This is a genomic window from Halococcus sediminicola (assembly GCF_000755245.1).
Classification (GTDB): Archaea; Halobacteriota; Halobacteria; order Halobacteriales; family Halococcaceae; genus Halococcus; species Halococcus sediminicola.
Window position 1 is genome coordinate 55724 of record NZ_BBMP01000006.1, and the last position, 57444, is coordinate 113167.

Consider the following 57444-nt stretch of genomic DNA (forward strand, 5'->3'; position numbering starts at 1 on the left):
TGACGTGACGTCCTGTGAGGTGGCGAAGTCTCACACGCTCCTTCGCCATTTCTGACGGTTGTTCGACGGTTAGCCTCGGCTCAGTATGTTCGTGCTATTGCATTCTGGGCATTGAGTCATTGTGCCGAGTGGTGGTGCGTCGACCTTGTTCCATTCGTCGCTACCGGCGGGTGCTTCGAATCCGCATTTCAGGCAGCGTGATGGCAGCTCTGTGGAGCTAGTTCGGGACACAGCGATTCCCTGGTTTCGGGAGATCTCCCAGTGCTTCGGTTTCGGACTCTGGATCGTCGTCAATCAGGAGAGTTCCTTGCGCCATAGTAGCACACAACATTCGGTGGTGATGTAAAGATTTCTCCTGTTTCAGGTCCAGGAGATGGAGAGGAACACAACCTGTTTTATAAGCGTTGTTCTGGATGAGTTATAAAAAAGTTGTTGTATCTGTCTATACATGGCGTCTCCCACAGACAGCCCTGACTACGACCTCGAACACCTCAAAGAGCAGGGACTGGCCCAGAAAGTCAAGAACGTCGACACCGGCGAACAATACTACCGGCTGCGCCCAGACGCCATCCAGAAACACAAGCACCTGATCCAGCACGACGACCAGGTAGCGATGGCAATCTTCGGCCTCTACCTCAACACCGCTAAACAGGAAACAGAGAAGGAGATTCCGGAGATACTGCACGAGGCCGGATTGATCTACCGGGATACCTGTAGCCGGAACCTGTTCCGACTGATCGATGACTCGGAGATCAACCAAAGCTGGGATAAGATTGTTGACCAGCTTAGCGAAGAATACATCGCCCAGTACGACCCCTGATGTAGCTCAATCTATCAGACCTCGTTGAAACAAACCCATCGCTTATACGCTAATATCTTGACTCATAACTATGGCACGGAAACGTCATTGGACGAACCGCACTGAGTCAGACCATCTTGCTGACTTCGCTAATCTCTGGCTTGAGATCTATGATGAGAATGAGCTCTACAACAATGAACGCCTTCAGATGTTGTCCCTTCTTTCGAAGCTGCAGTACCAGATAGGAGAGGATGATCTTGAGGGGATTTCATCGGCATTCACCACACTCAATTCATCTGTTTCCGATATTGAGTCCAGTGTTTTAGAAGATGTACTGGAACCAGTTAAAGAACTCAATATCAACTCTGATGAATTCGATTCACAAAGAGATGAGACTATAGATAAGCTGAAGGAGTTTACAGAGGATCGTTCAACGATAGAAAAAGTATTTGAAGAAAAGGATATCGACGCGAATCCGCACTCATTTAGTCAACGGCTTGAATCTGCTGTCAAACGCACAGCACTAGAAGATGCGGAATCGAAATTGGATATAGATGGTGTTGAGACGCTGATTAACGACTTGCAGAGACAATTGACCTCTACTTCGGTCAAGACAGAGTACCGTAATGAACTCATAGATAATTTAGAAAAACATCTTCTTGAGGAAGATATACTGTCCCAGAATAGTCTGAGAACCAATATTCAGTTTCTATTCACAGAACTTGGGGAGAGGGGATGGCCGAGAGACTGTATAGAAATGGTGATAAAGGCATTTTGGATTGGAGAATATGATTCTGCAGAAGATCGCATCGCTGTTTATACTAATAGAGTTCGGGATATCGATACAGAAACGACAGTTTATATCCCATTACTAGACTTTCCGAGCGAGTTGTCAGGGATTAGTTTTGCTGATGTATTAATAGAGGAACGAAATGCTGACCCGATCAAGTTTGACGAGCGGTTTAATCCAGACTTTGAGAGACTTGAGGAAGATATTAAAGATGTAGACATGTTCGCAAAAACGACGGTGACAGGGGACCTCAATCAATTAGCTCGTTTACGAGCAACTGAAAATCTTGAGAATGTGTTTGATGCATTAAACTTTGGCGAGAAGTATCCTCTTCAAACACCAGTCAAAAACGAGATAATGCGGTTCTACGCCGAAGATGACGACACTACTATTCACTTACTACATGGAAAGGCAGACCTTGGCTTCCTCGATATAGCGTCGCCCGAACAAGCTTTCGAGAAACTTGACCGTTTTGAAGACTTATTCGACCGAAATAGAGATTCGGAGTTGGAGAGAGCGATAAAAAATGCTATGCGTTGGCACAGATATGCAATTGAAAGCAACTACCCCTCAGACAAGTTTCTAAAGTTTGTAGTGGCGCTAGAATCAGTTTTGGTACCGGAAGAAGGACCAGGTAAAACGCCGAGCATAAAGGAAAGGGGTGTAAAATTGCTGGGAGTTCTAGGACCGTACCAAGACGAATACAGACAATTTTTTGATGAGATGTATTCAGTACGAAGTGAAATAGCTCATAGTGCAGAGTACCGGTTATCGAAAGTTGATTTAGATTTAGAAAAGATAAGGAATTACAGTGCCCGTATCCTCGGTGCAGTTAGCGAGTATATTGACTCCTGTGACAATATTGAGGAAGTACTTGGTGAGTTGGAGTTAGATAATCAAGAACTTCGGGATGAACGCATCTCGGATGCTCCTGTTGATCTTGGTGAGTCATTCACTGTAGATGCAGATCTCAGACAGTATGATCCAGACAAAGATAAGACAGTGTCAGTTGGAGAGGTACAGCTGCAGGGTATTTTCAAGGACGATGGCTATTTCGTTTACTACAACGCCGATGCTCTGGATTTCGAGAGGGAAACTGAGGACGATATCATCATGAATACGGTACATGATTTAGTATTTGAATACGACGGTGAGATATTTGAGGCGAAGGATATCTCGTTTGTCGATGGTTTTGTCAGTGATTTGGATTGGGCGACTGAGGAGAGTCCTGTTAGCATTCGGTTTTATGATTTGGATGTGATTTCAGGAGGTGAGTAGTGAGCATGTAGACAGGATGGATGTGGAATCCTGTTAGTTCCACTGGAAGCGGAGGGGTTGCCGTGAAAATCGCTGTACAGCTTTGGACTTCAGGTTTTAGCCGAAATAATCTGTTTTTCCTCCTTGTTTTAAATGTGCTCTAGCACAAGTATTCCTCAACCAATGACATCAATACGACAAAAGATGTCCAAGCGGTTGGATGGCGCAGGAATGCCGTCGACAAACTATCTGATTACGTCGATTGCAGGGTTTTTCTTCCTTGCGTCCACTCTCAGCATGCTTGGACAGGCAAATCTAAGCGCATTAGGCGTATCTTTATCTGAATTTTTAGGTTCAACCTGGTTTTCGTTGGGACCGCTCCCGATCATGTGGGGATCAGCTGTTTCGATCTTTGCACTGGCGGCGGTCTACATCGGCAGTGACCAGGACTTCAAGGATTACACCAGTCACCAGAGCGTGGCCGGTATCGGCACGTTGCTGATTGTACTTGCACTGACGATCAGCCCTGATCTGGTTACTTACCTTGGTAACAGTGCAGCACGTTCAGGGCTTGTTGTGCTCCTCCTCGCTGTAGGATGGGCTTCAGCGGTCCAGTACGGAGGTGGCAATCAGTGAGAGCGACAAAGGCTCTCACCGCCTCTTTTCTTTTAGCAGCTTTGCTGGTGGCAGCGACAGGAACAGCAGCCGCCGCGGAGACACAGCAAGTTGAGGACTTCGAAGATGGAGCAGGCATATTCTCAGGGATAGGAGCAGACACCACCTCGAACTACAGCTATGCAGGGACGTACTCCTACTACCTCGGGAACAACAATGTTTCCAACGTCTATGGGAACCACTACTACAGTGACACGCTCAATCTAGAGAGCGGGCAGATGGTTTCTGGCTGGTTCAAGCCGTCGAACATCGGTGCAACACTTGAATACGGTCTTCATCTTAGAAATAGCTCTTACAGCAGCCAGCTCTATGCGGAGATCGCCTCAGATAACGGCAATCTCACGTTCAACGTAGAAACACCGCAGACAGGATCGGAGCAGTACGTCTGTGATCTGGCGGATAACTCAAACTGGCGTAAGATCGAGCTCAGGAAACAGAACTCTACACACTATGAAACACGGGTAACGGATAGCTCTGGAAGCATCCAGTGTCACCCGAGTTTCAACGTAGAGGAGACGTTTGACGAACTGAGAGTCAGCGCCAGTAACGCTGAATCATACACTGCTTACATCGACAACGTAGCTTACAATTACGAGAGTACGACCAGCGACAACACAACCAGTGACAACAGCACGGACAACACTACGGACGACACGACTGAGTACAATATCACCAAGCTTCGTGACGTCCCCGGTGAGCAGAGCTTCACATACCTGAACAGCGGTGACTCAGCGAATATCAGTATCGAGAACGACACAGTAACCGCAGACAGTGACAACGCCGCATTTCTGACACGGCAGATTCGAGCGGACAAGTACGACCGGATCGAACTCGACACATCCGGCTCGGTCACAGTCGAAGTGCTTGACGCCCAGAACGACTCTGAGAATGAGTCCGTGTTGAAGACTGAGACGGTCTCCGGAATGGCCACAGTCAACATTTCAGATGTGAACACGACCGGTATCCAGGTCCGGATGACACTGGATAACGGCACCGAGATCACTGATTTCAAGCTGTACGGCGACACATTCAGCGGTGGCTTGTTCGGCGGAGGGAACCTGATCACAGGCAACTTCTTCGGCAACATCCCGGTTGTCGGCAACTTCCTGTCCGGACTGACAGCAGGTGTCAACAACGTCATCTCCGGCATCCTCAACATCCCTATGCAGATGTTTGAGGGGATCATGGAGGTGATACCGTCTCTATGAGAAGTAGAGGGGCGAAAGCCCTCTCAGTCCTTCTTATTCTTGGTTTGACGATGGGATTCGCTGGTTCTGCCGCAGCGTTCAGCTGGGAGAGTTTTGGAGACGAACTCTGTAAATACCAGTTTACTATAGCACTTGCACCCTACTGTGCTCAGGAACTTGAATCAGAGATAAGCAGCACGCAGCCCAACGAGGTCCAGTTCGACATTTACACGAACTGGGTGGTGAACCACGACCTCCGAGAACAGGACGTGAAAGAGCAGAGAAGCTACCTGAATCAGAGCCTGCCAATGGCGATGGCCAAAGCTAAATTGACGATAATTGAGGCCCGGAACAACGGTACTATACAGGGAGACGCGCAGAAAATGGCTTTAGACGAGATTGACCAGTTCTACACTGCACAGCAGATTTCCACGCTTGCACCACAGCAACGAGAAGTAGTAGCTATCAATAAGACGCTTAATACGATCAATACGACGGATGGGCTATCTACAGCTGACGTATTCCAGAACTATAATTCAGGCTCGTGTAGCGGTATCGGTCTGGAAGGCGGTGCAACCTTTGAGAAAGTGAATTACACGCTCTACAACGGCACCACCCGGCAATACACAGAGATGAGAGCCAACGATTATGGCTGTGGTTCAGGCAATCCTGTGGTTGCTAGTCCGTACACAGACAGACAACCGGTTTATATCGACCGTGTGAAGATTGTAAGCGGGTCAGGCGACAGTGTGAAGGCTATGAATCCGTCTGACTATAGAGATACGCTTAAGAAAATCGATAGCAGCCGTACAATCGCCCGGAACAACGTCATCAACATCACCGACCACTACTACAACAACTACCAAGAAGGCGAGATCAACGTCCCTGATGAGCTTGGGCCGTTGGAGACAGCGATTGCAGCTTCCACGAACTACGAGACGACCGGAGCCTATCAGTACTTGGCATTGACCAAGGTCCAATCTGGGTACGCACACAACTCCTCGTATGCGTTCCAGGTCCAGTGGAACAATCAGACGGCTTGGGGGCAGCTGTTTGTTACCAGAGGAACCTTCAACAACACTCTGGAGGTCAACAAGACCTACAACGCATCTGGTGAAACGGTGATCTTCGTTCACAACATGGAGAACGGGAAAGCTGAGGAAACCCAGTTAGAAGGCGAGTTCACGATCCTGAATATGCGGAACACGCAGACAGGTGACTCGATCAACTCGACCAGTTTGCAGGTCACTGAGTTCTACACGGACGGTGTGCAGGACATGCTGAAGCAGATAGAGAATGCACGGAATGTGCATCAGAAGGCCACCGAGTGTTCAAGCTGTGGCGGTATCGTCGGGCCGACCGGCAGCTGGCTCGCCGACTTCTTCAACAGCATATTCCCAGACTTACCAGAGATCTCCGGGAAGGTAGCAGGGACAATCGGTGTAGTCGGAGCATTGCTGCTGATCGTTATGGGAGCGGTGATCTTCGGATGAAGGTGATGCAGAAGTGAGGGTGAAGAGGCCGACATTCCTCTTCCTCTACTTCATCCCACTCATCTCCGCCGGGTGAAACACCCAACTTTTCTTTTTCTATTTCCAAAGATTTCTTTGTCCGCAGAACGTAGCTCTGACACAATGAGAAAAGATGAATCCCTCCAGATTCACGCATTGCTCCGTGCCCTGAAACAGCACGTAGAGCACGAGCACGGGATCAGTGAGGAAGCATTCGACGAGTACGAAGAACTGGATGTGAAGCCGGAGCACGTCTACAAGAACAAAGGCAAGCACCAGGAGGCAGTTATGCTGCTATCCAAGAAGATCGCTGACGAGCTCGCCAAGGAAGGCAGCTACAGCCCAGACGAAGAAGAGGAACGGGAACCAATTCCAGCGTAGTGATCAGGGATTACTATCTTCGTCAAACGCATCCGGTAGAACGTAGTCGTTAAAGATCGTGTAGAGTTCCAGTAACGAACTTCTGAGGATATGGATGTCTTGGTCCAGTGATTTTCCGCGATGAGCTATGTTATTGCGGACCTGGTAGTAATAGTGAATTGCCTGCTCTGGGTCGATAGTCGACAGTTCTTTGGTTTCTTCGGGTTTGTGTGTTTTCCGGATGATAGCACCGTCTCGATGTTCTAAGACGTCTTCAAGTCCTTCTCTGAAACCATCTTCCTCTATAGCCATCCTTTTTCGTTCATGATAGCTATTGGCTCCAAACCCGTACCTAAGTGTCACATACCGTTCTATTACAGTCCAAAGAAGAAGGTACGCCATCTGTAACTCGAAATATGAGCTGAAGTCGTTGTCTTCAGCCCGTGTGTGCTGCTTTATTTTCTCCTCGACCACATCGAGTGCTTCGTTGAAGAATGGGTCGTTCTTTTCGCCATCCCAGTCTTGTATGGGACTTCCGGAGTGGTCTTCCAGTTTGTGGCCGCCGTTCTTAGGGTTGATACCGACTAAGATGTTCGCGTTGTACTCAGTGTCATCTGCCGTAGCAGTGGTTTGCGTACATCTGTACTGGTTGCCTGGTTCTATCTGCGTGATTTTCATGTACGCTCTTTCGGCGTCCTCTGGGTTGAACCAGAGTAATACTCCGTTGGTTCGTCCGTCTTTCTCTGTGTTCAGTAGAGGTATGCCATCTCTTTCGTAGAGTGGGTGGTCTACGCTGGCTGTTTTGGTGTCGTCAATGAAGTCCTCTAGTCTGAAATGGGCGATCTGGCCGGGTTTGAAGATGCCGTAGGTGAAGAAGGGGCGTTGGAGATTAGAGGGTCGATCCATTGTACCGATCTCATAACGGTGGATGGATGTCTAAAGCTTTGCTCCGGTTCGATTGAAACCGCTGGTGCGTCTTCTGTTCAGCTGGACTGGCAGTAGAGCCGTTCATTGTATTCGACCACATGTATTTTAAGACAGCTAATCAAACTATTCTTCATGTTGTCAACTAGTTTTAGATCGGTTAGAAGCGGCGTTGAAAACCCGGATTTGAGGGATGGAGGTGTGGCATGAGGTGCGAGCCAAACGTTTTGCAGCAGCTTTCCTTGTCCTCGGTTTGGTAGCGGCCTTCACCGGAACAGCACTTGCTTCAGAAACATATACGTACAATAACGTAACCGACCAGCAGGAAAGCACCCATCAAATATCACAGGGCTATCCAGAGGGGCAGGTCATTCAGATGAACTCTGATGCTATCTTAAAATCGGTCGATCTTTTTGACGCATCTGAGAATGGCTACAATATTCGAGTTCACAGTTACAATGACAACAATGACACTCTCGGCTCCAAATTAGCAGAAACTACTGCAGGGTCAGATAAAGCATACTTCGATGTGCTTCTGAAATCTGGCAAAAAATATGCGATAACTCAGAACGGTGGCGGCATGGGAGAAGCAAGCGGCTCATTCCCTCTAAGCTACGACTTAGTATCCATACAAAAGCCCTACAGCTATTCCGGATCTCATAGTGACAGCTACATTGCGTTCCATGCGCTGACGTTTGAACTTCCTAACACAAAACCCTCGATTATAGATACCGACTATGAGCCTCAGAACCCGCAGCAAAGCGACACAGTATATCTGAAAGCCAACGTCTCCGACCCAGACCAGAACCTGGACACAGTGACAGCGACAGTCACCGAATCAGGGAACACAGTTCTCAACAACGTGGAGATGACCCTGAACAACGGACTGTACGAAGCCTCATTCAACGTCACAAAGGAGAACAAGACCTACACAGTAACCTACACCGCCACAGACACCAAAGGCGCAACAGACACCACACAGGAGACAATCGCCGTCCCGCTCAACAACGACGACCCAGAACTCGGCAACCTGAGCAGGACACCAAAAGAACCGAAGATCTACGACTCACTCAGCTTCTCCGCTGACGCAACAGATAGTGACACCAACCTCGCCGGACTCAACTTCACACTAACACGGAACGGCAAAGAAGTGGTCCACCGCGAACTATCCGGCAGCGGAATCTACGACCTCAACGATATCGCAACTGCAGAACCCGGCAGCTACACAGCGAAATACGTCGCCTACGACGCCAAAGGCTCCACAGACACCAAGACACAATCATTCACGGTAGCCGACCCAACCACAGGCGTCAGCATCACACTCCGCGACGCACCCAGTACACAGAGCTTCAGCAGCATCCAGAGCAGCGACAGCACCAACATCACCGTCGAAAACGGGACTGTCAAAGAGGACGGGACGGACGCAACCTACATGACACAGCAGATCAACAGCGATCAGTTCGATCTGGCCGCAGTCCACATGTCCGGCACCGGAACGCTCGACGTCGAGAACCTGACCGGTAACGAAACCACAGCGATCACACAGAGCCTCGTGAGTGGAGCGAACACGGTCGACCTCTCCAGCCTCGACACCGAGAAAATCCGGCTCAAAGTCAAGCTGGACTCCGATTCAGGGATCACGGGCCTGCAGGTGTACGGAGAGGATTACAGCGGTGGCTGGTTCGGCGGTATTGTCGGACCGACCGGCGGCTTCCTATCGAATGTACCGGTCTTCGGCGAGTTCCTGAACGGAGTCGCCACAGGGATCAGCAACGCAGTGAACGCTGTGCTCTCAGTTCCGCAGCAGATGCTTGAAGGAATACTTGAGGTGTTACCGACCCTGTGAACACGGATGCGGTCAAAACCTTCTACCTCCTTCTCATCTTCATCTCCACCGTTTCTGTAACCTCTGCCGCCTCACCGTCTTCCCCTGATTCTACGAACCAGACCGGACCAGCAGGAAACCCGGTCGAACTCGAATGGAGAGACGGCACCCTGCTCTACCAGCCCAACTGGACCAGCAACGGAGCCACATTCACCTTCGAATCCAAGATACCGACATCACTAACAATAGTAGACATGAACAGTATCGGCGACAGTGGTAGCGGAGACGTCGCCACCAAAACAATACGACTGACGCCTAACGAGCAGAAAACCGTGCAGATGGATCTGAATAATGAAGCCGGTTCACTGGGCGTCACCATATCGAACGGAAAACAGATGAAATACACCTCAAACCCTCAAAAACCTCTCTTCGAACAGATCTTCCGATGGATGCTCTACGCACCAATGATAATCATGCCAATCGAGATCGCCGCAGGCACAATCGGAATTATCTGGGCACGGAAGAGAAACCTCAAGAAAAAACCAGTACAGGTAGTGTGAGAACCAGTAGTGAAAACAGAACAGATAGAACTCAAACGAGACGCAGAAACACGATCCGACAAAATCCTTCGGCTGGCGATAGCCTACAAGAACTGGGTAGGGGCCTTCGTCGTTCTATTCGCCATCGGAATCCTGATGCGGTGGATTGTGATACCGCTCGGCATCCCCAGCTGGGCAGCGATCATCGCAATCCTCTCAGCCATCTGCGCAGCACCCTCATATCTCACAGCAAAATGGCTCGCTGACAAATTCTACGAACCAGATGTCGACTTCATGGTCGAACTTGATGGCGCATCGAAACACGCAGTCCGCGTCTACAAACAATTGAAAGGCGAATTCCTGAAACAGTACGAGAAGAAACAGCAAGAGCAGACGTGGACCAACGAACTCTCGAAGAACGTCTACATGTTCAGAGACATCGACCATGACGAGAAGGTCGCAACCGGAAACTACCCTACGGAAACTCCTGACGTTGAACTCCTACGAGATCGGGAGCGGATAGACGCTCAGCGCTGGGAGAACAACAAATGGGTGCGCGTCGGCTGGAAACTGTTTGCCCGGTTCGAAGCCATCGAAGATAACGTCAAAGGCCGGTACTTCAAGAGCCTGGTCCGAGAGGGAATCGAGCGCAAAGCCCACAACCCCGACGAACTGCTGGCAGAGATCGAAAACGACATCGAGGAACTCAAAGAAAAGAGCGAGGAGGGAGACAGGGAGAAGCTTCAAGATATCATCAACAATGCAGACCCCGGTATCGAGATGAAAGACATCGATATAGACCAACTGCAGGGTGACAAGGAGCGGTGAGTGATAATCAGCGCTGGGTGGCCGCTGAGTTCCGTGAAGCCCTGCTGCGCGGCGATATACCTGCACTGAAAGAAGCTGGCCTGCTCGACCAACAGGATATCAACTGGTTGCTCTCGTTCAAGCAGTCTGTACCCGAGGCAGAGGAAACCGACCGCTACGAAGAAGAACTGGAGAAAGCTGTCTCGAAGAAAGTCAGCAAAGCAGTGAAAAACGGGAATATCAGCGTGATGGCGCACGGCACGGGCGTGAACTCGCAGCGCGTGGAAGCCACTGGGTACGAACGCCTTGTGAACGCGATCAAACCTGCCGCCCACCAGATCCTGATCAAAGGTCCGAAGGGCAGTGGAAAATCCACGAAAGCCGTCGACCTGGTAAAGCAGCTGCACGACGAGTTCGACGGCGATCTCAAGATTATGACCAACATCAAGGGGCCTGACGAACATGAGGCCGTCCGGTTCGGTGAGACGATGTCCGAGTTCCTTGAGTTTGCGAAGGAAGACGGTGAAAAGGTGATTATCGGCGACGAGTTCTCAACCGTTGCGAACGAGTGGACTGGCGGCAGCGATGTCAAGGACCAGTTCGGACGAGCGATCAATGCCCTACGTAAGTCCGAGGGTGGCTCTACACGCCTGATTATCATCGGTCACGAGCACGATACGGATGTGGCGAAGATTCTGCGTGTGCAGTCTGATGTAGTGATACGAGCGGATGGGAAGAAGCGCGAAGGAATGATTGACAAATTAACTGTATTTGAGAGTTGGAATGACTACAAGAATCACCAAGACTGGTTCCGCGTGCGTGGGATGCGCGATATACCGCAGGATTCGCCGTGGAGCTTTGACGACAAGTACTTCGCCCACTTCGAGTTCGACCTGGACAACCCTGAGAAGCAGATCGAGCGCGGGAAGCTGATTGATGACTGGGAGAAGTACCAGGAAGAGGATGCTGAGGATGATACGCCGGATTACAAGCGTATCAGATGCCGTGGTGAGAACAAGACTGGTGAGCGATGTGGCTCACTCACAGATCATGAAACAGGTTACTGCCCGGTTCACCGTGAACAAGGAGATGGCAGTATTGATCCCCGCCGTGAATGAGTTTCGGCCCTCACACGCACGCTAATATAGTGCTATTTCGACTCCCCCTCACGCGGCCTTTTACGCGCGTACACGCGCGAGCCCTGCAGAACTGATTTTCTAAACTACTGCTGTTCCGGATGTGGGGTGGTGTCGGTGATCGGCTCCCTCGGATTCATCTTGACTGCGATGGGATTCGGTCGAGGATGTGTTTTGATCGGTGATTTCAGCTCTCACTTCGATATTGGTCTTGTTTCGGACCGGATCTTGGCCTCATGGGCATGGGTAATCGAGGAGGATACCCTATCCGTTATCGGAGTCATCTCCAAACTTGATACGAGGCCTTGCTCTCATTGAATAGAACCGGTCGAACGAATCATTCTCAGAACCAAGAAGCTGATTTCGTAGAATCCGCTTCAGCAGGACAAGAGTCACTTCTTGCATCTCAATCAATTCACCTGTAGACACATGAGGATCACCATGAGAAACGTAGTTCCTTCCAGGACTCCAGAAATATGCCGGTGTATCCAATTCATCCACGTCTGGAACAACCTGCGAAGCTAAATCCTCCGTCTCTACATCAAGCTTATCAACCAAATGCTCTATTTTCGGCCCAGTTGATGTAGACACCTCATCCTCCTGTGCGTGCTTGAGCGCAAGTAACTCGATTGCACTACATGTGCTCAACATCTTACCCTCAACTGGCCGGTCCGGATCTCTTGCATCGATATAGTACCCGAGTACCTGACGGACCCGAAGATCATCGCGTACACGAGGAGTATAGTTCTCATAGGCTTGTTTGACATACTCTGGAAAATCACCCCGGAGTACATGATCTGGAAATGAGCTAAATCGTCCGCCGACATTCGCCGTACTCCCTGTTTTCAGCAGTTCATAATGAACATCGAGATCATCAACTGAGATTCCGTCCATAGAGATAATCTTTGCTCGGATTAACCGAGGTGCTGTCTCTTGGATCAGCTGAGATATTTCGAGAACCTTATGAACTGATTCTTTCGCCATTTCAACCTGATGAGCGAGATCGCCATGAATCCGCTGCTTAACACGGATTTTCCCGGTCCGGACTGGTCGACGATGCTCTTCGATTGCTTCTGTTCTTTCTTTCGTATCTGTAAGCGGGACTCCATATATGGCTCTCTCATCAGATTCGGTATACCGGATTTCGATTTCTTTAGGGATGTCAACATCAGAATTGTTCTGGTTAGAGATTTGTTGAAACATATTCCGCGTTTCGGTGTCGACTTCATTCCTTGGCGGTATCTCTGGTTGAAAGCATACAACATCAAATTCGACTACAACCTCGATCTGTTTGTCCGGAGCATGATCCGGATCTTGAGTCAGAGAAACCGTGTCACCATTGATTGAGAGCAGCGAGCAATCGTGGATATCTCCAGCTCTTACCCTTTCCATATGGACGTCGTATCCTCTTTTGTCGACACCCTCAACCGAGGCCCAAGAGCTGTAAATATCTGTAAACGGATGTACGACTCCTTCTTCGAACTCAATTCGTAGATTTCCGCCCTCAGATAGGATAATCCGACCTGTATACGGGTCATCGCCTTCCCCGAGTTCGAGTTCACACGGTATTTCGAGGAAAGTTTCATTTGGTCCGACCATATCCTTAACCCGGATTTTCGCCCGGACTACTTAGTAACTCTGTGAACTCGATCTTGCAGAACCCGGAACTTCCGAAATGGATCATCGAGAAACAACTGTTTTCGGACAACCTTCGAGAACCCCTGTTCTTTATAAGTAAACTTGTGGCATTCAGAAGCATGGGTTTGACCGCTATTTATGTCCGAGTTTCTACTACCAAGCAGTCAAATGATCGCCAGCTGGAAGAGTGTCAGAAAGAAGTCGAAGGTGAGCACGAAATCTATGCCGATATCGGCTCCGGGTCCAAACCAAACCGAGATGATATCCAGAGACTGATCGAAGATATCGAAGCCGGGGAAGTCGATAGGGTAGTATGCTGGGAGATCTCCAGAATCGGGAGAAAACTCAGCTTCGTCTCACAGTTCATAGATCTCTGTACAGAGGAAGGCGTCGAACTCGACACAGTCAACGACATGTTCCCCGGAATCAGGCCCGGCAACGACATCTTCGATAACATGATCAACCAGCTGATGGCCTGGATGATGGAGTTCGAGCGCGAAATGATCAGAGAGCGTGTGCAATCCGGCGTCAACAAGGCAATTGACGAAGGAAAATGGGTGGGTAGACCGCCCTACGGCTTCACGACAAACGATGATGGCTATCTTCAAATCAAGTCGGAGGACTATCTTGCTATGCAGCAAGCGGTCGAACGAGTCGTCCTAACGGATGAATCTGTGAACAGCACCGCCACTGCGTTCAGTGTTCCCACCTCCAGCCTTCACACTATCGTAAATGACGAAAATAAAACGGAGCTGTATCTCTATGGTGCTCACGACGATAGACGACTAGCACACGCTGTTGATGAAGGAGATATTGGTCAGAAGGGTGAACTCAATCGTCTTAAAAATCGACTGAGTGACCTAGAAGATTCTGTACAGAGATAGCCGTAGACTAGTTTTCAATCGTTCCAGTAGGAAGATTTAAGTTGTTTCGGCTCCTACGTATGAGCGAGAATAGTTCGTCGTACGAGTGAAACAGTAAACCAGGAATCGTAGGTTCGACTCCTACTGAGGGCCTGAAAGCGGCTCGGAGTGTACTGCTCTGGAGCTCGTACGACAACAAATAGTAAATATGACAAAGGAAATAACGACGTCAATGATCGCAGGAGCCGTACTACAAATTGCCGACGTGGTGCCGTTGGTTATCGGAGCACTCACCGTCTGTATCGTCCTCACGTGCATCGGCGCGTGGCGAAAGAACGCTGCCCTCAATTCTCCGACCGCAATCCGCTGAGAATCATTTATTGCCAGTTTGGAAGGGGTGCCGCCTCTGTAAGCGGTATTGAGAGCCAAGAGTTGTCACGGGAAATATCGGCAATGATGAATTCCTTCCTGGTGCCGTTATCATCGACCGAGGCCATGATGTCGTTGGCCGTGGCGGGCAACGTCGCAGCAGCGGTATTTGCTGCCATAGTGTGTGAAAGCGTATCACGAGGGATAAGCGCGTCGAAGTTCTCCGGTAAATAGCTGTCTGAATGTGGAATTATCTCCGTCCGTTTTAGAACATCTTCAAAAGTCTAAGTTACGCACTGCGATACAATGATAACTAATCTAACAGAGAGATCGCGGTTCAACTGGGAAGTTCCGGAGTATGTCTTGCTCAGTTTGGCGATGGGATTGGTGGTTGGATTGATCTTCGGATACATCGGTGGCGCTTCGGGTAGCCCAAGTACTGGGTACACTGCCATCAAACCGGGGGAGGCTCACATCACCGCCCGGTACGACTCTGGCAACGAAACTTTGCTGGAAGTGTTCCGCCCAGGCACTACTGGTTACACGATCTGCATGAAGGAAGAAACCATCACCAACTCATCCACGGATCAGATCGAGGCATGGGGCTGTAGCAACTATCCGAACAGGACCCACCCACTGATGCGAGAATCGAACTGACCACCTGACTATAAAAACGACAGTTCCGCATACTCAAACGCGATCTTTGGGAGAAGCTCGCCGCATGAGCCCACGCGAGTCGTCCATTTGGCTCCGTGGGCATTTCTCGCTACCTGCAGAACGGTATCAAAAGGACATATCAGCAAAATCTCGCAAATCCGGGTCGAATGACCCTTCTGGATCGCCGGGATCAATACCGACTTCATTCAATGTCTCTACTGCAACTGAAACTAGATTCCCCATTTGGAGGATCATCTCAGACTTTGATTCCCACGACTTCTCACCGGTAAACCCCATCTCCCAACCACAAATACCATTATCTGGGGATACAGTGATAGTGTGGCCAGCAAAATTAGCATGGGTCGGCTGTCCTGCGCTGTTTTCTGGAAATGACGCAAGAATTACACGAGCACCTATCGAATTATCATTATCTCCTTGAAGTCGTCGTGTGGATGTTGAAACTACCAATTCACTAGCAGTGGGCTCTTCCAAAGTAATGCCAATAGGTATTCGCTGTTCTGAAACAAGAGAATTGACTTTTTCCTTGAGATTATCGCCTAATCGGTCAATACCATATTGCGGAGCTTCGATACCGAGAATGGAGCAGATCGTTTCAAGCTGATTTTGGCTAAGGTCGTGATGTTCCTGAATTGTGGCGAGAAGTTCCTTAGCCTGTGGTTCTGTGAGTGATGTTTCTTCGAGTTGGTTCGGATCTGGCTCGAAGTCACCCACCTCAAGAATTCCTGAACCGTCGGTGTAGATTAACCTCAGCAACTTCAGTGATTTGATGACATCCCAGGAGATCTCGTCCTCATGGCTGAGTCCGTACCCCTCAACGATTGGATCACCCTCTCGCTTGATTTTGTAGTTAATATTTCCGGTTTCGGGCGTCCATGCACGGATGTAGTATCCAGAGTCGTGTTTATATTGTTTGAAGATGGGCATGTGGGAGAGTAATAGGTGGCAGACTAATGCCTTTCGCTGAACAGTGTGCGTCTGATCCAAGAATACTACCAATCACAGACATCTGTTCTGTGGTACTGTCCTACCAGCCGTAGAGTGCCGTATGCGTATTTCAACGCCGAAAACGCACACAATCCTATGCCTGATCATTACCATGAGTCGGTCCGTATCAGCGACGAAACCCTGGTCAACAACCTGCTGGATATCGATGTCGATGACGAAATCGCGGATAGACGGGATCGTATCACGGACCAGATCGAGGAGGTCAAACAGGAGTTGGAGCGCCGGGAGACCATTCATGAGGAGAACGAACGCGATCTCCAGAGCCAGCTTGTACGGCAGAACGAATTGATCCAGAAGGTCAATGCTGGTATCGAGCCAGATGGTGAGATGCGTGACCGGAAACAAGAACTCCACGAGGAACTGCGCCGTGAACGGAAGGAAGCGTTTCAGGACGTGAAAGAACTGAATCGGGAGTTGCGTAAGCTGCGGAAGCAGCGTGAGAAACTGGCCAGCAGTTTGCTGTTCGAAGACTAATGGGGTCCGCAGGTTAGACCAGTTTGCATTGAATGTTTAAATCCGCTCGACACAAGGTTTACTAGCCTAGCAATCGTCCAATTCTCTGATGGCGCTTGGTGCCAAAGGTATGGCCTCGGTACTCATAGGGATCGTCATCACCGGGTGTCGAGTCCGACTCGGGACCGCGACTCGTCATCGGCCAGCGGTCCGTTGTCGGCCCAGTCGAAAAAGCATACCTCTACTCAGCCGATGGTGAACTCGTTGCCACACTCGGTGCAGGCGAACGCGAAGGCTCCCTGCTCGGTGAGGTCGAGGTCATGGACGGTTTCGGCGTCGCACTCGCGGCAGTGGACGAGCGACTCCATCTCCTCGAAGTCGTGGCGGGCCTTCGGCGCGCCGAGGGCGAAGCCGACCACGCGCTCGTCGCTCGTGTTCTTGCCCATCTGGAACTCGCCAGGCGAAAAGCGGATGACCTCGCCCGCCGCCACCTCGTGCTCCTCGCGCTCGCGGCCCACTTCGAACGTCGCCGTGCCCTCCTCGATGTAAAAAACCTCCTCCTGGTCGTGGTGGGCGTGCAGCCCACCCGAAAAGGAGTCGCCGGGTTCGAGTTCGAAGTAGTTCATGGCGAAGTCGGTGGTGCCGAGGTCGCGCGAGACCGGCTTGCGCACCGAGTGCACTCCCAAGGGATTGTTGACGACGGGAACGTCGTCGATGGTGACCTTTTCCATGCGTTGGCTATCGTGGCCGCCGACAAAAACCTTCGTTCGGCGGAGCCACGTCCCGCTCGCCAACGCCACACAGCGACGAGTCCCGTCGAACGGCCCCTGTCATACTCGCCGGTAGTGTCGGTCGGCAAACGATTCCGCCGAACACACTATATGTCGACACAGTCGTGAGCATTGATATAGTATGGCGTCCGATCGGATCACACTCAGCGAGGCACTCTCGATGGCTATCGGTGGAATGGTCGGCGGTGGGATCTTCGCCGTCCTCGGAGTCGTGGCGGCCGAGGCTGGTACCGCTACGTGGATGGCGTTCGTCGCGTCGGGCGTCGTGGCCATCTGTGCCGGCTACTCGGCGCTCCGGCTCAACGCGCAAACGGAAGAGCAGTTGAATCCGATCGCCTACATCGAGCAGTTCACCGGGAGCACGACGCTCGCGGGCATGACCGGCTGGACGTTCATCGCCGGGTACGTCGGCACGATGTCACTGTACGCCTATTCGTTCGGTGGCTACTTCGCCGAACTGATCGGTGCGGACGCGGTCGCGGGTCTTCCGCTCCAACCGCTCATCACGCTGCTCGTCATCGTCGTGTTCGTCGGTCTCAATCTCGGCGGGGCCCACGCGTCGGGGCGCACCGAAAACGTGCTGGTCGGTCTCAAAGTGCTCATCTTGCTCGTCTTCGGTTTCGGCGGGCTCTACTACGGGTTCCAGCGAGGACTGATCGCGTCCGGTTTCGCGGACCTGCAGGTGAGTACATTGCTGGCCGCCAGCATCGGCTTCGTCGCGTTCGAGGGCTGGGAGCTTCTCCTGTTCGATCAGGAGAACATCGAGAACCCCCAACGGACGATCTCGAAGGCGATCTACGGCTCGATCGTGTTCGCGACCGCGCTCTACGTGGTCGTCGCCGTCGTGACGACGAACCTCGTGAGTACGGCGGTCATCCAACGGAACGCAGAGACCGCGCTCGCGGTTGCCGCCGAGCCGTTCCTCGGCCAGTTCGGCTTCGCGTTGATCTCGATCGCGGCGCTGTTCTCGACCGGGAGTGCGCTCAACGCGACGCTGTTCAGCGCGTCCCGACTGTCGCGAATGCTCGTCGCGGACGACCTGCTCCCGAGCCAACTCCGCGGTCGTAACGAGGACGAACCGATCCGTCCGCTGCTCGTTCTCGGCGTACTGACGGCGCTGCTGAGCGGTTTCGGCGGTCTCGACGGAATCAGTTCGTTCGCGTCGCTGTCGTTCATCACCATCTTCGGCGGGTTCAGCCTGCTCGCATTCTTCGAACGCACCTCCATCGTGTCGGCACTGATTCCCGCGATCGGCTTTCTGGGGGCGATCGCCACCATCGCCGGGCTACTCTACAATCTCGTCACGACCGAACCCGACGTCTTCGTCGCCGTGGTTGGCATTTCGGTTGCGGTCGTCGCCACGGAACTGCTGTATTTCGATCGGAAGCCGATCCTCGCCGAAGCACGGGACCTCGAACACCGACTGTAAACGAGGATGCCGCCCCATCGATACGCCGCCAGCCGTTCGGCCTACCCCAGGAGACCGTTCAGGGTGATGGCGACGAACAGGAGGAGGACCACCTCGCTGACGATCCAGGAGTTCGTGTTCATCCAGTCCCGGATCTTCGGGAGGGCGACCTCCGCACGCTCTCCGAGCGCTACTACGGCGAGTGAGGGGAGTGCCAGCAACAGCAGCGTGACGAGGACGAACGGGATCGCGTCCGTCAGCGGGGAGTCGTGGGCGGCGAGATAAGAACCGACGGTGACGGACGTGATGACGTCGGTCGGGAAGAATCCAAGCAGCAGGAAGCCGAGTCGGAGCGAGAATCGCGGCGTGGCCGCCTGGAGTTTCCCCATCCACTTCGGGGGTTCGGACTGCTCGCGCTTCAAGAACGTGCGGACCATGGCGATCAGAAGGAGCACGAGGATGACGAAGTGGACTGTGTCCCCCGAAAAGCCCTGGCCGATAGCACCACCCCCGAGGAAGAACGCAGCGGCGACCACGAGGGAGATCGAGAGCGCCGCGCCCAGCACGAAGGCGGTAGAATTGCGCTGCCACCCCTCGCTCGTGGCGAGGAAGATGGCGCTCAGGATCTGTGGGCCGGAGATCATCACGAGCACCAAGGGGAGAACCGTGAGGAAACTCACGACGGACTCCCGCGTCGCCAGCGGTCGACGGTCGACGCGACTGCCCTCGATACGTGGACCATGCGAACCAGCACGTCGTCATGGATAATCTAGATGTTCCACTAGTTTCCTGAATTTACGGATATTTGTACTTTCCCCGAACGGAGGGCCGAACAGTCACTTTCCGGTTCGAGGACGGCGGAACTCGACGCGGCTCGTCAAGCTACCGTGTCAGTCTGGCGTCGAGCCGTGCGGCCAACTGGTCCGAGATGTCTGTGAGATGTGCCGTCGCGAAGATCGCGACGAGGACGCCACCGGCGATATCGTAGAAGAGGTCGAGCATGGTGTCCTCGAGACCGTACTGGGTGAGGACCTCCGCAGTGCCGAACGCCCGCGACGCCGCGCCGATGGAGAACTCCAGAAGTTCCCAGACGACGCCGAAGGAGACGATGAACAGGAGGAGGTAGACGAACGTGAACGCCGGCGGCATGGCGACGTACTCGGTGTGCTCTTCGAGCGCGCGCGTCGTCGCGTAGGCCACGCCCGCGACCAGCGAGGACGACAGCGCGTGCGTGACGTGATCGTACCACCAGAGCGAGCTGTAGGCGCTCGCGAAGTCGAAAAACGGCAGCGGGACCGTGCCCACGGCGTGGAGGAACATCGCGGTCGTGATCCAGAGCACGATGCCGGCGTCCATCGTGAGCGTGTAGCGGCGTTCGAGCACCGCGGGCAGGAACGTGACCGCGAGTCCGACGCCCGCGTTGACGACGAGACCGGCGTTGCCCGAAAGCGCCCCGACGAGGACGATCCCCACCAGCACCAACTGCATCAGTCGTGCCAACTGCGCCTGTCGAGTGGGCGAGATACCGAGACGACGACGGAGTCTCACGCGAGCTCTCCCGTGGGTCGTTGGGTCGCGTTCTCGCGCAGTCGCCGCCGGAAATACCACGCGAACACGCCGGCGGCGACGAGTCCGGCGACGAGTGTGCGGGCGAAAAACAGCATCAGTTCCGTGTTCGTCGTGAAAAACACCGTCCCACCGAGATAGGTCGCCGCAGCCCACGAGCCGAACGCCCAGATGCCGGCGACGCCGAGCGTGGTGATGACCGCAAACCAGACCGCGAAACCGGGCGTCATACGGACCGTCGTGGTCAACTGGAGTGCGACCACCACGAGCAGCGCGAGCGTGGCGACGGCGATGCTTCGCACGAAGCCGGCGACGAGCACGAGTCCCGCGGCGTTCAGCGCGAACGGGGCCACGGTGAGCGCGAGCAGCGGCCACGGAATCGTCCGCGTCCACGACCCCGCGACCCACGCCGGAACGACGGCGACCGCGACCGCGACGCCCGCACCGACCGCCGTCACGGGTTCGCCGGCGAGGAGGTTGCCGACGGCAGTCAGCGCGAGGACGGCCACGAACAGCCACGCGATGGCGGCGTTCGTCCGCGCGTCCTTGATAAACCACTCTTCGGGAAGTTGCTGGCTCATTGCCTGTACTCCGGCGGCGCAGAAATATAACCTGATCTACAGTTACATATGTATGTGCATATATGAAAGCACAGATACAGTTATGTCGGTAGCGTTCGTGTGAACCGTCGAACAGCATGAACGAACTGATCGTACTCGCATTCGACACCGAAGACGGCGCATTGAACGTCAGGGACAAGTTGAACGACCTCCAGAAACAGGGACTCATCACGCTGAGTGACGCGGCGGTCGTCGTCCGGAAGGGCGACGGCAAGCCGAAGGTCAAACAGGCCCAGAGCCTCGTCGGCGCGGGCGCGCTCGGCGGGAGTTTCTGGGGGCTGCTGATCGGACTCATCTTCTTCGCGCCCATCCTCGGGATGGCCGTCGGCGCGGTCACCGGTGCGCTCTCGGGTCGGTTCGCCGACATCGGGGTGGACGACGACTTCATCGAGGAGGTCGGCGACACCATCGAGCCGGGCCACTCCGCGCTCTTCTTGCTCGTGGTCGAGGCACAGACCGACCGCGTCATCGACGAGATCGAATCGTACAACCCGACCGTGCTCCGGACGAACCTCTCGGCCGAGGACGAGGAAAGCCTGCGCGAAGCGTTCGCCGCCGACGACATCACCGCCTGAGCGACGCAGTTCATTCCTATCGACGTATGTTCTCGTAGTCATTTTCGGTCGTTCCACCGGACGGGACGCCACTCTCGGGATCGCTGTGTGAGGGTACAATCGACCCGAATCCATACCGGCCTGCCAATCGCCCGGGTCAGACGCCCGTCGATCCTCGAAGCGAGGTTCCTCGATCTCGTCCATCGGGTCGAAACCGAAATCGAATCGTCGGGTCCACCCGCGACTACACCACTCGCATCGCACCCGCCTACTCCCCGACCGCATCCTCCACGATCTCGATTTCCTCGTCGGTCAATCCGTACAGCTCGTAGACGATTTGGTCGATCAACTCGTCGGTGCGCTCGATTTTCGCGTCAAGTTCCGCGGCGCGCTCGCTGGCATCCACGTAGCGCTCGATGCCACCCTCGACGTCGGCGAGTTTCGGCAGGGTCAGACTCTCCAGCCTGTCGAGCGGCGAGATCGTCGCGGTGGCGTTGTCCCGATAGCCCGCGAAGCCACCGGCCTCCGCGACCGCGTGGGGCACGAACGCCTCGACGAGCGCGGCCTCGGCCTCACTCAACCCGACGAACTCCATCGCCGGCACGGGGTCGAGTGTGGCGTATCCCCGACTATTCGTCTCGTACTCGTCGGGATTTTCGGGCTTCACATACGGAACCGCCAGCACCCGCAGGTGGTCGCCATCGCGCTCGATTCGCGCCGCCGTCACCCGGAGTGTTGCGAACTCGCTGTCGGCTTGGGTGTCGGTCAGCACCGACTCGTGAAGGCCGCTCGCCGGCTGATAGCGCTCCCCCAGGGGCGGACCATCCGCGTACGTGCCGAGGTAATCGAGGAGATCGAGGTTGAGACCCCGTCTCTTTTCCGAATCAGCCATTCTTTGATTACATAGTTCATTAACAAAATCGTGTGTGTATTTTGTGCGCTCACAAAGTTCATCTGGCAATTCGAGACCATTTTCAATATGGATTAGATCATATAGAATTTCTTCGAAAGAACTCGGAGCAGTGTGCTCTGAATCCTTGAAGTTAATTTCTGGAAGGGGTAGCTCTTCTACATCGTCAAGTGAGATTCTAGGAAATGAATCCGCGATGATTTTGTTGGATGTTCTGATGAAGTACCAAGACAGAAGTGAAGAATTGAGAATAGCTGTCAAGAATTGGTTGCTATACTCCGACACAGATACGATACTCAGTGTAGTCTTGTATCCAACAAAGTCTCTATCTGTATAGGCTGCGTGTATTCTGTACTTTCCCGAATCAGTTATTTCACGGAGGACTACTCGCTCTCCCTTGAAATATTTCGACTCTCTAGGTCGGTGTAGATGATTTCCATAGTCAACATAATTATTGCCATTCAAATTTACTGAATAGCGTGAGATATCGGTTCCGGTCGCTAACGGTAGGTGATTTTCTGTTCTCTTTTCGTTGGAATGAAAAACACGATTCTCAATTTGTTCATTTGTATGATCACTTTGTCCGTAAGCCTGAATGCCGATGGAGACGTCGGAGACAGAGCCAAATCGAACTGAGATGGAATTGATCTTCTCAATTAGCGCTATTTCATCGGATGATTGGCGTATTTCAATTCTATAATCGTCATCGTCAACAAGATCGTCTCGTTTTCCGGTTCTCCTCTCGGTTATTCCGATGATTGAGTCGCCGACATTATGAGCAGATAGAATCGACATCTCACCTCGCGTTTTATCCTTTGTCAGTAACATGATAATCGTGTCAACGGTGGCACCGTTAAAAACACGATTGTCGAAATCTACGATAGACCGTGGCAAACCGTTCTCAATCACATACTTTCGAAGTAGAGATGTATTCTCAAGTGTCAACCATTGCTTCGGAATGATATACCCAAACTCTCCATCATTTCGCAGACGATTGATTGCTTGCTCTATGAACGCATGAAATAGGTCTATTTTGAATTGTGTAGATGAAAAACCTTGTTTCAGATACTTCTTCATAGTTGATTTGGCTTGGACATACGGCGGATTGCCGACAACGGCATCGAAGCCCGCACTCGCCAGTCGGTCGCCGTCCATGTCGAAGAAGACCGCGGGGAATTCGAGTTCCCAGTGGAAAAAGCCCTCCTCGTCGGCCATCGCGCGGGCCGCACGGAACCAGTCGGTTGCTTCGAGGGCGGCCCACTCCTCGTCGTCCTCGATGGCGCGGGCCATGCGCTCGATGGCGTCCTCGGGCACGTCGAGACCGAATTCACTGGCTGTGTGGACCGTCGCCATCGCCTGCAGGTGCTCGTAGAGCGGGTCCTCGCGCATCTCGGCGTAGATCGCCTTCATCGAGTGGATCTCGTCGAGGGTTTCGTTGTCGATGGCGAGCAACTCGCTCATCCGATTCATCACGTGGTCGAGCGCCCGTCGTCGCACCTGCTCGAAGTAGTCGAACGTCGATTGCACGGTCCCGTTCTCCTCGTTCTCGCTCGTGAGTTCGTCGCCGTCGTCGTTCGAGAGCACCTCGGTGATGTCCGACCCGACCAGGGAATTGCCCGCCTTGAGGTGGTGGTCGAGGAAGGCGAGCGGTTGGTCCGCCGCGAGCGTTTCGAGCCACATCGAGAGTTTGGCCAACTCGGTGGCCATGCCGTTCACGTCCACGCCATAGATGCACTCGCGCGAGATCCGCCGCCGAATGTCGCTGTCGTCCTCGTCGTCGAACGCCTCGACGTTCTCGTCGACCTCCCGCACCTCCTCCATCAACGCGTTCGTGAGATAGGCCGTCGCCTTCGTCAGGAAGTGCCCGCTACCCATCGCCGGGTCCAGAATCTTGAGGTCGGTCACGCGCTCCCAGAAGGCGACCACGTACTCCTCGGTGCCCGGCTCCAGTCCCGAAAGCTCCGCCTCGATGTCTGAAAGCAGCGGCCCGACGGTCTCCTCGACGATGTACGTCACCACGTAGTCGGGCGTGTAGTACGCCCCCGTGGCCTTGCGCTCGCCGTCGTCGTTCACCACGTAGAGTTCACCCTGTTCGACCGTCTCGACGGCCTCGGCCACACTCACCTCGTCTGCGGGCTTCCAGACCTGTCCCCCATCGCCCGCGACGGCGGCCTGCGCTTCGGGCGCGACAGCAAATTCGTGTTCGAGCAGTCCCTCGTAGATCGTCCCCAGATGGCGCGTATCGAGGTCGGCGTAGTCCGCGGCGACGTGGCCCTCGTCGGTCTCGGTCGTCGAGAGTCGATAGATCACCTCCGCGAGATGGCGATCCGACACCTCGTTTGCGGCGAGGAATTCGTGACTCTCCTCGTCGAACAGCCCGCCATTGTAAGTTCCTGACTAAAGAAACACTCATTATAACCGGCCCCGTTTGTCCGACTTGAGGGAAAGCACAATGGCAAACAGCAACCGTGTATTAGTCAATCTACAAGTTGACGACGGACAGAGAGAACGATGGAAAGTATACGCCGACGACTCGCCCGAACATGACTCACTTTCCCAACTCATTCGGTTCGCCGTCGAACGTGAGATAGGAAGTAGCAACATGACTCAGGGGAGCGATGGACTCGGCGACGGTGCAAGCGAACAACTCGCCGAACTCCGCGAAGAGAATCGACAACTCCGGGCAAAGATCGATGGACTCGCCGAGAGTGTAGAACGGATAGACGACAGGCTGGCTGAGCCGAGTGGGGAGATCAGGGAACTCGCGTCTGATATCTTCGAGGTGTTGCCAGAACGTGATTTGGTGGTCGATGAGCAAGGTAATCCACGACTGTCTCATGGGTTCGGACTCCCTGACGACCAGAACAAGGTACATGAAGGAACACCCGAAGCCGTCGCCGAGAATATGGGCATAGACGACTATCAGGCCCTACGTGCGCTCGATTTGCTTGAGAGAGACATGAGCATGGTCGAGAAGGGTGTTGTGTACGATGACGGTGTGACTCGATACTACCTCGATGAAGCTCACTACGAGGAGAACCGATGAGTCCAGCGATCACCCAGTACGAACCCTCTCCGTCGGTTGAGGCATTCCTACGGCGAGAAAAAGGTATCAATGCAGAACAAACATGGAAAAACCGACGCACAGACCTCAAAGACTTTGAGCAGTGGTGGAGAGAGAACAACGGCGACGATATTATTCATGCTCGGCCACTCGACATTGAGCCATTCTTTTTCGAGCGGGCGGACGATGGATACGCTGCGAAAACGATCAAAAGCCGATACAACTCACTGAGCGCGTTCTACCGATATCTCTCCCAAAAGCGGGAGCTAATCGAAGAGTCGCCGTTTGAGAGCATGGATCGGAAAGACTACAACCGATTCATGAGCGGCACGAAAAAGTCGGAAATAACACGGGATAAAATCTCCTACGTTACGACCGAACAAGCCGAACAGCTTGCCGAGAATGTGGCGAACCCACGACTCAGGAACGAACTCCTAATCAAACTCGCGTTTCAGACGGGGTTACGAGAGGGCGAACTCGCCTCGATAGAACTCAGTGACATCGACAGGGACGATCGGAGCATCAAGATTCGGGCGGAGAAAACCCATGAAAATCGAACAGTGTACTACCAACCCTCCCTCGATATGTTGCTACAGCAGTGGATAAACGGGGGATACCGAGATTCGTATTCGAAAGCGGGCGAATCGCAATATCTGTTCCTGTCGATCCATGCCCCGAAGCTCGAAAGCGCGAGAGTGAACAAGGTTGTCAAACAAGCCGCCGAGAACGCTGGTATCCAAGAGACGATGTACGTGGATATGGCCGGAAACGAACGGAAAAAGATCACATCTCACGCTCTGAGGCACGGCCACGCGGTCGAGAGTCTAAAATCTGGTATCGACGTTCGTACCGTTCAGAAACACCTCGGCCACGCAGAACTCGATATGACGATGCGCTACCTTCAATTGATTGAGGACGATGTGAAACAGTCCTACCAACAGTTCGGGAGTCGGTGAACCACACTCCCCACCCTCAGAAGCCCGCTACGCCGTTTCACCCCCAATGCATCCCTTACCACTCAAAGAACATCCGCACCTCATACGGGACGAACTGTGGCCTCCTACGCGACCCTACGATGGACTGTGACGACAGGGCTTTGAGTAGAATCCGGATTGAACCGCAATTCTACTCGGTATATAGATACACCTCCTCTGGGAGGGTACAGATTTATATATTTGTAGAACCTATCTACACGCTAATGGGTCGATGGCTCAGAACTTGGTTAGCGGCGGCAGAGTCAGAGACGTGTCTATCCTATGTAGTCGAGCAGATCACACAGACGGCTCTCTCATTTCTTTTCTTGATGGTGAGGGAAAACGCACAGAGCGACTTTAGGTGTTGGACGCACCGTGAAGGCGGAATATTGCAGTGTTGCAGGTTGGGATATGGGTCAACCAGCTAACTCTACGCTGCCGAAGGATATTAACCTTTCGGTTAGATTCATGTCCCATCTGCATACGTTATTTGTAACAGATGGAAAACTCACTATCTACGAGCGGACAGTATAGCAGCGCGACGATAGACGATACCCCTGAAATCAACTCAGGAACCTCCCCGCACACGCTGGCACGGTGGAATCAGTTTACCGGCTGGAAGTATAACGGGGACAAAAAACAACCAGCAGCCTACTACAATGGCGTTCCCAATGAAGTTCGGCATTCATGGTCCGATCCACGAATGTGGACTGACTTCGAGAAAGCCCAATGGCACGGTGAGAACGTCGATAATCTCGACGGGTTTGGGTTCGTAATTCAGAGCGAGGATAGGCCCTACAACTCAAACCCGGACCCATTCACCCTACTCGACTTCGACAACGCTCGAAACCCGGATACGAAAGAAATCCACCCATACGTTCTCGACTTCATTCGGAGAGCGAACAGTTACGCCGACGTTTCGGTTTCGATGAGTGGAGTTCACTTACTCGTTATCGGGAGGCTTCCCGACGATCTCTCGCTGATCATTATGCCCCTACCAGAGCACCCGGACTTCCCCGATGCTCAAATCGAGGTGTACGATGGAGGACGCTTCATGGCTATATCAGGCAACCACATCGTCGGAACACCGCTTGAAATCAATGAGGGGCAGGAGCTTATCGATGAAGTAGCTCAGGACTTTCGGGAGTGGAGGAACGATACAGAGAGCGTCACAAACGACGAGAGAGCGCCCATCAAAGCGCGACAGTACGATGAGAGGGAGATACCCAATGAACGTCCGAAGTGCTACCAGCTTAGTCTCATGGCCCGACAGAACCCACCCAGTGAAGGGGGGAGACACGAGATAAACAAACTCACCGCGATTGCTGGGATAGCTGCTGGCTATGGATACGACCAAATCATGGCCGACTTCGAGGAGTATGCCCCACCTCAAGGATTCCATGAAGAGGAAACCAGCAAACACCTCAAGGGAATGCTCGGGGAGGGAATGAAGCGGCCGAACACGGAAACGCTGTTCGGCTCTGGTATCCTCCCCACCAACTACTGTCCCTGTCCAAATCACTTCGGAGGGGCTGATATCGATGTTGCCCCCTTCCCGGTCGAAGAGGTGGATGACGCATGGCAAATCGAGAACGAACTGGGTATGCCATTAGAAGAGGTGTGCCACGTCTCTGAGCGATTGAGGCGCACACTCGGCGATGGAGTCTTTACCCAATACGATACGGAATATCAGCAGGATATGGCTGCTGTGCGCTCTCTGCTGTACTACCGCTTTGAAGAACAGGCGATCATGAATATCCTCTGGAACCTTCGACAGTGGGAGGATACTACCCCGGAATATCTCACCCGGACAATCGTCAAGACCACTATCCCGTTCCCAATCGATAAGCAACTTCTTAGGGGATTGCACACAGATACGATGGAGAACGTCGAGAACCCCAGTAAGAAGGACAGACCGTCGGTGAGTGTCGAAACCCTCCGACAAGTCAAGAACGCGCTCAAGTACAGCGAGGGAGAGATAACGACGACCGATATCGTTGATAGTTGCTGGGTGAAGTGGGACGATGCAAAGAAAAGCTCTGTTCAACGCCGAGTCCGGTGGGCTATCAGCATCCTAATCGAGGCTGGATACGTTACCAAGCATGGAGCAGGTAGGTGGACCCACTACGAAACCAGCGAAGAGATACAGGATCTCGCACTCCCCGGCGAACACGACTGGGAGATGGCTACTACCGAACTCATGGAGGAGTACGGAACAGAACAAATCACCGCCGAGAATCAAATCGGAGAAATAGAAGTAGAACGCTTCTAACTCCGATTCTCTACCGGATAATAGTACTACGGTAATGGGTGGGGTAGGTTACTCGACTTCCTTCCCCTCCGTTCGCCACTCGATCTACTCAGACTCTCGCTGTTCGTCTCGAAGCTTGATGGTATCAGAATCTTTGTCGAAATCGACTATGCCACAATCCGACAGTATATCCATTTCGATGCGGATCATGGCTGGTTTTTTATTTGAAAGTCTCGATAATTGGTCAACAGAAAGATTTCCAAAGCGCTCTATGCGGTTCAGATATTGCTTTCTCTGATATGAATCAAGAATGGCAGGTAGTTGACGACGAATGCTTGTGGCAACACCTTCGATATCGCTAATATCGTCGCTCATTGAGGAGATTTCTTCTGTGATTTTTTCCTCGTACGATTCTTCTACCCACTCATACGAGTCCTTGCCTCTCCCCCAAATCGACTCCTCAATGTCTATACTCTCATTGAAATTATGGTTTATGTCAAATATATCCGCACAGTTTGCCTCGAAATTGAGCACCCATCCGTCATCTGGAAGAACTTCTTCAAGTCTATTAATTCCCGACATAGGAACATCATCTTCCGTCGTGATTATGAATCGGTGTTTTTCTCCGGGTGGTATCAGTGGAATATTCCATGTTCGCTTCTTGTCTTCGTTACTGAGCATCCATTCGGCGCTCACATTGTGGGCAGCACCGTTGCCAGTGTTTTGGATAGCGAAAAAGTATTCGGCGAAATTGGGGTGCTCAATAGTCGGCTTCAAGTATGGCTTAGACATTGAGCTTGTCTGCGCCTTCATCGCATCAATCTGATTACTGGTAGCTTCACTTTGACGATGGGTATAATAGGTATATACGACAGTTGCAATCAGGAGTCCAAGTGCAAAGATCGCTTGCGCTGCTGAAGCAAGGAGTTGCAGTTGATCGTTTGTCACCATACTATTAGGATTTAATCAGCACAAAAAATATCTGGTGGTTCAACCCTCTTGTAGTGGCATCTGGCCTACGACCGATGTGTGAGCGAGGGGTACTTCGCATATCTCGCTCGTAATCAGAGCAGAAATCCCGGACCACTCAGTCATTAGACCTCCTACTGATTCACCCCTATCGTCTCAATCACCCTTCACTATTCCAATCCCACTGAATATTACTGCTACTTATATCCATTACCAACACTCATACTACCCGCTCACAAAGAAATCCCCCCCCCCCCTACCTCTCGTATCAAAATCGAGAGCAGTCCACACCAGTCAAAGAACTATAACAAGTGTAATGGCATCGAACCCAACTATACTTGCCTCGGAGAGCCGTAACATCCCCACGAAGGTTGCTGTTCGGGAATAGTCTGTCATGGTTCGTCATGTCTTTTATATACTCATGTCATTCTCCTCAATAGAAGCTACGAGTTCATGGGAGGTCTCTTTCATGTTAGTACTGGCTATGTTTATTACAAACAGTCACGTAGTACTATGATATGGGACTACTCAGTAGCGACAACAACGAAGACGAGGATAAACCTGCATTCGACCCGCTCGCTGGAGAACATGAGCAGCGCTATGAATATGCAAGCGTTGCATGGCAGACCGGTGTTCGGAAGTCGAAACAGTCGCCCGATAAGGTGCTAAATGAGTATGCCGCAAACGGCTGGCAACTCGTCGAGCGTATCACGAACAATGGCCACACGCAGCGGCTCATCTTCGAGCGGCCTGTCGAGCAGTCCTAATCAGTCTCTTCTTCCATTTATGAAACTTGGGCCACGGCTTCTCACCGCTCATGTTCCTCTTTTTCGCGGCTTTATACTGTGATTTTTACGAACTGAATTGTGGCAACGCTCGATGTATCAGATTCAGATAAAGAAGAATCCCCGATGAAACTGTTTTGGCAATCGCTATATGAGAGTCGAATTTGGCAATAAATTATGGACCGTTATATTTGCTATCGCTCAGTAAAAACGTGGCTCTCCTATATTCTTCAATTATTCCTCGAAGTCCTGTGTGCCTTCTCACGACGTTTCGAGGGTGATAGGTGGTAGACTACACAATTCCAATCAAGAGCGCTCTACGGCTAATCTCAGGCCGTATACGAGGTTGTGAGACGTGTTCTGTTCTTAGTCGTCGGCCGCTTCCGGCTGATCCTCGGATTCGTCCATTTCGAGTATATCGAAGTCCTCGCATCCACAGTCCGGGCATTCGGTTACTCCCATCAAGAATTGATCCTCATCGCCATCCACCTTCGCTGTCGTGACGCTCTCACACTCGACACATCTGGCTGCTTCTTTTTCGTATGCCATCGGTGCTTTCCCCACCACCCAGATACCAGTATTCGATAGTAGCTTTTGCGATTCTTCGTTTCAAGAACGATTTTTCTGGTATATTGGATTCTTGTATAATTTTTCAGATTGGAATTTCGAGGGAGGATCTAAAAATCGGGAATGCTGAGTATAATATTGACTCACGGACTCTGGCCCATCTGCCCGTATATGAGCGCCCTTTGCTTCACTGCTCGCCGAAGAGGGGGAGGGGGAGGGGGAAAGACGACGTGGGACTTGTCGAGTAAGCCTATCTGATTGACGCGAGTCCATCGTTCGCCACTATCCTCTGGCCCAATCACATCAATCATCAATCGTAATCCAAATCCCAAACACCGCTTACAAGCAATCTCTCTTTACAATTCACCACTTTAACCTCAATTCATTTCTACTTCTTTTCTCCTATACAATTCTCCTCTTCTTTGGGTGTAACAACCAGCCATCAACAGCATATCATTACCAGCACTACCAATTACAGCACCATCAACTACTACCAATAACAGCACTACCAGCTACAGGTATGGATCTACCTTCTCATCGTAGCAACTCTGTAGTACGCACTCAGCCAGATTCAGGATGTCATCGAACGATTGGCCTATGTAGTCTGAGTGTCTCTGTTCTCCCTCACAGCTACAGTGAAAGATGGCTTCATCGTGGTTGTGCTGTTCAATCGCTCTCACTAAGGCACACGCTCGATTACCAGCAGAGCATCGCCCTTCGCCGAAGCCAAACCAATTAGTTTCGAGTTGGGCGGTGACTGTCCCATCGCCGTAGATGAACCGGATGTCTGTAGTTTCTTCGCACCCACTACCCCGAACAGCATCATGAATAAGGTAGTAGATATTCGAGACCGTACCCATCGCGTTCGATTCTGACTGTTGTAGTTCTGACCGTGTACTCATTTGGTTAGCGTCCTTACGTTTCGAATGGTAATAACTCACTATGTCTCTCAATTACAGCGGTGTCTCGTCTGTCTCCCCCCTTCGCTCACACTCAGTCGAACAGAACTCATCGGGAGTGAGCTTACTACACGCCGGACAGGGTGAGAGATCCACGACTCCTACATCGTCCTCAGAGACGTGTTTGGGGTCTTCCGGGAGTCTGAATCGGTCGTCAATGTTGTGTCCGCCGTCAGTAGCCACCTGTGCCTTCGAGAGAGCAGAGGCAGAGGATAGGATGATGGGTCTATTCTCGACGGCGACTTGATGTTTGCAGTGAGCGCCTCGACGGGTAGCGTGCGGGCATGAGCATCCAGTTGCTTCGCTGTTCTCGACACGGACAGAGTAGACGTGGCCGGGTTCGTTGTAGTTCTTGTTCTCGACATTGACGTATCCGTTTGCACAGATAGTCATACCGTAGTTCTCTCCCTCCCATCGGGCGCGCTGTTCATCGACCGTAACGGTTTCATCCACCGGGGTGTTGTGGGTCATTTGCTGTCTTTCCGGGCAGCACTGGTTTGGGGTGTTATCGCACCCCGAACCGTTCCTTTCGAGAACAGTCCTTTCCCAGTGCCTACTTCACACTCAGAGGGCCGTCAGCATAAGTCTTCCTACTATCGCAAGGGTTTCACCGCAAGGTTACTGTCGTAATGGTTTTAAAGAAGCATGACATAGAGAGCTTGCTATGACGGAATTAGCAACCAACAAGACGGATAGGCGGATCGCCGAAGAGCTACAGAAAGGACGAAACCTCCCCTCAAATCTCGCTAAGGATTTGGGACTCACCCGACAGTACGTGCAAGATCGGATGAAGCGACTTCGAGAGCATGGCGTCGTCACGAATATCGGGAATGGACTGTACGAATTGAACGATGAATGGAGAGCATACTTCGCGTCTCTCGAAGAGCCGCCGGCAGACTTTCCTATTGGGGGAGTTGTTGATGAGAGGCTGGCTATCCACGATACTACCCACGACCACGGTGCTAACGCATTCCTGATTGTCGGAACTCCCGAACAGACATACGGCGAGTGGTGTAAGGCTCATGGTACGGAACCCGGCGGAAAGTGGACTTTTGAGACAGAGAACATTCCGGGCGATAAGACTGAGATTCCGGTCGTAGAAGTAACTCAAAACAAGCTAATAGGCGAAGAGGGTGAAGGGATGCTAACAGTCTATGGTCTCTTCCGTCAACTTGTCGATGATGGGATGAGTGTTGAAGAAGCCGCTGGGGACGCCATGAGAGACGGGGGGATTATCGGTGTTCCGGCAAGTGACATAGAGCTATACAAGGAACCACCTTCCGAGAACAATGATTAGACTCCTCTCCGCGCTCTTCGTGAGGTTCGTTCTGGGTATCGGCACAGAGAGCTACCTTCGAGCGGGCGAGTCCGACGACTGAGCTTCTGACATATTTCTCTGAGAACGTAGGGTAGTGAGTACCGACAGCCTACGCCCTCCCCGGTCAATCGGTGGTTGATGGCTGTAACCGGGGAGTTAATCATTGGATCATAGACAAGAAATAGCTTGTGGCTGGATGCTGAGTGTTTGGGTATTCGTTCGCTCTGAAAACGTGGGGAATGAGTTCCAATTAGCTGTCGGTCCCACGTTCTCCCCCGGTCTGTGATACCATGCTCTGGGTAGCAACCGGGGATTCAGTGTAAAATCCCGAAATACGAAGTCCTTGTGGCCGATCAACGCACAGCTAAGACAGAGAGTAGTGCCTTAGAAAACGTGGAGTAGTGAACGCTATCACCACGTTCCCCGGTAGTTGAAGCGGGTGTACCGGGATTTAACCCACAGATACCGTGTCAAAAAGAGTTCTGGCCGTGTCATTGAAGGTTTAGATTTAGCGACAGAGCTACCTTCGAGCGGGAGTGGCCAACGACTGAGTTTCGGATGTAGTTTTCTGAAAACGTGGGGGACGTGAATGGACATGGGTAGTCCCACGTTCTCCCGGCCGAACGATGTCAGTAGCGAGACCGGGACTCAACCAATGATGTCGAAGTACCAAAAGATTATGGCCGAGTCCGATGACTGAGTTTTGAGCATAGTTCTCTGAAAACGTGGGCGGGACAAGCGAACAGGCAACGCTTTACCCACGTTCCCCCGGTTGGACTGGGTAGCAGTAGTACCGGGGGGACTCAATTGAGGGCGGCGAAGTGCGAAAAGGTTGTGGCCGATTGACCGTTGCTGATTCTGGTATTGGTTTCAGCCTCTAAATCGAAAACGTGGGGAACTGACAGACATGACGCTCAACCCCCACGCTTCCCCGGTCACGGTGGTTGGTGATTGTAACCGGGATTTTATAGTGGGGGTCGAAGTACGAAAATGTTGTGGCCGGAGTATTGAGTGTTTTTCAGATTGCAATTCATCAACATTAGTAGTAGGTTTTATTGCGAGTGAAATATACATTCATAATAGACCACGAAAGCGAGTTTGTTGGCGGTGCTGGTAGGCAATGGGTCGGGTAGCGTCCGATTGTTTGATCCAACCACCAACGAAACCTTCAGTTCTGACGGACTCGCCGTGAAAGTCATAGTAAATTACCATTCGATGTGGTGGTATTCAAATCATGAAATCGAGGGCGATTCGCTCTCTGAGATTACACCCATAGAATAGAAAACGATAGGTACGTGGAGATTGACAAAGGAATACGGGCGAATTAGCTAATTTGGACCGTCGGATTTTGTGTATAAGGTTGCTTTAACCGTCTGATCACAACCCGCCATTGTACGCCGGAATCCCCAGATCGTCGTTGCCCGAATCCACGAGCGCGAAGAGGTCCTCGAGTTGTCCCCACAGCCGGGTCGAGTGGGAGGAAAACTCCCGCTCGAAGTCCGCCTCGTCGGCGCGCTCGCCCACCTCGTCGATGACCTCACGCCGGAGCGCGTCGAGGCTGAAGTTCTCCTCGTACTCCGTCGCCGCCTGCGGGTCGTCGGGATCGATGAGACCCCGGGATTCGGCATAGAGCACGAACATCAGCCGATAGAGCAACACCAGCGAGTGTTCCTTCAGATCGCCGAGGCGCTCCTCCTCGGCGGGGTCGATTTCCAAACTATTCGTCTCGACGAACCCCTCGCCGAGCACCCGAAGGGCAGTAAAGACGTTGTCCTGAAGGTCCTCGCCCAACTCCTGAGCGGCAGTCTCGCTTTCGGACCACACCCTATCGAGAAACGTCGTCCCGCCAGATTCACGAAAGGCGGCGGGCCGGAAGAACACGTAGAAATATTTGAACACCTCGACACTTCCGGATTCGAGCAGTTCGGGCAGATCGACCTCGTAGTAGGTTTCGGTCTCGTAGTCCTTCGTGCCGTAGAGCCGCCACTTTCGCCCGTTGGTCAAAATTCCCCACGAGACGGATTCGGGCGTGTGTTCGAGGTAGTATTTGATCTGGTGGGAAGCGTCCCGATAGGAGCGCTGTTCGCCGAAGCGCGCGGTGAAGTCGGCGTCCCACTGCTTGGCTTCGAGCACCGACAGCGATTGCCCATAGATTCCGGCGTACTCGCCGTCGGCTTTCATCGCGGCGGCCCCGCGGCGGTCGTCGGCCGAGTCGTACAGCGCCCGGTCGATGGAGCCGCGCGCGTCGAGGATCGGCGTCTCCGGCAGCGATTCGTACCCCAGAATCGAGAGCACTTCGTCGATCCAGTGGCGACGGAGCGGGTCCTCGTCGTAGCTTTCGAGGGTTCCCCGTTCGGCGTCGTAGAGGTCCTGAAGCGCCTCGAAGGCGCGTTCGGCTTCTTTATGGCAGTCCCATTCGTCCAGCCCGAAGACGCGCTCGTCGAGGTAGTAGCCCGAGAAGAGATTCGAGTTGCGATATTGTCCGGAAAGCGTCGCCTGACTCATCGTCCATTCGTCCAGCACCGTCACCCATGAAACCACGGGTCCGCCGCCACGCGCCGCGATCGGCGTGCACTTATGTCGCCCCACGACGAACGCCGGGTATGCCCGTACCCGGTTACGACCCGGAGGACCTCGACGAGCAACTCGAAGCGACCGTCAGCGAAGAGGAACTCCGCGCGCGCATGACCGACGAGGAGTTCCGCCAGTACGAAAACGGCGAGCACCTCCTCGACCTGCTCGACGAGGAGGACATCGACGAACTGCTGTCCGAGGAATAGCCCGCATCCGAACGGTTTTGTCGCCGACCGTCCATCCACTGACGTGGAATACAGAACTCTTGGCGCGACAGGACTGACGGTCTCTGAACTTTGTTTCGGCACGTGGCGCTTCGGCAAGCGCACCGGCGACGTGCTCGAAACCGACGAGGAGGAGGCCCACGAACTCCTCGACCGCGTGGCCGACCACGGCATCAACTTCATCGACACCGCGAACGTCTACGGCGATCCTTCGGGCACCGCCGAGGAGTACATCGGCAACTGGCTCGACGACCGCGACCGCGACGACTACGTCCTCGCCTCGAAAGTCTACTTCGACTACGGCGACGGCCCGAACGAGAGCGGACTCGGCCGCAAACACATCCGCAATCAGATCGAGGGCACGCTCGACAGACTTGGAACTGAGTACCTCGACCTCTACTACATCCACCGCTTCGACGAGGACACACCCATCCGCGAGACCCTCAGAACCCTGAACGACCTCGTGCGCAAGGGGAAGGTCAACTACCTCGGAGCCTCGACGATGGCCGGCTGGCAGCTCACGAAGGCACTTTGGCAGTCAGATGTCGAGAACCTCGAACGGTTCGACGTCACCCAGCCACTCTTCCACGCCGCCTACTACGAGGACGTCGAGGAGTATCTCGACGTCTGTGCCGATCAGAATCTTGCCGTGTGTCCGTACTCGCCGCTGGCTGGTGGCTTTCTCACAGGAAAATACGAACGCGCTGGCGAGGACGTCCACGACGTCGAGTCACCGGATGGTTCCAGAGGAACGTTCGACGAGTTCTTCGACGACTACTACGTCTCCGAACGCGGCTGGGACGTGCTCGATACCGTCCGCGCGGTCGCCGACGAACTCGATGCCAGCCCCGCACAGGTCGCGCTGCGCTGGCTCATCGAACGCGAACAGTTCACCTGCGTCCCCATCGTCGGCGCGCGCACGACCGACCAACTCGACGAGAACGTCGGCGCGGTCGAGATCTCCCTCTCGGACGACCAGCGCGAGCGCATCGACGCCGCCCGCGAGGGCGAGCAGTAGTTCAGTCTTCGGTCGCGTTCGGTGCCTGCCCGGTTTCGAGACCCTCTTGCTCTGGAACGGTCTTCGTCTCCTCGAACGGCGTCCCCGTCTCGTCGGGCGGCGCTTGTCCGGTTTCGAGCGCCTCGCCGTCCGTCGCTCCTGAACCATCGGTGCTCGCTTCGCCGTCGGTGTCTGCACTGTCGCCACCGCCGGTACCGTCGCTACCGCTGTCGGTACCGCTTTCACCGTCCGTTCCGCTTCCGCCGTCGGTGCCCGAACAGCCCGCGAGAAGGGCGAATCCGGTCGTGCTCATTGCGCCGACGCCCGCGAGGTAGTCCCGTCGATGCATGCTGTGTGCCCGGACAGATGGCGCGAACAAAAGCGTTCGGAACCTCGCGAACACCCCCATCGTCCGCACCGTTTAGTGGCTCCGCCGCCAATCGCCGCGGATGCCGGTCGGCGACTACCGCGCCGTTCGTTCACTCGCCGTCCACGCCGAGGACGTGGTGACGGCCCTCGAAACGACCCGACGGGGCGACTCCGGGACCGTACTCCGTGTGACACCGCCGTTCAGCGGGCGGATGCGCGCCCGCATCCACGTCGAGCACGCCGACGAATACGACACGAGCCCCGAACCGATCCACATCGCCCCCTCTCGACTCGTCAAAGACGTCCCCGCGTATCCGACGCCCGATGCGACCGAAGAGCGGCTTCGAGACTCCGACATCGAATACACCGTCGAGCGCCACCACGAGCGGCACACGGCCGCGGTGTCGGACTGGCGCGAGCGCGTCGCCGACGCAATCGTCGAGTCGGTCGTGCTGGACGGCGAGTTCGGCCCCCATCGCGTCGCCGTTGCGGTGCTCGGATAGTCGGCACGTTTTATCGGCCACGCCGACTCACCTCACGATATGAGTGACGAACCGTCGATACTCAGCCACGAAGAGCGCGCGGTCGCCGCCGCCCTCGCCGCGGGCACCGACCCGGTGACCATCGCCGACGAGCGCGACAGCTCCATCGAGGAGATCGAGGCGTCCGTCGAGCGCATCCGTGAGAAGACCGAGCGCGCGTTCGCCACGCTCGCCGAGAGTCCCTTCACGGGAGATCTCACCACCGACCTCGACCCCGACCGTCGTGACACGCTCCGTACCGCGCTCGACGATTCCTGACGATAGGGTTTGATTTTCGGTCGATTGAACGGCGCGATCGAACCCGTTCCAACTGTCGCTTTGACCACAGCGATTCCTGACGCAAACGAGAGACCGCCCCGCTCACATACCTCCCCAACCGATTCGCTCGTTCGTTTCACTCACTCGCTCATCCCTCGCACGAGTCACGTGCCTTCGGCACGCTCCCGCGCGCCACCGCCCTCCGCCATCCGTGGGATTTCGAATTCGTGTTCATTCGCCGGAGAGGGCGGCGCGAACCCTCGGGAGTTCGGCGGCGATGGCGCGGCGCTTCAGGAGGACGAACCCCGTGAAGATGATCACGAACCCGACGACAGTGAGGGCGTCGACGACCTCGCCCAACAGCAGCGCGCCCGAGAGTGCGGCGAACACGGGCGCGACGTAGGAGACGAGGTTGATTTCGACCGGCCCCAACCTGTCGAGCAGATCGAAGTAGATGAGAAAGCCGATCGCACTCGACGCGACCGAGAGGTACAAGAGCGCCGCGAGTCCGGAGAGAGTGATTTCGGCATCGGCGAGCGATTCGGGCGAGAGCGCAGTCGCGGCGTGCAACACGACGGCTCCGAGGACCATCGACCACGCCTCCATCGTCGGCGCGGGCAGGGCCGCCGAGATGCGCTCGGAGGCGACGCTGCCGAGCGCGAACGAGACCGCCGCCGCAAAGACGAACAGTTTCGGGACGAGGTCGCCGCCGAGCAGGTTCTCGGGGGTTGGGCGCGTGAGAACGGCGACGCCAACCAGTCCGAGGAGGATGCCGACGACGCCGACCGCCGAGAGACGCTCGCTCGGGAGGAACGCGCGGGCGAGCGCCGGCGTCAGCACGGGCGAGAGGCTGACGATGACCGCCGCGGTAGCGCTGGTGGTGTTCTGCTCGCCGATGAACAACAGTGCGTGATAGCCCGCGATGATGAACACGCCACCGACGGCGACCAGCAGCCACTCGTTCGTGCCCTGGGGTCGCCAGCGGTCGGTCGCATAGATCGCATACCCGAGCATGAGGAGCGCCGCGAGGTCGAAGCGCACGGCCGCGAAGAGGATGGGCGGAAAAAAGCTCAGGCCGGCCTTGATGGCCATGAACGCGGTGCCCCAGACGAACGCGAGCGCGAGAAACGCCAGCAGATTCCAATAGCGCATGCCGTGGCTCGGTTCGGGGGTCGCCTGAACGTTTCGCTCCCGGCGCGCGCCGGCGTATATTTTAAGTTACGCCAGCGCCAACGAATGGCATGGCCGCATACGGTCGGCCGGCGCTGCGTGACCTCTTCGACGACTCGCCCACCCCGCACATCGCCCACCCGCCGCGGACCCACCATCGGGGGTTCTACGTCGCTACTGATGGTTCCTTTCGCGCCGCGGGCGGCGGTCTCGGAGTCGTCATCGAGACCCGCGACGGCGAGCGCGTCGCCCGCCGTGCCCTGCCCGACCACGCGCCCGACAACAACGTCGCCGAGTACCGCGCGCTCCATCTCGGACTCGACGTGCTCGCCGCCAGAGCACCGCGCGACGCCCACGTCGGCGTGCTCGTCGACCACGACGCGCTCGCGGCGAACGCCAACCGAACACTGCTTGCCAGCGACGAGGGTTGGCGACCCGATGCCCCGCTCACGATACCCGAGCGCTCGCGCCACCACTGGCGTGGGATCCGCGCCCGCCTGCACGGGTTCGCCGACTGTCGGGTGGCACGCATCGACAGCGCCGAAAACCCCGCTCATCCGCTGGCGAACGCCCCCGACCGATACGGGCACGTCAACGACGAATCGGCACACTGTGTGCTCCCCACACCCCCCATCGCCGACGAACAGATTCCGCCGCCCTCGCGCGCCGACCGCCACGTTTTTACTTCGGGGAATCGCGCGCCGGAGGCGCGCTCAACCCCTCGCAAAAACCTGGACTAAAAACTCCCGCTCACTCGGCTTCGCCTCGTTCACGGTGAACCGCGCTCGTTTCACTCGCGCGGATGCTACCGCTCTTCGCCAACTACCCAGCACCACACCGCAACCGCACAGCACAGCAGAAGCCCTCACTCGCTCACTCCGTTCGCTCGCTCGCCCTTCATCCACCGAGGGACCGCCGCACACCGCCACCGCACCGCGACCGCGGGCCGCCAAGCGGCCAGCGCCATCGCACAGCCATTTATCCCTCGACGGCCGTAGCCGCTTCATGGACGACACGCGCCGTGCGGTACTCGATGCCGTCGCCGACGGGCCGGTCTCCGGACCCGCGCTCGCGGCCCGACTCGGCGTCTCGCGCGCGGCGGTCTGGAAACACGTCGAGGCACTTCGTGAATCAGGATTCGCCATCGAAAGCGATGGCGATGGCTACCGACTGGTCGAAACTCCCGACTACGGCGGCCCGGCGATCGAGTTCGGTCTCGACGCACCCTTCGACGTCGAGTACCACGACAGCCTGCCGAGCACGAACGCCCGTGCGCGCGACCTCGCCGCCGAGGGCGAAACGGATGTCGTGGTCCTCGCGGACGAACAGACCGGCGGCCGCGGCCGACTCGACCGCACGTGGCGCTCGCCGCCCGGCGGCATCTGGCTGAGCATCCTCTGCCGACCGGACCTCCCGCCGGCCCACGCCCCCGTCCTGACGCTCGCGGCGGCGGTCGCGGTCGCCGAGACCGCCCGCGAGCACGGCGTCGATGCGGGTATCAAGTGGCCCAACGACGTGCTCGTCGGGGGTGAAAAGCTCGCGGGCATCCTCACCGAGATGGAGGGCGAGGCCGATCGCGTCGCGTGGGTCGTCGTCGGCATCGGCATCAACGTCGACCCGAAGGGACTGCCCGACGGCGCGACCGGCCTGTGCGCCCACACCGAGGAAATCGACCGCCGAACGTTCGTCCAGCACCTGCTCGAACGGTTCGACGATCTTCGAACTGATCCCGAAAAAGCGCTCGCGGCGTGGCGCGAGCACGCGCTCACACTGGGTCGACGGGTCCGCGTCGAGACAGGTGGCGGGACGGTCGTCGGCACGGCGTGCGCGGTCGAGTTTCCGGGTACGCTGGTCGTCGAGACCGGCGACGGACCCGTTCGTGTCCACGCCGGCGACTGTGAACACCTGCGCCCCGTTTAGCCACTCTCGGTTCAGTCGTCGAGCGTTCGTCCGACGCGCACAGTGAGCACCGGAACCGGCGAGGTGCGGACGACGCGCTCGGCGACGCTTCCTAACAGAAGACGGTCGATGCCACCGCGGCCATGTGTGCCCATCACGACGAGGTCACAGTCGGCTTCCTCGGCGTAGTCGATGATCTCCTCGCTCGGCGTCCCTTCGATCAGCACGCGCTCGGTGAGGCGCTCGCCGACGCGCTCTGCGGCCCGGTCGAGCGCCGTCTCGCCCTGTTCGTTCATCATCGCGCTCAGTCCGCCAACGGCCCCGTCACCCGGCAATCCAGCATACCCCGCCGTGTTGATGACGTACAGCGCGTGGAGGTCGGCGTCGTGGGTTGCCGCGAGGCTGGCGGCATGATCGAGGACGGCATCGACCTCCGGCGAGCCGTCGGTCGGCACGAGAATGCGCTCGTACATACCTACGGTTCGGGCCAGATGATGTTAACTGTTGTCACTACCCGTCGACGGGAGTACCACCCGCTCGACATCGCTCACACCGGCTCGACGGACCACCGCCCGCACGGGGTCGCGCGCGCCAGCGAGGTTGTGCGAATCGCCGTCGAGTACGCACAGTCGTGCCGCGTTGCCCGTCTCGATAGCGACCTCGGTATCGAGGAGTGCCGCACCGTTGATCGTCGCCATCCGTAAGACCTCGTGGGCCGACAACCCTGTGAGTTTCGCGGTGAATTCCATCTCGCGGAACATCGAGGCGCTGTTGAGCATCGCGTTGTCGGTCCCGAGCGCCACCGTGGTGTGGGCGGCGAGATCCGCGATCGGTGGGAGACCGACGCCGGTCACGAGATTCGACCGGGGACAGACGACGACCGGCCAGCCCTCCGATTCGAGCCGGTCGAGGTGAGGGGGTTCGACGTAAACCATGTGAACCAGAAAGTCGGGGTCGAGCGCGAACGCCGCGTCGATGTCCGCCGCGTCGCGCTCGCCGGCGTGGATACCAAATAATTTTGCTGCCTCGCGGGTCGCCTCGCGTTCGCGCTCGAAATCGGCGTCGCGCGCGCCGCTCGCGCCGAATCCCTGGCTGACCTCCATCGCTTCGATCGATTCGCGGCCGAGCACCGTCGCCTCGACAGGCACGCCGGCCAGCGCATCCTCGATGGCGCGCACGCCCTCGACGCCGCCCTCGCGGAACTCGCAGAACGCGCCCGTGCCGCCCGCGCGCATGAACTCGATTGTGCGCTCCATCGCGGCGACGAGTTCCTCGTGGCTCGCCGCCCTGAGCAGCCGGTGTTTCAGGCCATCGGGAGGTGCGACGAGTTCGTCGAGGCTCAGCCCGCCGCCGGCCTCCTTGGCGATCGAGTCGCCGATGTGGGTGTGGGCGTTGACGAACGCCGGCAGGACGATTCGCTCCGCATCGGTCGCACTCTCCTCGATGGCCTGGATTTCGCCGTCCTCGACGACGACTCGGCCCTCGATCGGTTCGAACTCGTGGCCCCTGAGTATCGTCCCTTCGATTTCCATGCCCGCGCTCGGTTGGCGGTCGCCTTGAATCGTACTGTCATCACCTCCCCATCATCGAGGCTGTCGGCACGCGCTCGCGCTCGTGTGCGAGCGACAGCGAGCACCGAGCGCTGACCGGCGTGCGAGGGATGAGCGAACGAGCGAAGCGAGTGAGCGAATCGGCTGGGGAGGGTGTGGCTTGCGGTCTCTCACTGGAGTCAGGAGTCGCCGTAGTCAAGACAGCCGATGCCCCCTCAGTCCACGACTTTTGAGCAGCTATCTCGAATCTCTCCCCCTCTCAGGAGAATTATTCCTCTTGAAATTCGTCGAGCGTCGCATTGACGCCGGGCCGGACGTCCGAGACGAGCGCGCCGTCGATATCGAGGCCGAGCACCGAGACGGCCGCCGTACCGACCCGTTCGGCGGCGTCGGCCGGCGCGTAAACCCCAAAACGCCACTGGTCGCGCTGAGTAGTTTTGAGCGCCTCGACGAGCGTCGATTGCCGCCCGAGGGGTCGAATCTCGCCGCTCACGATGACCCGCGAGGAGGATTCGGTCATGCGCGGGCGCGCCGGCACGTCGAGGATCACGCTCTCGGCAGCGACCGAGGCTCGGTCGGCGATTTCGCGCTCGTACTCACGGATGGCTTGGTGGTCGGCATCCACGAGTTCGTCCGGCGTGTCGCGGAGTTCGGCCCAGATCGCCCGTTTGTAGAGGTCACGCCGGCCGAGCCGTTCGGCGTCCCTCGCCGTGCGCTCGTCGTTCCGCAGCGTCACCAGCAGGTCGTGGTCGTCCATCCGGCGGAGTTCTGTTCCACTCAGGTCGCCGTCGAGCAGGCGCTCGGTCGCCCGGCGGAGCATCGCCTTGCCGATGCGCGCGACGGGGTGATTGTAGACGACGGGGTTCATCAGCGAGCGCGCGAGCAGCAGCGCTTCAGCCGTCTGGACGTTCCCCTCAGCGAGGACGAGTTCACCGTCGAGAAAGCGGAGTTCGCGCACTAGTCGTCCGTGGTCGATGGTCCCATATGGGACGCCCGTGTGGAGGGCGTCGCGCACCAGGTAGTCCATTCGATCGACGTCGAGTTCACCCGAGACCAGCTGACCGAGACGGCCCTCGCCGGCGACGAGGCCCGCGATGCGTGCGGGGTCGAGATCGTGGGTTTCGAGCACACCGGCGACTTCACCACTCGAAAGGAGTTCATCCACATCGTCGTGGTAGTCGCCGGTGTTGCGGTGAATGAGATCTTCGAGGTTGTGGCTGTACGGACCGTGCCCGACGTCGTGGAGGATCGCAGCCGCGCGGACGCGCTCAGCCTGTACCCCCTCGATGCCGAGTTGCGAGAGCGCGCGGTCGGCGAGGTGATAGACCCCCAGACTGTGCTCGAACCGGGTGTGGTTGGCCGAGGGATAGACCAGATCGACGGTGCCGAGCTGGCGGACGTGGCGCAGGCGCTGGACGGGTGCGGTGTCGAGGAGGGCCTGCGCGACGCCGGCGATCTCGATGTGGTCGTGGACGCTGTCCTTGATCGTCTTCATTGGTTCTGTGTTCAACGTGTTCGGTGAAAAACTTCGGCCCTGGTCGTGTTTGGTGGTTCCCACGGCATGGATTTTCCGCTGTCATCGATTCGATGTCTACACTACGATTTCTGCCGACAGTGAGTGGCCGCAACCGCCCCACACAGCCCACATACCTCCCCAATCGACCGCGCTCCTCGCTCACTTCGTTCACTGCGGTGCTCATCCCTCGCGTCAATGTTTGCGCTCGCGTGCGAGCGCAAGCGCGCCAACAGCCGCTGATTTGTTTTCCAACTGATTCCCTCGGCTGCGGTGAGCACAAGCGTTTACTCCGCCCGTCCTGGAGTCGGCGTATGGTGACGTTTCTCTCCGGGGGCACCGGCACGCCGAAACTGCTGGCCGGGGCCAGGGAGGTCTTCGATTCGGCTGCTCTCACGGTGGTCGGAAACACCGGCGACGACGTCGAACTCGGCGGACTGCTGATCTGTCCGGATCTCGACACCGTCCTGTTCGAGCGCGGCGGCGTCATCGACCGCGAGCGCTGGTGGGGCATCGACGGCGATAGTACCTCTACCCACGATGAACTCCGCGAACTTTCCGAGCGGGCGGGCTTCGAGACCGGCCCTCGGTATCTCGCCGATGAGCGCCAGAAAACAGGAATGGGCCTCGCGCGTTGGCGACGCTTTTCGGGTGTCGGCGAGTTCATGACTATTGGCGACCGCGATAGAGCCGTCCACCTCCTGCGGACGAGCCTCCTCTCTGAGGGGCACACGCTCACCGCAACCACGAACCGGCTCGCCGACGCCTTCTCGCTCGATGTCTCGCTGCTGCCGATGAGCGACGATCCGGTAGCGACGATGATTCACACGCCCGACGGGGTGATGCACTTCCAGGAGTTCTGGGTCGCCCACGGTGGCGAGCCAGCAGTCGAGGACGTCGAGTTCCGGGGTGCAAAGCGCGCCGACCCGACCCCCGAGGTGCTCAACGCGCTTTCGGACCCAGTAATAATCGGTCCATCGAACCCCGTGACGAGCATTGGCCCGCTACTCGCGCTCGATGGCGTGCCCGCAGCGCTCGCCGAGACTACCGTGGTCGCCGTCTCGCCGTTCGTCGGCGACGACCTCTTTTCGGGACCGGCGGCGAAGCTCATGGAGGCGACGGACACCGAAGCGAGCACCGCGGGGATGGCCGCATCGTACCCCTTCGCCGACGCGTTCGTCGTCGACGAGCGCGATCCCACCGAACTGGGTCGCCCGACGGTCACGACCGATATCGGCATCGACACTACCGAGGATTCGGTCCGAGTGATGCGGGCGGTCGCCGATGCGCTCGCCCTCGCGGAGGCGACCTGATGTTCGACTCCCGACTCGCGCTGGCGAGTTTGAGCGGCGAGTCCGACGCCCAGTGGGCACGGAACGCCGAAACACACGCCGGCGCGGCGTTTCTCGGCGGCATCGCCATCGACGAGCCATCGAGGCGGGCCGCCCGACGACTGGTCGAGCGCGACCGCGAGGAGTTCCTCCCCGACGAACCCCTCGCGTTCATCGAGTGCGAACTCGACGCACTCGACGACGCCCCCATTCGGCCCGGATTCAACGTCCGTAGCGCATCGCGCGCCCCCATCAGAGAGATCGCCGAGCTCTGTCGCGAGCACGACGCCATCATCGAACTCAACGCCCACTGCCGACAGGACGAACTGTGCGCCGTCGGCTGTGGCGAGACCCTTCTTCGGGATGCTCACCGCCTCTGCGAGCAGGTCGAGACCGCCGCCGACACGGGTGCAACCGTGAGTGTGAAGGTCAGAGCGGAGGTGCCCGGCGTCTCGCTACCTGACACCGCGCGCTGGGTCGAGGAAGCTGGCGCGGACCTCATCCACGTCGATGCAATGGACTCCGAGTCCGTGATTCGTGACGTCGCGGACGCGACTGACCTGTTCGTCATCGCCAACAACGGCGTGCGCGACGGCGACACCGCCCGGAAGTATCTCGAATACGGTGCGGACGCGGTGAGCGTCGGTCGTCCGAGCGATCGGCCCGCGATCCTCCGGCGCGTGCGCGAAGCGGTCGACGACTGGTTCGAGGCGGAGACGGAACCGGCTGCGGGGGCGGGCGGATGAGAACCCCCGCAGAGAACGCTCAGATGGCACTCTTGCTCGAAGTGACGGCCACACCGAAACCCGGCAACGTCGATCGCGCGCGCGAGTATCCCGACCTCCGCTTCGAACACTTCATGGCCGGTGCAATCGGCGCGAGCGAGGGCCTCCGGATGGCCGCTGCGGGCGATCCCATCGGAGAATCCTTCGAGCGCGCGGTCGACGGAATGGCCGACCAGCGCGGCGGCAACACGCAGTTCGGCGCGCTGCTCCTCCTCGTCCCGCTCGTCCGGGCGAGCGCGACTGGCGAACTGACGTCCGAGCACGCGGCCGAAGTCGTCGAGGAGACGACCGTCGCCGACGCCGCCGGCTTCTATCGCGCCTTCGAGCACGTCGACGTCGGCATCGGCGACCCGCCGGATGGGATGGAAGCGCTCGACGTGCGCCGCGGCGCGGACGCGATTCCGGAACTCGAAGCGCGCGAGTTGACCCTCGAAGACGTCCTCGCCGCGAGCGTCGAACACGATAGCGTCGCCCGCGAGTGGGTCTCGCGCTTTTCGCGGAGTTTCGAAATGGCCGAGCGCATCGCGAGCGGCGATGGGTCGGTGCCGGATCGCGCCGCACGGGCCTTCCTCGAAGCGCTCGCGAGCGAACCGGACACCTTCGTCGCAAAGCGCCACGACGAGGCGACCGCCCGCGAAGTGACCGAGGCCGCACGGGCGGCGCTGCGTGGCGACGCCGACCCCACAGCACTCGCCGAGGAACTCGTCGCCGCCGAGGTGAATCCAGGGACGACCGCCGACCTCGTCGCTGCCGGACTGTTCATCGCGCTCGAAGACGGACTCGCCGTATGACCGACTCGCAGGGAGCGGAGTGGCCGGTCGCACTTCGCGGCGTGACCGAGTCCGTGGTGGCGACACTCGGCCCGAACGAAAAGTGGAACTTCGCGGCACTCGGCCTCCACGCCGGCGAGCCGGTCACGGCGCGGACGTGGGGACGCACGCGTACGCGGCGGAACTTCCACGAGGAGGGGGAGGGTGTCGTCCAGTTCCTGTGCGACCCGCTGGTGTTCGTCGAGAGCGCGCTCTCGATTCACGAGCGCTCCTCGCCCGTGCATCCGTCCGCGGACGCGTGGGCACGGATTTCGGTCGAACACGTCGAAGAGGGTGAGTCGGGCGGCACGGAATGGAGGGAGTGGGAACTTACACCGGTCGAGATGGGTATCGAGAATCGGATCGTGCCGACCACCAACCGGGGCTACGGCGCGGTCGTCGAGGCCACCGTCGCGGCCTCACGGCTCGATGTCGAAGCCTACGACACGGACGAACTCCGCGAGCGACTCGACTACTTCGCCGAGGTGGTCGAGACCTGTGGCGGCGAGCGCGAACGCGAGGCGATGGCTCGTATCGGTGAGCATACCGTGTGGGGCGGGGAGGACTGAGCCGAGAGCGGGTCGTTTATACGCCGGGCGAAGAAGAGTCGGTATGGCGATCAAACCGGCCTACATCAAGAAGACGGGCAATCTCCTGCTCGAACAGTACCCGGAGGCGTTCTCGACGGACTTCGAGCACAACAAGGAGAGCGTCACCGCGCTGACGAACGTCGAGTCGAAGGGCGTTCGCAATCGCATCGCGGGCTACGTCGCGCGCAAGCAGCAGGGCGCGGTCGCCTAATAGAACCTGCGCCGACCAGAACAGTTTTCATCGGGTTTGTCCTACGCGGGGCAATGACACACGTTGGCGTCCTCGGCGCGACCGGCGCGGTCGGACAGCGGCTGATTCAACTGCTCGACCCCCATCCCGAATTCGAACTTACCTGCGTGACCGCGAGCGACGACAGCGCGGGGCGACCCTACCGCGAGGCAGCGAAGTGGCGCATCGAGACACCCATCCCCGACGAGGTGGCCGATCTCGAAGTCCGCGAGACCGACCCCGCGGCGATTCCCGACGACATCGATCTGCTCTTTTCGTCGCTGCCCTCGTCGGTCGGCGAGCGCGTCGAGTCCGACCTCTGTGAGGCCGGCTTCGTGGTGTCATCGAACTCCTCGAACGCGCGGATGGCCGACGACGTGCCGCTGACGATTCCCGAGATCAATCACGACCACCTCGACTTGCTCGAAGTCCAGCGCGACGAGCGGGGCTGGGATGGGGCCTTGGTGAAGAACCCGAACTGCTCGACCATCACCGCCGTCCCGACGCTCGCGGCGCTCGATTCTTTCGGGTTGGAGACCGCCCACGTCGCCACCCTGCAGGCGGTTTCAGGTGGTGGCTACTCCGGCGTGACCTCGATGGAGATCATCGACAACGTGCTGCCCCACATCGGCGGCGAGGAGGAGAAAATCGAGACCGAGTCCCAGAAGCTCCTCGGCGAGTTCGACGGCGCGGAACTCACCCACCACGACGCCGACGTCGCCGCCTCCTGCAATCGCGTTCCGACCCTCGACGGCCACCTCGAAAACGTCTGGACCGGAACCCGTGAGGCTATCACCGCCGAGGACGCCGCGGCGGCCATGCGCGACGCTCCCTCGCTCGACCTGCATAGTTCTCCCGAGCAGTTCATCGAGGTCTTCGACGAGCCGGACCGCCCACAGCCCCGCCTCGACCGGATGGTCGGCGACGGAATGGGCGTCGCGGCCGGCGGCATCCGCGAGACCTCGGATGGGGTGCAGTACAACTGCCTCGCGCACAACACCCTGCGCGGGGCGGCTGGCGCGAGCGTTCTGAACGGCGAACTGCTGGTCGAAGAGGGCTGGGTCTGAGCTACGCGACCTGGTTTTTCAGCCCCTCGTACTCGCCCGTCTCCTCCACCCGTCGCAGGTTCTCGGCGAGGATGTCCGCGAGACGCTCGTAGTATTTCGGGGAGTTGCCGGCGTTGTGCGGCGTGATCAGGACGTTCTCGAACCCCCAGAGCGGGTGGTCTTCGGGCAGCGGTTCGGGGTCGGTCACGTCGAGGGCCGCACCCCCGATCGCGTTCGACCGAATCGCCGAGATGAGCGCCTCCGTGTCGATGACGGGTCCGCGCGCGACGTTCACGACTATCGCATCCGGCGGCAGCGTGGTGAACTCCGATTCACCGATCATCCCTTCGGTCTCGTCGGTCAGCGGGACCGTGAGCACGAGGTGGTCGGTGCGGGCGAGCGTTTCGTGCAGGCGGTCGGGACCCACCACCTCCTCGGTCGGCCCACCCTTCTCGGGCGAGTGACGAATCCCGATGGTGTCGACGTCGAAACCTTGTAAGCGCTCGACGACGGCGCTACCGAGTGCGCCTAGTCCCGCGACCGTCACCGTCGAGCCGGCGAACTCGCCGACCGGATAGGCACGCCACTCGCGGTGTCGTTTGCGTCGCCAGCCCACGTGATGGCGACGGGTGAGCGCGAGCAGGTATCCCAGTACGTCCTCGGCGATGTTCGGGCCATGAACCCCCGAGGCGGTCGTCACGCTCACCCCATGACTTTCGATGGCGTCCATCGGAAGGTGGCCGTAGCCGGCGTATGAGGAGGCGAACAGCGCCAGATTTCCGGCGCGATCGAGGAGGTCCTCGTCGATGCTCGTGCCGGCGATGACCGGTGCGTTCGCGGCGAAATCGGCCTCTTCGTCGGGTGTGCGCGCCAGTCGGATGTCGTACTTCGGGAGGCGCTCGCGCAGCGCGGTCGCGTACTCGCTCGTCGGCATGCCGTGAACACCTTCTCTGCGCACCATCACGTCCGGGCCGTCGTTCGCCGCCGGTTCCGTTCGCGTCATGGCCGGCGTTCGACCCCGGGGCTATTAATATCGCTTGTCGGCGGCCCGCGACGGCGAGCGCCGAACGGGAGACCTTTATCCGCGGCGCTGGCTCGACTGGTATGGAGCGGATCGACGTGGCGGTCGTCGGCGGTGGCCCGGCGGGTACCTCGGCCGGGCGGGCGGCAGCACGACAGGGAGCCGACACGGTAGTGCTCGAAAAGGGCGTCCCGCGCGAGGACCGCGAGGGACTGGGCCCCGACTCGACGGACGCCGCCGGCATGCTCGATTACTGGGTCGACCTGATGGACCTCCCCGAGGCGATTCCCGAGGACGTGATCCTCCGAGAACTCGACGGGGCGACCTTCGCCGGTCCCACCGAGCGCATCACGATTCGGGAGACGGGGATGGGCAGTTCCTATCCCGATTTCGGCTTCACCTTCCACCGCGCGCGCTTCGACGACTGGCTCGGCGAGCGCTGCGTGGCCGCCGGCGCTGACTACCGCGTCGGCACGAGCGTTCGTGACGTCGACATCGACCGCCGCGGAACTCATACCCTCACCCTGCGCGATGGCCACGAAATCGAGACCGACTACCTGATTCTCGCCGACGGGCCACAGCGAACGATCACCCGTGGGGTGCTCGCCGAGTTCGTCGCGGAGCAGCGCCTCCATAACCTCGCCGCGAACCGCGCGAACCACATCGCCTATCAGGAGTATCGAGAGTTTCCGCCCGAACTGTTCGACGACGACCTCATCAAGTTCTGGTGGGGTTCGATGCCCGGCCACACGGCCTACCCGTGGGTGTTCCCGAACGAGAACTGCGTGGCCCGCGTGGGACTGACGATGCCCATCGGTCTCGACATCGACGAGGTGCGCAATCCGGAGCGCTATCGATTGCTCGAACCCGACGACACGACCGTGCCAGCGGGCAAGGAGTACGTCGAACGGCTGCTCGAAAGCGAGTATCCCGACTACGACCTCGACGACTTCCCGCTGGTCGAGAATCGCGGCAAGCGCGGCGGGACCGAGACCTATCCCATCTCCTCGACGCGACCGATCGACTCGCCCGTGGGCGCGAACGTCGCCATCGTCGGCGGCGCGATGGGCGCAACCTCCGCGTTCCACGAGGGCGGCGACCACGTGGCGGTGCGCACGGGGAAGATCGCGGGTTCGCTCGCCGGCGCGGGCGCACTCGACGCCTACAACCGCGAGTGGAAGCGCGCGGTCGGCGACGAAATCCTCCGCAACGTCTCGATGGCCGACGTCGTGGCCGACTTCGAACCACCCGACTGGGACGACGCCTTCCAATCGGTCGGACGCATGCTCAACGACGGTCGCTTCAGCCCGCTCCGAGTGCCGTTTTCGGGTCGTGCCGGTCTCTCGGTGCTCGCCCGCTACGGCCGCGCGAAGTTCGGCTACCGCAACGACAGATACGTGCAGATTCGGGAATCGGAGTACGCCGTCTGAGCCACGGACGGTTTATGGCTGTGCCACGTAGAAGAAGTGCGCGCCGTAGTCCTCGTCCGAGCACGTCCATACGGACGCGATGACGCGCGACGAACCCCGGCGTGCGACATTGGTTGCGCCACACGCGACCGACTGCGAGGCCGGCGCGAGCCGGCCGTGGATGGCCACCGACGGCCCGCCCGGCATAGGGTTTACCGGCTGAGACGGCACACCGCCTGCGATGAGGCCGGTGGTTAGTGTTCCGGGCGATACCTTCCCACCATTTTACTTCGGGGTATCGCTTCACTCGCTCCGCTCGTTCGCTCAACTCCGCCAAAAATCTGGACCGAAAACGTCCGCTCACTCGGCTTCGCCTCGTTCACGGTGTTCTCGTGAACGACCGCAAGGAGTGAACGAGAGCTAGAGAGACGCTTCGTGTCTCTCGTGAACCGCACTCGTTCCACTCGCGCGGATGCTGACGCTCTCCGCAACCGCATAGCACCGCCGAAGCCCTCGCATCCCTTCGGGATGCTCGCCCTTCATCCACTAGGAGAGCAAACTCTCCTGTGCCTGCGGTCGCAGAGCGACCACAGACACCAGGAACCGCACCGCAGCCGCTACCCCACTGCCTAGCTGGCGGCGAGCAAACGAAATCGAGCACAGCAGACGACAGTAGTGGACGTGCTCGATCTCGGATTTATATTCGAGACCGCCGTACCGCCGGCCGAATGAACAGGAGTGGCTTCGTGAAACTCTCGGTGCTCGCGTTCGGGCTGGTTCTGCTGAGCTTCCTGATACTCGGCTTCTCGCGGCTCGTGATTCCCTACCGCACCGCGCGCGTCCTCGCCGCGCCGACGACCCTGCTTGCGTTCGCGCTGGTCTGCTATCTCCTCGTGCGCGCGGTGCTCTCGAAACTCCACATCGTCGAAATCGAGGAGTGAGAGACCACAAACCGTTTTCGCGCCGACTCCGAACCACCCGTATGGACGTCAACACCGTTGCGGACCTCCCGCCCGACAGGCGACACGCGCTGTTCAAGCGCGACGCCGGCATCGACGCCATCGAGACGGACGTCGAGGACATCATCGAGCGCGTGCGCGAGGAGGGCGACGCCGCGCTGCGCGCCTACGCCGAGGAGTTCGACGACACTACCGTGGGGACCATCGACGTGACCGATGCCGCAGAGCGCGCCCACGAGGACATCGACGCAGACCTTCGAGAGGCCATCGAGACCGCCGCCGAAAACATCGAGGCCTTCCACGAGCGCCAACTGCCCGACGACTGGCGCGAGTCGTTCGACGGCCGCGAACTCGGGCGGCGCTACCGCCCGACCGAGCGCGTCGGTGCGTACGTCCCCGGTGGTGGCGCGGCCTACCCTTCAAGCGCGCTGATGACGGTCATCCCTGCGAAAGTCGCTGGCGTCGAGCAGGTGGCAGTCGCCACGCCGCCGGCCGACGACCTCAGCACGGCGACCCTCGCGGCGCTGCACGTCGCCGGCGCGGACGAAATTCATCAAGTGGGCGGCGCACAGGCCATCGCCGCGCTCGCCTACGGCACCGAAACCGTCTCCCGCGTGCAGAAGATCGTCGGGCCGGGCAATCGGTGGGTGACCGCGGCCAAGGCAGCAGTACGAAACGACTGTGCCATCGACTTTTTAGCTGGCCCGAGCGAGATATGTGTGCTCGCCGACGATTCAGCCAACCCCGAATTCGTCGCGGCGGACCTCCTCGCACAGGCCGAACACGACTCGGCGGCGTCGGTCGTCGCCATCACCGACGACGAAACCCTCGCCGACGACGTCGTCGCGGCCATCGACCGGCAGATCGACGACCGTGAGCGCGCGGACGTCATCCGCGAGGCGCTCGGCAACGACGCCAGCGGCGTCTTCGTGGCGCGCTCGATGCCCGAGGCAGTCCTCTTCTGTGAGGAATACGCCGCCGAACACCTCTCGATTCAGGCCGAGGATGACGAGGCGCTGCTCGACCGTATCAGTAGTGCGGGAAGCGTCTTTCTCGGCCCCCACAGCCCTGTGGCGGCGGGCGATTACGCCGCCGGACCGAACCACGTGCTGCCGACCGGCGGCGAGGCGCGCACCACGGGTGGATTATCGGTCGAGACGTTCCTGCGCTCGACGACCGTCCAGCGGCTCCCGGCGGACGCGCTCGATGCGCTCGGCGAGACGGTGACGACGCTCGCGGAGGCCGAGGGGCTGGAAGCCCACGCCGAGAGCGTCCGGGTTCGTGAGCGGACCAGTCGGGACTGAGAACTCGATGCGAGGAGCCGACTGGATTCGCCCGTATATGAAATCGGGTATCACTCCGGCATAGATTTTTACCGTTAGTGGACGAGACGACTGTATGGACGATTCGACCGAGAGACAGGATCGACGCAGCGAGAACGGACGTTCGCGGCGGGCGTTCATGGGTGATGCGACGCTCGTCGGCGCGGGTGTGGCCGCGCTGTCGGTCGCCGGCGTCGCGGCCGCCAACGACGACAACGGCGATAGTAGCGGCGAGAACAGCGACGACGTGAGTGACGTCGACGTGTTGAACTACGCGCTCACGCTCGAACACCTCGAAGCGGCCTACTACAACGACTTCCTCGACAACTACTCCGAAAGCGAGGTCGAGCGCTCGGAGGTCGCACGGTATTTCGCACGGCCGACACTCCAGTATTCGACCTACCAGCAGATTCAGGACGTACGCGACCACGAAGAGGCTCACGTCGAGACGCTCACCGAAACCATCGAGGACCTCGGCGGCACCCCAGTCGAGGCCGCCGAATACGAGTTCCCGTACTCGTCGATTCAGGAGTTCGTCGCGGTCGCCGACCGCCTCGAAGCCGTCGGCGTCTCCGCTTACGCCGGTGCCGCGCCGCTGATCGATAGCGACGAGGTGCTCGCGGCCGCGCTCTCGATTCACTCCGTCGAGGCGAATCACCAGACGTATTTCCAACTCCTAAACCTCCAGCGGCCCGCACCGAACGCCTTCAACCCCGCGCGCTCGATGGATCAGGTCCTACCGATCGCCAAGCAGTTCATCGTCGGCGAGGACGGCGGTGACGGGAACGGTCTCGTGACCGCGACGAGCGACGCGAGCGTTTCGGCGACCGTCGAACGCATCAAGGGAATGATCGAGAAAAAGGGCTTGAAATCCATCGCAACTGTCGACCACGCCGCGAACGCCAATTCGGTGGGGATGGACCTCCGGCCGACGACGCTGCTGGTCTTCGGCAATCCCTCCATTGGAACGCCGCTGATGCAGGCGAGTCAGTCCACCGGGATCGACCTTCCCCAAAAGATGCTCGTCTACGAGGACGAGGGCGGCCAGACGAACGTGGCCTACAACGCTCCCGAGTATCTCGCCGAACGCCACGACATCACGGGGCAGAACGGTCGCTTGGAGAAGATCGCTACCGTGCTCGAAGCGCTCGCTGGCGGCGACGTGGAGAGTTCGAAGGCCGACCCGAGCGGTCTGCTCGCCGGCGGCGACGGTGTCGTGACCGTCGCGGGCGACGAGAGCGTCGATGCCACCGTGACGCGCATCGAGAACGCGCTCGCATCCAAGGACGCCATCTCGCTCGTGACGAGCGTCGATCACGCCGCGAACGCCGATTCAGTAGGGATGGACCTCCGGCCCACGACGCTGCTGGTCTTCGGGAACCCGAACCTCGGCACGCCGCTGATGCAGGCCAATCAGTCCATCGGCATCGACCTTCCCCAAAAGATGCTCGTCTACGAGGACGAGGGTGGGGACGTCGAAGTCGCCTACAACGACCCCCGATTCATCGCCAAGCGCCACGGCATCACCGGGAAGGACGACGTGCTCTCGAAGATCGAGGGCGCGCTGCGATCGATCGCCACCGGTGACTCCAGCGGCGACGGCTCCAATGGCGAAGGCGAACTCGCGGTCGCGGGCCTGAGCGCCGACGCCGACGGCACCGACGCCAACAACCTGAACGACGAGTACATCACCTACGAGAACACTGGCGACGGTCCGTTGAACCTCTCGGGCTGGACGGTCGCGGACGATTCGGACACGACCTACACGTTCCCCGACGGGTTCACGCTCGAACCGGGCGCACGGGTCACGCTCTACACCGGCAGCGGCACGGACACCGACACGGAACTGTACTGGGGGCGAGCGAACGAGGTCTGGAACAACGGGGCCGACACGATGACCGTCGAGAACGCCGACGGGGAGATCGCCCTGCAGCGTTCGTATCCCTGACATCCGGCCGTGACGAATCGCTATCGGGACCGACGGTCGCCCGAACCCGTCGAGAGCGATCTATCACTCGGTGAGTGGTGAATGGACGACGACCGAGCCGACGACCACGGCGGGTTCGTCTTCGGCGACGAGCGGGCGGCCGACGCCGACGCGACCGACGACCGTGTTCCGCGGAGAGCCGTCGCCGCTGCCGTGTTCGTCGTCGCCCTTCTCCTGTTCGCTGCCGTCGCCTATCCGTTCGTATTGAGCGCCGTGACCGGACTGTTCGGCGGTGGCTCCGACGATGCTGGGGCGGCGAACGGAACGACCGAACCGGGCGACACGTCCGGTGGCGAACTCGCCGGCGAGCAGACCACGACGACCGACGCGCCGGGGGAGCGAGCGGACACGACGCCCGACGTACGGACGCCGACCGATACGGCGAAAGCGACGGCGACCGCAACCGACGGATCGACACCGACTGCAACGCCCACGCCGACCCGGACGGACACGACTGAAACGGCCACGGCCGACACGGCCACATCGGCCGCACCGACGGTCGAATCGTTCACCGTCACCGACCGGTCGGCGGGTGGGACGGCGCGCTTCGACGTCGGCTGGAACGTCACCGACGCCGATAGCGACCTCGTCGCGGTCCGAGTGACGATCGTGGCCGACCCGGACGGTGAGGCGCGCACCGTCGCCCAACGCCGATTCGACGCCGGTGGGGCACGGACGGCGGGCGGGGGCAGCTTCGAGGTCCCCGAGGGGAGCGGCGCAGCCTACGAAATCGGCATCGAGGTCGCGGATGGCGGCGACAATACGGCCTTCGAACTCACGCGCGTCGTCGCCGACGGCGAGCCCGATAGCTGATCGGTCGCCGCCACGCGCTCGCGCGGGTCTCGAAACCTTCAAACACCATCCCATACGAGGTGGCACAATGGCAGCTTTACCGTACGAGACGGTCGCGTTTGCGCTGTTCGCGCTCGTCACCGTTGGGAGCGCCGCCGGCGTCGTCCTCATGGAGGACGTCTGGCACTCGGCGCTCATGCTCGGGGTGGCGCTTCTGAGCGTCGCCATCCACTACGTGATGATGAGCGCGGAGTTCCTCGCCGCGATGCAAATCCTCGTCTACGTCGGCGGCGTGCTCATCCTCATCACCTTCGCGGTGATGTTGACCCGCGTCGACGACCCGAAGGAGGCAGTGTCGTGACCTCCCGACCGAAACTGCGACTTGGCAGTCACCTCCTGCCCGGTCTCGTCGCGGTCGCGCTGTTCGTCGTCTTCGCCGCCGTCTTCCTGACGAGTTCGTTCGACGCGCCGGCGGGCTTTCCCGGTGGCGGGTCGGTGACGGCATCGATCGGCTAC

The 57444-nt window shown here is 57.8% G+C and carries 57 protein-coding genes and 3 pseudogenes (1 of these 60 running past the window's edge); 41 read left to right on the plus strand and 19 right to left on the minus strand.

Going from position 1 to position 57444, the window contains the following annotated elements; translation table 11 throughout:
* Positions 1 to 448: 448 nt before the first annotated feature.
* From ACP97_RS03200 to ACP97_RS03225, 6 genes are all read left to right on the plus strand, one after another.
* A complete protein-coding gene (locus ACP97_RS03200; RefSeq protein WP_049996400.1) occupies positions 449 to 820 on the plus strand; it encodes a hypothetical protein in 372 nt (123 codons plus the stop codon).
* A gap of 70 nt (positions 821 to 890) precedes the next feature.
* A complete protein-coding gene (locus ACP97_RS03205; RefSeq protein WP_049996401.1) occupies positions 891 to 2867 on the plus strand; it encodes a HEPN domain-containing protein in 1977 nt (658 codons plus the stop codon).
* Positions 2868 to 3050: 183 nt separating this feature from the next.
* A complete protein-coding gene (locus ACP97_RS03210) occupies positions 3051 to 3482 on the plus strand; it encodes a hypothetical protein (RefSeq protein ID WP_154019936.1) in 432 nt (143 codons plus the stop codon).
* On the plus strand, positions 3479 to 4729 hold the full coding sequence (locus ACP97_RS03215; RefSeq protein WP_049996403.1) for a hypothetical protein: 1251 nt from the start codon (positions 3479 to 3481) through the stop codon (positions 4727 to 4729). Before ACP97_RS03210 ends, ACP97_RS03215 begins: the two co-directional genes overlap by 4 nt.
* Positions 4726 to 6201, plus strand: coding sequence for a hypothetical protein (locus ACP97_RS03220; protein ID WP_049996404.1), 1476 nt, complete (start codon positions 4726 to 4728; stop codon positions 6199 to 6201). Before ACP97_RS03215 ends, ACP97_RS03220 begins: the two co-directional genes overlap by 4 nt.
* Positions 6202 to 6342: 141 nt before the next feature.
* Positions 6343 to 6600 (plus strand): UPF0058 family protein, encoded by a 258-nt coding sequence (locus tag ACP97_RS03225; protein WP_049996405.1) that lies wholly within the window; start codon positions 6343 to 6345, stop codon positions 6598 to 6600.
* Between the two features lie 3 nt (positions 6601 to 6603).
* On the opposite strand, the gene ACP97_RS03230 is transcribed toward ACP97_RS03225, so the two are convergent.
* Positions 6604 to 7485, minus strand: coding sequence for a hypothetical protein (locus ACP97_RS03230; protein WP_049996406.1), 882 nt, complete (start codon positions 7483 to 7485; stop codon positions 6604 to 6606).
* A gap of 271 nt (positions 7486 to 7756) precedes the next feature.
* Here ACP97_RS03230 and ACP97_RS19720 point away from each other — a divergent pair, with 271 nt between their 5' ends.
* From ACP97_RS19720 to ACP97_RS03250, 4 genes are read left to right on the plus strand one after another with little or no spacing between them, the layout of a single operon-like run.
* On the plus strand, positions 7757 to 9349 hold the full coding sequence (locus ACP97_RS19720) for a hypothetical protein (protein WP_154019937.1): 1593 nt from the start codon (positions 7757 to 7759) through the stop codon (positions 9347 to 9349).
* Positions 9346 to 9888 carry a hypothetical protein gene (locus ACP97_RS03240; protein ID WP_049996408.1) on the plus strand — a complete coding sequence of 181 codons (543 nt, stop codon included), beginning with the start codon at positions 9346 to 9348 and terminating at the stop codon, positions 9886 to 9888. The genes ACP97_RS19720 and ACP97_RS03240 overlap by 4 nt, the downstream gene beginning before the upstream one ends.
* 9 nt (positions 9889 to 9897) lie before the next feature.
* Positions 9898 to 10695, plus strand: coding sequence for a hypothetical protein (locus ACP97_RS03245; protein WP_154019938.1), 798 nt, complete (start codon positions 9898 to 9900; stop codon positions 10693 to 10695).
* Positions 10692 to 11792, plus strand: a complete 1101-nt coding sequence (locus ACP97_RS03250; RefSeq protein ID WP_049996410.1) for an ATP-binding protein — start codon at positions 10692 to 10694, stop codon at positions 11790 to 11792. Before ACP97_RS03245 ends, ACP97_RS03250 begins: the two co-directional genes overlap by 4 nt.
* 282 nt (positions 11793 to 12074) lie before the next feature.
* On the opposite strand, the gene ACP97_RS19725 is transcribed toward ACP97_RS03250, so the two are convergent.
* Positions 12075 to 13409 carry a hypothetical protein gene (locus ACP97_RS19725; protein ID WP_154019939.1) on the minus strand — a complete coding sequence of 445 codons (1335 nt, stop codon included), beginning with the start codon at positions 13407 to 13409 and terminating at the stop codon, positions 12075 to 12077.
* Between the two features lie 41 nt (positions 13410 to 13450).
* Here ACP97_RS19725 and ACP97_RS03270 point away from each other — a divergent pair, with 41 nt between their 5' ends.
* Both ACP97_RS03270 and ACP97_RS19730 read left to right on the plus strand, forming a co-directional pair.
* Positions 13451 to 14332 (plus strand): recombinase family protein, encoded by an 882-nt coding sequence (locus tag ACP97_RS03270; RefSeq protein ID WP_049996414.1) that lies wholly within the window; start codon positions 13451 to 13453, stop codon positions 14330 to 14332.
* Positions 14333 to 14543: 211 nt separating this feature from the next.
* Positions 14544 to 14681: a hypothetical protein gene (locus tag ACP97_RS19730; protein ID WP_154019940.1), complete on the plus strand. Its 138-nt coding sequence runs from the start codon at positions 14544 to 14546 to the stop codon at positions 14679 to 14681.
* Between the two features lie 7 nt (positions 14682 to 14688).
* On the opposite strand, the gene ACP97_RS20295 is transcribed toward ACP97_RS19730, so the two are convergent.
* Together ACP97_RS20295 and ACP97_RS03280 are read right to left on the minus strand one after the other, a co-directional pair.
* Entirely contained in the window at positions 14689 to 14859 is a 171-nt protein-coding gene (locus tag ACP97_RS20295; protein ID WP_202593545.1) for a DUF7556 family protein, read from the minus strand.
* A 604-nt stretch (positions 14860 to 15463) separates the two neighbouring features.
* Positions 15464 to 16282 (minus strand): hypothetical protein, encoded by an 819-nt coding sequence (locus tag ACP97_RS03280; protein WP_049996416.1) that lies wholly within the window; start codon positions 16280 to 16282, stop codon positions 15464 to 15466.
* A 156-nt stretch (positions 16283 to 16438) separates the two neighbouring features.
* On the opposite strand from ACP97_RS03280, the gene ACP97_RS03285 reads away from it, so the two are divergent.
* On the plus strand, positions 16439 to 16837 hold the full coding sequence (locus ACP97_RS03285; RefSeq protein WP_049996417.1) for a hypothetical protein: 399 nt from the start codon (positions 16439 to 16441) through the stop codon (positions 16835 to 16837).
* Positions 16838 to 17061: 224 nt separating this feature from the next.
* Here the strand turns inward: ACP97_RS03285 and ACP97_RS03290 are convergent, their stop codons facing one another.
* A complete protein-coding gene (locus ACP97_RS03290; protein WP_049996418.1) occupies positions 17062 to 17547 on the minus strand; it encodes a cupin domain-containing protein in 486 nt (161 codons plus the stop codon).
* Positions 17548 to 17728: 181 nt separating this feature from the next.
* Here ACP97_RS03290 and ACP97_RS03295 point away from each other — a divergent pair, with 181 nt between their 5' ends.
* Positions 17729 to 19036, plus strand: a complete 1308-nt coding sequence (locus ACP97_RS03295) for an APC family permease (protein ID WP_049996419.1) — start codon at positions 17729 to 17731, stop codon at positions 19034 to 19036.
* A gap of 41 nt (positions 19037 to 19077) precedes the next feature.
* Here the strand turns inward: ACP97_RS03295 and ACP97_RS03300 are convergent, their stop codons facing one another.
* The 3 genes from ACP97_RS03300 to ACP97_RS03310 all read right to left on the minus strand — a co-directional run bounded on the left by ACP97_RS03300 (position 19078) and on the right by ACP97_RS03310 (position 21162).
* A complete protein-coding gene (locus ACP97_RS03300; RefSeq protein ID WP_049996420.1) occupies positions 19078 to 19695 on the minus strand; it encodes a GAP family protein in 618 nt (205 codons plus the stop codon).
* A 202-nt stretch (positions 19696 to 19897) separates the two neighbouring features.
* Entirely contained in the window at positions 19898 to 20563 is a 666-nt protein-coding gene (locus tag ACP97_RS03305; protein ID WP_079977538.1) for a hypothetical protein, read from the minus strand.
* Entirely contained in the window at positions 20560 to 21162 is a 603-nt protein-coding gene (locus ACP97_RS03310; protein WP_049996422.1) for a hypothetical protein, read from the minus strand. The genes ACP97_RS03305 and ACP97_RS03310 overlap by 4 nt, the downstream gene beginning before the upstream one ends.
* Before the next feature lie 116 nt (positions 21163 to 21278).
* Here ACP97_RS03310 and ACP97_RS03315 point away from each other — a divergent pair, with 116 nt between their 5' ends.
* Complete coding sequence (locus tag ACP97_RS03315; RefSeq protein ID WP_049996423.1) at positions 21279 to 21776, plus strand: DUF1269 domain-containing protein; 498 nt, start codon at positions 21279 to 21281, stop codon at positions 21774 to 21776.
* Between the two features lie 247 nt (positions 21777 to 22023).
* Here ACP97_RS03315 and ACP97_RS20715 read toward each other — a convergent pair.
* A pseudogene (locus tag ACP97_RS20715) lies at positions 22024 to 25053 on the minus strand (Eco57I restriction-modification methylase domain-containing protein); the annotation flags it as partial.
* A 49-nt stretch (positions 25054 to 25102) separates the two neighbouring features.
* On the opposite strand from ACP97_RS20715, the gene ACP97_RS18935 reads away from it, so the two are divergent.
* From ACP97_RS18935 to ACP97_RS03335, 3 genes are all read left to right on the plus strand, one after another.
* Complete coding sequence (locus tag ACP97_RS18935) at positions 25103 to 25711, plus strand: hypothetical protein (RefSeq protein WP_161782616.1); 609 nt, start codon at positions 25103 to 25105, stop codon at positions 25709 to 25711.
* Positions 25708 to 26685: a tyrosine-type recombinase/integrase gene (locus ACP97_RS03330; protein ID WP_049996426.1), complete on the plus strand. Its 978-nt coding sequence runs from the start codon at positions 25708 to 25710 to the stop codon at positions 26683 to 26685. Before ACP97_RS18935 ends, ACP97_RS03330 begins: the two co-directional genes overlap by 4 nt.
* Positions 26686 to 27202: 517 nt before the next feature.
* On the plus strand, positions 27203 to 28975 hold the full coding sequence (locus tag ACP97_RS03335; RefSeq protein WP_154019942.1) for a hypothetical protein: 1773 nt from the start codon (positions 27203 to 27205) through the stop codon (positions 28973 to 28975).
* A gap of 84 nt (positions 28976 to 29059) precedes the next feature.
* On the opposite strand, the gene ACP97_RS03340 is transcribed toward ACP97_RS03335, so the two are convergent.
* Positions 29060 to 29905, minus strand: a complete 846-nt coding sequence (locus ACP97_RS03340; RefSeq protein ID WP_049996428.1) for a hypothetical protein — start codon at positions 29903 to 29905, stop codon at positions 29060 to 29062.
* A gap of 536 nt (positions 29906 to 30441) precedes the next feature.
* Between ACP97_RS03340 and ACP97_RS03345 the strand changes: the two genes are divergently transcribed.
* Complete coding sequence (locus tag ACP97_RS03345; RefSeq protein ID WP_049996429.1) at positions 30442 to 30690, plus strand: DUF4177 domain-containing protein; 249 nt, start codon at positions 30442 to 30444, stop codon at positions 30688 to 30690.
* Positions 30691 to 31074: 384 nt separating this feature from the next.
* Here ACP97_RS03345 and ACP97_RS03350 read toward each other — a convergent pair whose 3' ends face one another.
* Together ACP97_RS03350 and ACP97_RS20300 are read right to left on the minus strand one after the other, a co-directional pair.
* A complete protein-coding gene (locus tag ACP97_RS03350) occupies positions 31075 to 31257 on the minus strand; it encodes a hypothetical protein (RefSeq protein ID WP_049996430.1) in 183 nt (60 codons plus the stop codon).
* Positions 31258 to 32228: 971 nt separating this feature from the next.
* A complete protein-coding gene (locus ACP97_RS20300) occupies positions 32229 to 32705 on the minus strand; it encodes a hypothetical protein (RefSeq protein WP_202593546.1) in 477 nt (158 codons plus the stop codon).
* A 193-nt stretch (positions 32706 to 32898) separates the two neighbouring features.
* Here ACP97_RS20300 and ACP97_RS03360 point away from each other — a divergent pair, with 193 nt between their 5' ends.
* Positions 32899 to 33531: a winged helix-turn-helix transcriptional regulator gene (locus ACP97_RS03360; RefSeq protein WP_049996432.1), complete on the plus strand. Its 633-nt coding sequence runs from the start codon at positions 32899 to 32901 to the stop codon at positions 33529 to 33531.
* Between the two features lie 1401 nt (positions 33532 to 34932).
* On the opposite strand, the pseudogene ACP97_RS03365 reads toward ACP97_RS03360, so the two are convergent.
* Positions 34933 to 36057: pseudogene (locus ACP97_RS03365) on the minus strand (Eco57I restriction-modification methylase domain-containing protein); the annotation flags it as partial.
* A gap of 98 nt (positions 36058 to 36155) precedes the next feature.
* Between ACP97_RS03365 and ACP97_RS20305 the strand changes: the two are divergent.
* Positions 36156 to 36332: a hypothetical protein gene (locus ACP97_RS20305; RefSeq protein ID WP_202593547.1), complete on the plus strand. Its 177-nt coding sequence runs from the start codon at positions 36156 to 36158 to the stop codon at positions 36330 to 36332.
* Positions 36333 to 36375: 43 nt separating this feature from the next.
* Entirely contained in the window at positions 36376 to 37368 is a 993-nt protein-coding gene (locus ACP97_RS03370; RefSeq protein WP_049996434.1) for an aldo/keto reductase, read from the plus strand.
* A 1-nt stretch (position 37369) separates the two neighbouring features.
* On the opposite strand, the gene ACP97_RS03375 is transcribed toward ACP97_RS03370, so the two are convergent.
* Positions 37370 to 37696 carry a hypothetical protein gene (locus ACP97_RS03375; protein ID WP_049996435.1) on the minus strand — a complete coding sequence of 109 codons (327 nt, stop codon included), beginning with the start codon at positions 37694 to 37696 and terminating at the stop codon, positions 37370 to 37372.
* Between the two features lie 100 nt (positions 37697 to 37796).
* On the opposite strand from ACP97_RS03375, the gene ACP97_RS03380 reads away from it, so the two are divergent.
* Both ACP97_RS03380 and ACP97_RS03385 read left to right on the plus strand, forming a co-directional pair.
* Positions 37797 to 38219: a hypothetical protein gene (locus ACP97_RS03380; protein WP_049996436.1), complete on the plus strand. Its 423-nt coding sequence runs from the start codon at positions 37797 to 37799 to the stop codon at positions 38217 to 38219.
* Between the two features lie 39 nt (positions 38220 to 38258).
* A complete protein-coding gene (locus tag ACP97_RS03385) occupies positions 38259 to 38516 on the plus strand; it encodes a hypothetical protein (RefSeq protein ID WP_049996437.1) in 258 nt (85 codons plus the stop codon).
* Between the two features lie 231 nt (positions 38517 to 38747).
* On the opposite strand, the gene ACP97_RS03390 is transcribed toward ACP97_RS03385, so the two are convergent.
* Positions 38748 to 39668, minus strand: coding sequence for a DMT family transporter (locus ACP97_RS03390; protein WP_049996438.1), 921 nt, complete (start codon positions 39666 to 39668; stop codon positions 38748 to 38750).
* 89 nt (positions 39669 to 39757) lie between these two features.
* On the opposite strand from ACP97_RS03390, the gene ACP97_RS03395 reads away from it, so the two are divergent.
* A complete protein-coding gene (locus ACP97_RS03395) occupies positions 39758 to 40426 on the plus strand; it encodes a ribonuclease H family protein (protein ID WP_049996439.1) in 669 nt (222 codons plus the stop codon).
* Positions 40427 to 40691: 265 nt separating this feature from the next.
* Positions 40692 to 41606, plus strand: coding sequence for a biotin--[acetyl-CoA-carboxylase] ligase (locus ACP97_RS03400; protein WP_049996440.1), 915 nt, complete (start codon positions 40692 to 40694; stop codon positions 41604 to 41606).
* 11 nt (positions 41607 to 41617) lie between these two features.
* Here the strand turns inward: ACP97_RS03400 and ACP97_RS03405 are convergent, their stop codons facing one another.
* The 3 genes from ACP97_RS03405 to ACP97_RS03415 form a co-directional block, all read right to left on the minus strand.
* Entirely contained in the window at positions 41618 to 42058 is a 441-nt protein-coding gene (locus tag ACP97_RS03405) for a universal stress protein (protein ID WP_049996441.1), read from the minus strand.
* 24 nt (positions 42059 to 42082) lie between these two features.
* A complete protein-coding gene (locus ACP97_RS03410; RefSeq protein ID WP_049996442.1) occupies positions 42083 to 43117 on the minus strand; it encodes an amidohydrolase family protein in 1035 nt (344 codons plus the stop codon).
* A 286-nt stretch (positions 43118 to 43403) separates the two neighbouring features.
* Positions 43404 to 44630, minus strand: coding sequence for an HD domain-containing protein (locus ACP97_RS03415; protein WP_049996443.1), 1227 nt, complete (start codon positions 44628 to 44630; stop codon positions 43404 to 43406).
* Positions 44631 to 44962: 332 nt separating this feature from the next.
* Here ACP97_RS03415 and cofD point away from each other — a divergent pair, with 332 nt between their 5' ends.
* From cofD to asd, 6 genes are read left to right on the plus strand one after another with little or no spacing between them, the layout of a single operon-like run.
* On the plus strand, positions 44963 to 45961 hold the full coding sequence (gene cofD, locus ACP97_RS03420) for a 2-phospho-L-lactate transferase (protein WP_049996444.1): 999 nt from the start codon (positions 44963 to 44965) through the stop codon (positions 45959 to 45961).
* Positions 45961 to 46725 (plus strand): tRNA-dihydrouridine synthase, encoded by a 765-nt coding sequence (locus ACP97_RS03425; protein ID WP_049996445.1) that lies wholly within the window; start codon positions 45961 to 45963, stop codon positions 46723 to 46725. The genes cofD and ACP97_RS03425 overlap by 1 nt, the downstream gene beginning before the upstream one ends.
* Positions 46722 to 47555 carry a triphosphoribosyl-dephospho-CoA synthase gene (locus tag ACP97_RS03430; RefSeq protein WP_049996446.1) on the plus strand — a complete coding sequence of 278 codons (834 nt, stop codon included), beginning with the start codon at positions 46722 to 46724 and terminating at the stop codon, positions 47553 to 47555. The genes ACP97_RS03425 and ACP97_RS03430 overlap by 4 nt, the downstream gene beginning before the upstream one ends.
* Positions 47552 to 48142, plus strand: coding sequence for a DUF447 domain-containing protein (locus ACP97_RS03435; RefSeq protein WP_049996447.1), 591 nt, complete (start codon positions 47552 to 47554; stop codon positions 48140 to 48142). Before ACP97_RS03430 ends, ACP97_RS03435 begins: the two co-directional genes overlap by 4 nt.
* A gap of 43 nt (positions 48143 to 48185) precedes the next feature.
* Positions 48186 to 48374: a 30S ribosomal protein S17e gene (locus tag ACP97_RS03440; RefSeq protein ID WP_049996448.1), complete on the plus strand. Its 189-nt coding sequence runs from the start codon at positions 48186 to 48188 to the stop codon at positions 48372 to 48374.
* A gap of 53 nt (positions 48375 to 48427) precedes the next feature.
* Positions 48428 to 49459, plus strand: a complete 1032-nt coding sequence (gene asd, locus ACP97_RS03445) for an aspartate-semialdehyde dehydrogenase (protein WP_049996449.1) — start codon at positions 48428 to 48430, stop codon at positions 49457 to 49459.
* Position 49460: 1 nt separating this feature from the next.
* Here the strand turns inward: asd and ACP97_RS03450 are convergent, their stop codons facing one another.
* The gene (locus ACP97_RS03450; protein WP_049996450.1) at positions 49461 to 50441 is read right to left on the minus strand and encodes a D-2-hydroxyacid dehydrogenase; all 981 of its coding nucleotides are present in this window, start codon (positions 50439 to 50441) and stop codon (positions 49461 to 49463) included.
* 101 nt (positions 50442 to 50542) lie between these two features.
* Between ACP97_RS03450 and ACP97_RS03455 the strand changes: the two genes are divergently transcribed.
* The 9 genes and pseudogenes from ACP97_RS03455 to ACP97_RS03490 form a co-directional block, all read left to right on the plus strand.
* Positions 50543 to 51889, plus strand: a complete 1347-nt coding sequence (locus ACP97_RS03455; RefSeq protein WP_049996451.1) for an NAD(P)/FAD-dependent oxidoreductase — start codon at positions 50543 to 50545, stop codon at positions 51887 to 51889.
* A 79-nt stretch (positions 51890 to 51968) separates the two neighbouring features.
* Positions 51969 to 52091, plus strand: coding sequence for a hypothetical protein (locus ACP97_RS20985; RefSeq protein WP_272913431.1), 123 nt, complete (start codon positions 51969 to 51971; stop codon positions 52089 to 52091).
* A 505-nt stretch (positions 52092 to 52596) separates the two neighbouring features.
* Positions 52597 to 52809, plus strand: a complete 213-nt coding sequence (locus ACP97_RS03460; protein ID WP_049996452.1) for a hypothetical protein — start codon at positions 52597 to 52599, stop codon at positions 52807 to 52809.
* Positions 52810 to 52850: 41 nt separating this feature from the next.
* The gene (hisD, locus tag ACP97_RS03465) at positions 52851 to 54131 is read left to right on the plus strand and encodes a histidinol dehydrogenase (protein ID WP_049996453.1); all 1281 of its coding nucleotides are present in this window, start codon (positions 52851 to 52853) and stop codon (positions 54129 to 54131) included.
* 94 nt (positions 54132 to 54225) lie between these two features.
* A pseudogene (locus ACP97_RS21130) lies at positions 54226 to 54936 on the plus strand (ferritin-like domain-containing protein); the annotation flags it as partial.
* A gap of 60 nt (positions 54937 to 54996) precedes the next feature.
* On the plus strand, positions 54997 to 56097 hold the full coding sequence (locus ACP97_RS21135) for a DUF302 domain-containing protein (RefSeq protein WP_394297696.1): 1101 nt from the start codon (positions 54997 to 54999) through the stop codon (positions 56095 to 56097).
* Positions 56098 to 56178: 81 nt separating this feature from the next.
* On the plus strand, positions 56179 to 56949 hold the full coding sequence (locus ACP97_RS03480; protein WP_049996454.1) for a hypothetical protein: 771 nt from the start codon (positions 56179 to 56181) through the stop codon (positions 56947 to 56949).
* 67 nt (positions 56950 to 57016) lie between these two features.
* Positions 57017 to 57289, plus strand: a complete 273-nt coding sequence (locus ACP97_RS03485; protein ID WP_049996455.1) for an NADH-quinone oxidoreductase subunit J — start codon at positions 57017 to 57019, stop codon at positions 57287 to 57289.
* Positions 57286 to 57444, plus strand: the 5' portion of a protein-coding gene (locus ACP97_RS03490) for a hypothetical protein (protein WP_049996456.1). It continues 246 nt past the right edge of the window; only the first 159 of its 405 coding nucleotides appear in the window; the start codon lies at positions 57286 to 57288; its stop codon lies off the right edge, out of view. The genes ACP97_RS03485 and ACP97_RS03490 overlap by 4 nt, the downstream gene beginning before the upstream one ends.

Coding starts and splice junctions, on each gene's coding strand:
- ACP97_RS03200 (WP_049996400.1), top strand. CDS start 449: ATGGCGTCTCCCACAGACAGCCCTGACTACGACCTCGAACACCTCAAA.
- ACP97_RS03205 (WP_049996401.1), top strand. CDS start 891: ATGGCACGGAAACGTCATTGGACGAACCGCACTGAGTCAGACCATCTT.
- ACP97_RS03210 (WP_154019936.1), top strand. CDS start 3,051: ATGTCCAAGCGGTTGGATGGCGCAGGAATGCCGTCGACAAACTATCTG.
- ACP97_RS03220 (WP_049996404.1), top strand. CDS start 4,726: ATGAGAAGTAGAGGGGCGAAAGCCCTCTCAGTCCTTCTTATTCTTGGT.
- ACP97_RS03225 (WP_049996405.1), top strand. CDS start 6,343: ATGAGAAAAGATGAATCCCTCCAGATTCACGCATTGCTCCGTGCCCTG.
- ACP97_RS03230 (WP_049996406.1), bottom strand. CDS start 7,485: ATGGATCGACCCTCTAATCTCCAACGCCCCTTCTTCACCTACGGCATC.
- ACP97_RS19725 (WP_154019939.1), bottom strand. CDS start 13,409: ATGGTCGGACCAAATGAAACTTTCCTCGAAATACCGTGTGAACTCGAA.
- ACP97_RS19730 (WP_154019940.1), top strand. CDS start 14,544: ATGATCGCAGGAGCCGTACTACAAATTGCCGACGTGGTGCCGTTGGTT.
- ACP97_RS20295 (WP_202593545.1), bottom strand. CDS start 14,859: ATGGCAGCAAATACCGCTGCTGCGACGTTGCCCGCCACGGCCAACGAC.
- ACP97_RS03280 (WP_049996416.1), bottom strand. CDS start 16,282: ATGCCCATCTTCAAACAATATAAACACGACTCTGGATACTACATCCGT.
- ACP97_RS03285 (WP_049996417.1), top strand. CDS start 16,439: ATGCCTGATCATTACCATGAGTCGGTCCGTATCAGCGACGAAACCCTG.
- ACP97_RS03290 (WP_049996418.1), bottom strand. CDS start 17,547: ATGGAAAAGGTCACCATCGACGACGTTCCCGTCGTCAACAATCCCTTG.
- ACP97_RS03295 (WP_049996419.1), top strand. CDS start 17,729: ATGGCGTCCGATCGGATCACACTCAGCGAGGCACTCTCGATGGCTATC.
- ACP97_RS03310 (WP_049996422.1), bottom strand. CDS start 21,162: ATGAGCCAGCAACTTCCCGAAGAGTGGTTTATCAAGGACGCGCGGACG.
- ACP97_RS03315 (WP_049996423.1), top strand. CDS start 21,279: ATGAACGAACTGATCGTACTCGCATTCGACACCGAAGACGGCGCATTG.
- ACP97_RS03330 (WP_049996426.1), top strand. CDS start 25,708: ATGAGTCCAGCGATCACCCAGTACGAACCCTCTCCGTCGGTTGAGGCA.
- ACP97_RS03335 (WP_154019942.1), top strand. CDS start 27,203: ATGGAAAACTCACTATCTACGAGCGGACAGTATAGCAGCGCGACGATA.
- ACP97_RS03340 (WP_049996428.1), bottom strand. CDS start 29,905: ATGGTGACAAACGATCAACTGCAACTCCTTGCTTCAGCAGCGCAAGCG.
- ACP97_RS03345 (WP_049996429.1), top strand. CDS start 30,442: ATGGGACTACTCAGTAGCGACAACAACGAAGACGAGGATAAACCTGCA.
- ACP97_RS03350 (WP_049996430.1), bottom strand. CDS start 31,257: ATGGCATACGAAAAAGAAGCAGCCAGATGTGTCGAGTGTGAGAGCGTC.
- ACP97_RS20300 (WP_202593546.1), bottom strand. CDS start 32,705: ATGACCCACAACACCCCGGTGGATGAAACCGTTACGGTCGATGAACAG.
- ACP97_RS03360 (WP_049996432.1), top strand. CDS start 32,899: ATGACGGAATTAGCAACCAACAAGACGGATAGGCGGATCGCCGAAGAG.
- ACP97_RS20305 (WP_202593547.1), top strand. CDS start 36,156: ATGCCCGTACCCGGTTACGACCCGGAGGACCTCGACGAGCAACTCGAA.
- ACP97_RS03375 (WP_049996435.1), bottom strand. CDS start 37,696: ATGCATCGACGGGACTACCTCGCGGGCGTCGGCGCAATGAGCACGACC.
- ACP97_RS03380 (WP_049996436.1), top strand. CDS start 37,797: ATGCCGGTCGGCGACTACCGCGCCGTTCGTTCACTCGCCGTCCACGCC.
- ACP97_RS03385 (WP_049996437.1), top strand. CDS start 38,259: ATGAGTGACGAACCGTCGATACTCAGCCACGAAGAGCGCGCGGTCGCC.
- ACP97_RS03390 (WP_049996438.1), bottom strand. CDS start 39,668: ATGCGCTATTGGAATCTGCTGGCGTTTCTCGCGCTCGCGTTCGTCTGG.
- ACP97_RS03395 (WP_049996439.1), top strand. CDS start 39,758: ATGGCCGCATACGGTCGGCCGGCGCTGCGTGACCTCTTCGACGACTCG.
- ACP97_RS03400 (WP_049996440.1), top strand. CDS start 40,692: ATGGACGACACGCGCCGTGCGGTACTCGATGCCGTCGCCGACGGGCCG.
- ACP97_RS03405 (WP_049996441.1), bottom strand. CDS start 42,058: ATGTACGAGCGCATTCTCGTGCCGACCGACGGCTCGCCGGAGGTCGAT.
- ACP97_RS03410 (WP_049996442.1), bottom strand. CDS start 43,117: ATGGAAATCGAAGGGACGATACTCAGGGGCCACGAGTTCGAACCGATC.
- ACP97_RS03415 (WP_049996443.1), bottom strand. CDS start 44,630: ATGAAGACGATCAAGGACAGCGTCCACGACCACATCGAGATCGCCGGC.
- cofD (WP_049996444.1), top strand. CDS start 44,963: ATGGTGACGTTTCTCTCCGGGGGCACCGGCACGCCGAAACTGCTGGCC.
- ACP97_RS03425 (WP_049996445.1), top strand. CDS start 45,961: ATGTTCGACTCCCGACTCGCGCTGGCGAGTTTGAGCGGCGAGTCCGAC.
- ACP97_RS03430 (WP_049996446.1), top strand. CDS start 46,722: ATGAGAACCCCCGCAGAGAACGCTCAGATGGCACTCTTGCTCGAAGTG.
- ACP97_RS03435 (WP_049996447.1), top strand. CDS start 47,552: ATGACCGACTCGCAGGGAGCGGAGTGGCCGGTCGCACTTCGCGGCGTG.
- ACP97_RS03440 (WP_049996448.1), top strand. CDS start 48,186: ATGGCGATCAAACCGGCCTACATCAAGAAGACGGGCAATCTCCTGCTC.
- asd (WP_049996449.1), top strand. CDS start 48,428: ATGACACACGTTGGCGTCCTCGGCGCGACCGGCGCGGTCGGACAGCGG.
- ACP97_RS03450 (WP_049996450.1), bottom strand. CDS start 50,441: ATGACGCGAACGGAACCGGCGGCGAACGACGGCCCGGACGTGATGGTG.
- ACP97_RS03455 (WP_049996451.1), top strand. CDS start 50,543: ATGGAGCGGATCGACGTGGCGGTCGTCGGCGGTGGCCCGGCGGGTACC.
- ACP97_RS20985 (WP_272913431.1), top strand. CDS start 51,969: ATGACGCGCGACGAACCCCGGCGTGCGACATTGGTTGCGCCACACGCG.
- ACP97_RS03460 (WP_049996452.1), top strand. CDS start 52,597: ATGAACAGGAGTGGCTTCGTGAAACTCTCGGTGCTCGCGTTCGGGCTG.
- hisD (WP_049996453.1), top strand. CDS start 52,851: ATGGACGTCAACACCGTTGCGGACCTCCCGCCCGACAGGCGACACGCG.
- ACP97_RS21135 (WP_394297696.1), top strand. CDS start 54,997: ATGATCGAGAAAAAGGGCTTGAAATCCATCGCAACTGTCGACCACGCC.
- ACP97_RS03480 (WP_049996454.1), top strand. CDS start 56,179: ATGGACGACGACCGAGCCGACGACCACGGCGGGTTCGTCTTCGGCGAC.
- ACP97_RS03485 (WP_049996455.1), top strand. CDS start 57,017: ATGGCAGCTTTACCGTACGAGACGGTCGCGTTTGCGCTGTTCGCGCTC.